56 protein-coding genes and 2 tRNA genes (1 of these 58 running past the window's edge) are annotated in these 55237 nt (G+C 71.8%); 41 read left to right on the forward strand and 17 right to left on the reverse strand.

Annotated features, from left to right (window positions below):
• On the forward strand, positions 1–365 hold the 3' portion of the coding sequence (locus E3N83_RS01205) for a sialidase family protein (protein ID WP_151081607.1). Its footprint begins 724 nt before the window's first position; only the last 365 of its 1089 coding nucleotides appear in the window; the start codon falls outside the window, past its left edge; the stop codon is at positions 363–365.
• A gap of 21 nt (positions 366–386) precedes the next feature.
• Positions 387–1301, forward strand: coding sequence for a phosphotransferase (locus tag E3N83_RS01210; protein WP_191907900.1), 915 nt, complete (start codon positions 387–389; stop codon positions 1299–1301).
• 10 nt (positions 1302–1311) lie between these two features.
• Here the strand turns inward: E3N83_RS01210 and E3N83_RS01215 are convergent, their stop codons facing one another.
• The gene (locus E3N83_RS01215) at positions 1312–1572 is read right to left on the reverse strand and encodes a hypothetical protein (protein ID WP_151081609.1); all 261 of its coding nucleotides are present in this window, start codon (positions 1570–1572) and stop codon (positions 1312–1314) included.
• A complete protein-coding gene (locus tag E3N83_RS01220; protein WP_151081610.1) occupies positions 1569–2981 on the reverse strand; it encodes an MFS transporter in 1413 nt (470 codons plus the stop codon). Before E3N83_RS01220 ends, E3N83_RS01215 begins: the two co-directional genes overlap by 4 nt.
• A gap of 177 nt (positions 2982–3158) precedes the next feature.
• On the opposite strand from E3N83_RS01220, the gene ilvD reads away from it, so the two are divergent.
• The gene (gene ilvD / locus E3N83_RS01225) at positions 3159–4838 is read left to right on the forward strand and encodes a dihydroxy-acid dehydratase (RefSeq protein WP_151081611.1); all 1680 of its coding nucleotides are present in this window, start codon (positions 3159–3161) and stop codon (positions 4836–4838) included.
• 38 nt (positions 4839–4876) lie between these two features.
• On the opposite strand, the gene E3N83_RS01230 is transcribed toward ilvD, so the two are convergent.
• The 3 genes from E3N83_RS01230 to E3N83_RS01240 all read right to left on the reverse strand — a co-directional run bounded on the left by E3N83_RS01230 (position 4877) and on the right by E3N83_RS01240 (position 7850).
• Entirely contained in the window at positions 4877–5362 is a 486-nt protein-coding gene (locus tag E3N83_RS01230; RefSeq protein WP_151081612.1) for a DUF3806 domain-containing protein, read from the reverse strand.
• A 63-nt stretch (positions 5363–5425) separates the two neighbouring features.
• A complete protein-coding gene (locus E3N83_RS01235; protein ID WP_151081613.1) occupies positions 5426–6475 on the reverse strand; it encodes a S66 family peptidase in 1050 nt (349 codons plus the stop codon).
• Positions 6476–6479: 4 nt separating this feature from the next.
• Positions 6480–7850 carry a pyridoxal phosphate-dependent decarboxylase family protein gene (locus E3N83_RS01240; RefSeq protein ID WP_151081614.1) on the reverse strand — a complete coding sequence of 457 codons (1371 nt, stop codon included), beginning with the start codon at positions 7848–7850 and terminating at the stop codon, positions 6480–6482.
• A gap of 133 nt (positions 7851–7983) precedes the next feature.
• Here E3N83_RS01240 and E3N83_RS01245 point away from each other — a divergent pair, with 133 nt between their 5' ends.
• Positions 7984–8994: a hypothetical protein gene (locus E3N83_RS01245; protein WP_151081615.1), complete on the forward strand. Its 1011-nt coding sequence runs from the start codon at positions 7984–7986 to the stop codon at positions 8992–8994.
• Here the strand turns inward: E3N83_RS01245 and E3N83_RS01250 are convergent.
• Entirely contained in the window at positions 8981–9649 is a 669-nt protein-coding gene (locus E3N83_RS01250) for a Pr6Pr family membrane protein (protein WP_151081616.1), read from the reverse strand. The genes E3N83_RS01245 and E3N83_RS01250 overlap by 14 nt on opposite strands.
• A gap of 66 nt (positions 9650–9715) precedes the next feature.
• Between E3N83_RS01250 and E3N83_RS01255 the strand changes: the two genes are divergently transcribed.
• The 9 genes from E3N83_RS01255 (at position 9716) to E3N83_RS01295 (ending at position 18177) form a co-directional block, all read left to right on the forward strand.
• Complete coding sequence (locus E3N83_RS01255; protein WP_151081617.1) at positions 9716–10927, forward strand: kynureninase; 1212 nt, start codon at positions 9716–9718, stop codon at positions 10925–10927.
• A 20-nt stretch (positions 10928–10947) separates the two neighbouring features.
• Positions 10948–11619, forward strand: coding sequence for a 4a-hydroxytetrahydrobiopterin dehydratase (locus E3N83_RS01260; RefSeq protein ID WP_151081618.1), 672 nt, complete (start codon positions 10948–10950; stop codon positions 11617–11619).
• Between the two features lie 215 nt (positions 11620–11834).
• Entirely contained in the window at positions 11835–13595 is a 1761-nt protein-coding gene (locus E3N83_RS01265; RefSeq protein ID WP_272950276.1) for an acetolactate synthase large subunit, read from the forward strand.
• Positions 13596–13604: 9 nt separating this feature from the next.
• A complete protein-coding gene (gene ilvN / locus E3N83_RS01270) occupies positions 13605–14147 on the forward strand; it encodes an acetolactate synthase small subunit (RefSeq protein WP_151081620.1) in 543 nt (180 codons plus the stop codon).
• A 141-nt stretch (positions 14148–14288) separates the two neighbouring features.
• On the forward strand, positions 14289–15317 hold the full coding sequence (ilvC, locus tag E3N83_RS01275; RefSeq protein ID WP_272950277.1) for a ketol-acid reductoisomerase: 1029 nt from the start codon (positions 14289–14291) through the stop codon (positions 15315–15317).
• 37 nt (positions 15318–15354) lie between these two features.
• Positions 15355–16140, forward strand: a complete 786-nt coding sequence (locus tag E3N83_RS01280) for a class I SAM-dependent methyltransferase (protein WP_238343004.1) — start codon at positions 15355–15357, stop codon at positions 16138–16140.
• Between the two features lie 136 nt (positions 16141–16276).
• Complete coding sequence (locus E3N83_RS01285) at positions 16277–16912, forward strand: DUF4956 domain-containing protein (protein WP_151081622.1); 636 nt, start codon at positions 16277–16279, stop codon at positions 16910–16912.
• Positions 16909–17733, forward strand: coding sequence for a polyphosphate polymerase domain-containing protein (locus E3N83_RS01290; protein ID WP_151081623.1), 825 nt, complete (start codon positions 16909–16911; stop codon positions 17731–17733). The genes E3N83_RS01285 and E3N83_RS01290 overlap by 4 nt, the downstream gene beginning before the upstream one ends.
• A 9-nt stretch (positions 17734–17742) precedes the next feature.
• On the forward strand, positions 17743–18177 hold the full coding sequence (locus E3N83_RS01295; RefSeq protein ID WP_151081624.1) for a lamin tail domain-containing protein: 435 nt from the start codon (positions 17743–17745) through the stop codon (positions 18175–18177).
• Between the two features lie 15 nt (positions 18178–18192).
• Here E3N83_RS01295 and E3N83_RS01300 read toward each other — a convergent pair whose 3' ends face one another.
• Together E3N83_RS01300 and E3N83_RS01305 are read right to left on the reverse strand one after the other, a co-directional pair.
• Positions 18193–18873 (reverse strand): Clp protease N-terminal domain-containing protein, encoded by a 681-nt coding sequence (locus E3N83_RS01300; RefSeq protein WP_151081625.1) that lies wholly within the window; start codon positions 18871–18873, stop codon positions 18193–18195.
• A 41-nt stretch (positions 18874–18914) separates the two neighbouring features.
• Positions 18915–19376 carry a hypothetical protein gene (locus E3N83_RS01305; RefSeq protein WP_151081626.1) on the reverse strand — a complete coding sequence of 154 codons (462 nt, stop codon included), beginning with the start codon at positions 19374–19376 and terminating at the stop codon, positions 18915–18917.
• A gap of 172 nt (positions 19377–19548) precedes the next feature.
• Here E3N83_RS01305 and serA point away from each other — a divergent pair, with 172 nt between their 5' ends.
• Positions 19549–21135: a phosphoglycerate dehydrogenase gene (serA, locus tag E3N83_RS01310; RefSeq protein WP_151081627.1), complete on the forward strand. Its 1587-nt coding sequence runs from the start codon at positions 19549–19551 to the stop codon at positions 21133–21135.
• 113 nt (positions 21136–21248) lie between these two features.
• A complete protein-coding gene (locus E3N83_RS01315) occupies positions 21249–22475 on the forward strand; it encodes a polysaccharide deacetylase family protein (protein ID WP_151081628.1) in 1227 nt (408 codons plus the stop codon).
• Here the strand turns inward: E3N83_RS01315 and yczR are convergent.
• Positions 22462–23922: a MocR-like transcription factor YczR gene (yczR, locus tag E3N83_RS01320; RefSeq protein WP_151081629.1), complete on the reverse strand. Its 1461-nt coding sequence runs from the start codon at positions 23920–23922 to the stop codon at positions 22462–22464. The genes E3N83_RS01315 and yczR overlap by 14 nt on opposite strands.
• 61 nt (positions 23923–23983) lie before the next feature.
• Here yczR and yczE point away from each other — a divergent pair, with 61 nt between their 5' ends.
• Positions 23984–24655 (forward strand): membrane protein YczE, encoded by a 672-nt coding sequence (gene yczE / locus E3N83_RS01325; RefSeq protein WP_238343005.1) that lies wholly within the window; start codon positions 23984–23986, stop codon positions 24653–24655.
• 72 nt (positions 24656–24727) lie between these two features.
• Positions 24728–26392 carry an APC family permease gene (locus E3N83_RS01330; protein ID WP_151081630.1) on the forward strand — a complete coding sequence of 555 codons (1665 nt, stop codon included), beginning with the start codon at positions 24728–24730 and terminating at the stop codon, positions 26390–26392.
• 30 nt (positions 26393–26422) lie between these two features.
• Here the strand turns inward: E3N83_RS01330 and E3N83_RS01335 are convergent, their stop codons facing one another.
• Positions 26423–26992 carry an O-methyltransferase gene (locus E3N83_RS01335; RefSeq protein WP_151081631.1) on the reverse strand — a complete coding sequence of 190 codons (570 nt, stop codon included), beginning with the start codon at positions 26990–26992 and terminating at the stop codon, positions 26423–26425.
• A 360-nt stretch (positions 26993–27352) separates the two neighbouring features.
• On the opposite strand from E3N83_RS01335, the gene E3N83_RS19385 reads away from it, so the two are divergent.
• From E3N83_RS19385 to E3N83_RS19695, 8 genes are all read left to right on the forward strand, one after another.
• A complete protein-coding gene (locus tag E3N83_RS19385; protein ID WP_191907901.1) occupies positions 27353–27511 on the forward strand; it encodes a hypothetical protein in 159 nt (52 codons plus the stop codon).
• 10 nt (positions 27512–27521) lie between these two features.
• Entirely contained in the window at positions 27522–28616 is a 1095-nt protein-coding gene (locus E3N83_RS01340) for a 3-isopropylmalate dehydrogenase (RefSeq protein ID WP_151081632.1), read from the forward strand.
• Positions 28617–28766: 150 nt separating this feature from the next.
• Complete coding sequence (locus E3N83_RS01345) at positions 28767–29846, forward strand: branched-chain amino acid aminotransferase (protein WP_151081633.1); 1080 nt, start codon at positions 28767–28769, stop codon at positions 29844–29846.
• Positions 29847–29899: 53 nt separating this feature from the next.
• Complete coding sequence (locus tag E3N83_RS01350; protein WP_151081634.1) at positions 29900–31216, forward strand: metallophosphoesterase family protein; 1317 nt, start codon at positions 29900–29902, stop codon at positions 31214–31216.
• A gap of 100 nt (positions 31217–31316) precedes the next feature.
• Positions 31317–32945, forward strand: a complete 1629-nt coding sequence (locus E3N83_RS01355; protein ID WP_151081635.1) for a serine/threonine-protein kinase — start codon at positions 31317–31319, stop codon at positions 32943–32945.
• A 197-nt stretch (positions 32946–33142) separates the two neighbouring features.
• Entirely contained in the window at positions 33143–34744 is a 1602-nt protein-coding gene (gene cimA, locus E3N83_RS01360; protein WP_151081636.1) for a citramalate synthase, read from the forward strand.
• 10 nt (positions 34745–34754) lie between these two features.
• Complete coding sequence (locus E3N83_RS01365; protein ID WP_202879293.1) at positions 34755–35741, forward strand: amidase; 987 nt, start codon at positions 34755–34757, stop codon at positions 35739–35741.
• 65 nt (positions 35742–35806) lie between these two features.
• Complete coding sequence (locus tag E3N83_RS19695; RefSeq protein WP_238343006.1) at positions 35807–36145, forward strand: amidase family protein; 339 nt, start codon at positions 35807–35809, stop codon at positions 36143–36145.
• Between the two features lie 58 nt (positions 36146–36203).
• On the opposite strand, the gene E3N83_RS01370 is transcribed toward E3N83_RS19695, so the two are convergent.
• From E3N83_RS01370 to E3N83_RS01380, 3 genes are read right to left on the reverse strand one after another with little or no spacing between them, the layout of a single operon-like run.
• A complete protein-coding gene (locus tag E3N83_RS01370; RefSeq protein WP_151081637.1) occupies positions 36204–36470 on the reverse strand; it encodes a DUF2087 domain-containing protein in 267 nt (88 codons plus the stop codon).
• A 9-nt stretch (positions 36471–36479) separates the two neighbouring features.
• Positions 36480–37325, reverse strand: a complete 846-nt coding sequence (locus E3N83_RS01375; protein WP_238343007.1) for a 3-methyladenine DNA glycosylase — start codon at positions 37323–37325, stop codon at positions 36480–36482.
• 4 nt (positions 37326–37329) lie between these two features.
• Complete coding sequence (locus tag E3N83_RS01380) at positions 37330–37944, reverse strand: pentapeptide repeat-containing protein (protein ID WP_238343008.1); 615 nt, start codon at positions 37942–37944, stop codon at positions 37330–37332.
• Positions 37945–38007: 63 nt separating this feature from the next.
• Between E3N83_RS01380 and E3N83_RS01385 the strand changes: the two genes are divergently transcribed.
• The 9 genes from E3N83_RS01385 to E3N83_RS01425 all read left to right on the forward strand — a co-directional run bounded on the left by E3N83_RS01385 (position 38008) and on the right by E3N83_RS01425 (position 45440).
• Positions 38008–38817 carry a fumarylacetoacetate hydrolase family protein gene (locus E3N83_RS01385; protein WP_151081638.1) on the forward strand — a complete coding sequence of 270 codons (810 nt, stop codon included), beginning with the start codon at positions 38008–38010 and terminating at the stop codon, positions 38815–38817.
• Positions 38814–40262 carry a glutamate--tRNA ligase gene (gene gltX, locus E3N83_RS01390; RefSeq protein ID WP_151081639.1) on the forward strand — a complete coding sequence of 483 codons (1449 nt, stop codon included), beginning with the start codon at positions 38814–38816 and terminating at the stop codon, positions 40260–40262. The genes E3N83_RS01385 and gltX overlap by 4 nt, the downstream gene beginning before the upstream one ends.
• Positions 40259–41260 (forward strand): CPBP family intramembrane glutamic endopeptidase, encoded by a 1002-nt coding sequence (locus E3N83_RS01395; protein WP_238343009.1) that lies wholly within the window; start codon positions 40259–40261, stop codon positions 41258–41260. The genes gltX and E3N83_RS01395 overlap by 4 nt, the downstream gene beginning before the upstream one ends.
• Before the next feature lie 56 nt (positions 41261–41316).
• A tRNA-Gln gene (locus E3N83_RS01400) sits at positions 41317–41388 on the forward strand.
• A gap of 124 nt (positions 41389–41512) precedes the next feature.
• Positions 41513–41588: transfer RNA gene (locus E3N83_RS01405), tRNA-Glu, on the forward strand.
• A 305-nt stretch (positions 41589–41893) separates the two neighbouring features.
• Positions 41894–42490 carry a biotin transporter BioY gene (locus E3N83_RS01410; RefSeq protein ID WP_151081640.1) on the forward strand — a complete coding sequence of 199 codons (597 nt, stop codon included), beginning with the start codon at positions 41894–41896 and terminating at the stop codon, positions 42488–42490.
• Between the two features lie 72 nt (positions 42491–42562).
• Positions 42563–44050, forward strand: a complete 1488-nt coding sequence (locus E3N83_RS01415; protein WP_272950278.1) for a DNA-3-methyladenine glycosylase 2 family protein — start codon at positions 42563–42565, stop codon at positions 44048–44050.
• A 1-nt stretch (position 44051) separates the two neighbouring features.
• On the forward strand, positions 44052–44531 hold the full coding sequence (locus tag E3N83_RS01420; protein WP_151081641.1) for a methylated-DNA--[protein]-cysteine S-methyltransferase: 480 nt from the start codon (positions 44052–44054) through the stop codon (positions 44529–44531).
• A 33-nt stretch (positions 44532–44564) separates the two neighbouring features.
• Positions 44565–45440 (forward strand): GNAT family N-acetyltransferase, encoded by an 876-nt coding sequence (locus E3N83_RS01425; RefSeq protein WP_238343010.1) that lies wholly within the window; start codon positions 44565–44567, stop codon positions 45438–45440.
• A gap of 62 nt (positions 45441–45502) precedes the next feature.
• On the opposite strand, the gene E3N83_RS01430 is transcribed toward E3N83_RS01425, so the two are convergent.
• Positions 45503–46225 (reverse strand): IclR family transcriptional regulator, encoded by a 723-nt coding sequence (locus E3N83_RS01430; RefSeq protein WP_151081642.1) that lies wholly within the window; start codon positions 46223–46225, stop codon positions 45503–45505.
• Between the two features lie 105 nt (positions 46226–46330).
• Between E3N83_RS01430 and leuC the strand changes: the two genes are divergently transcribed.
• From leuC to E3N83_RS01450, 4 genes are all read left to right on the forward strand, one after another.
• Positions 46331–47848: a 3-isopropylmalate dehydratase large subunit gene (gene leuC, locus E3N83_RS01435; RefSeq protein ID WP_151081643.1), complete on the forward strand. Its 1518-nt coding sequence runs from the start codon at positions 46331–46333 to the stop codon at positions 47846–47848.
• Positions 47848–48447, forward strand: coding sequence for a 3-isopropylmalate dehydratase small subunit (gene leuD / locus E3N83_RS01440; protein WP_151081644.1), 600 nt, complete (start codon positions 47848–47850; stop codon positions 48445–48447). The genes leuC and leuD overlap by 1 nt, the downstream gene beginning before the upstream one ends.
• Before the next feature lie 11 nt (positions 48448–48458).
• Positions 48459–48968, forward strand: a complete 510-nt coding sequence (locus tag E3N83_RS01445; RefSeq protein WP_151081645.1) for a GNAT family N-acetyltransferase — start codon at positions 48459–48461, stop codon at positions 48966–48968.
• A 172-nt stretch (positions 48969–49140) separates the two neighbouring features.
• Complete coding sequence (locus tag E3N83_RS01450) at positions 49141–49782, forward strand: HU family DNA-binding protein (protein WP_151081646.1); 642 nt, start codon at positions 49141–49143, stop codon at positions 49780–49782.
• A 58-nt stretch (positions 49783–49840) separates the two neighbouring features.
• Here E3N83_RS01450 and cofC read toward each other — a convergent pair whose 3' ends face one another.
• A complete protein-coding gene (gene cofC / locus E3N83_RS01455; protein WP_151081647.1) occupies positions 49841–50452 on the reverse strand; it encodes a 2-phospho-L-lactate guanylyltransferase in 612 nt (203 codons plus the stop codon).
• Between the two features lie 116 nt (positions 50453–50568).
• Here cofC and E3N83_RS01460 point away from each other — a divergent pair, with 116 nt between their 5' ends.
• Positions 50569–51324: a lysophospholipid acyltransferase family protein gene (locus tag E3N83_RS01460; protein ID WP_238343011.1), complete on the forward strand. Its 756-nt coding sequence runs from the start codon at positions 50569–50571 to the stop codon at positions 51322–51324.
• Positions 51321–52322: an NAD(P)H-dependent glycerol-3-phosphate dehydrogenase gene (locus E3N83_RS01465; protein ID WP_151081648.1), complete on the forward strand. Its 1002-nt coding sequence runs from the start codon at positions 51321–51323 to the stop codon at positions 52320–52322. Before E3N83_RS01460 ends, E3N83_RS01465 begins: the two co-directional genes overlap by 4 nt.
• Positions 52323–52437: 115 nt before the next feature.
• Here the strand turns inward: E3N83_RS01465 and E3N83_RS01470 are convergent, their stop codons facing one another.
• On the reverse strand, positions 52438–53505 hold the full coding sequence (locus E3N83_RS01470) for a trans-sulfuration enzyme family protein (protein WP_151081649.1): 1068 nt from the start codon (positions 53503–53505) through the stop codon (positions 52438–52440).
• Between the two features lie 52 nt (positions 53506–53557).
• Between E3N83_RS01470 and E3N83_RS01475 the strand changes: the two genes are divergently transcribed.
• Entirely contained in the window at positions 53558–54688 is a 1131-nt protein-coding gene (locus tag E3N83_RS01475; RefSeq protein WP_151081650.1) for a D-alanine--D-alanine ligase family protein, read from the forward strand.
• Between the two features lie 28 nt (positions 54689–54716).
• Here the strand turns inward: E3N83_RS01475 and E3N83_RS01480 are convergent, their stop codons facing one another.
• Positions 54717–55208, reverse strand: a complete 492-nt coding sequence (locus tag E3N83_RS01480; protein ID WP_151081651.1) for a DUF3515 domain-containing protein — start codon at positions 55206–55208, stop codon at positions 54717–54719.
• Positions 55209–55237: the final 29 nt, after the last annotated feature.

The raw sequence follows: 55237 nt of genomic DNA on the forward strand, positions 1-55237 counted from the left end.
TCGCGCCCGGTCTGCCGGCCGAGTTCGGCTTCCCGATCGTGGTCCACCCCCATGACCCCGAGACCGTGTTCGCCTTCCCGATCGTCGACGCCGGCGCCCGCTGGCCGGTCGAGGGTCATGCCCGGGTCTGGCGGTCGACCGACGGAGGCAGCCACTGGGAGCCGCTCGGTGACGGCTCGCTCCCCGACGACTACTACGTCGCGGTGATGCGCGACGCGATGTGCGTCGACTCCCACGAGACACCGGGCATCTACTTCGGCGGCCGCAACGGTGGGGTGTGGGCCTCGCCGGACGAGGGCCGGACCTGGCGGGAGATCCACAAGGACCTGCCCGACGTCTGCGTCGTCCGGGCGGCCGTCATCTGACCCGCCCCTACGCTGCCGGGTGTGCTCGACGATGCGCTCCTCGCGGACTGGTGCCTGCGCCACCTGGGTGCGCCGCCCGAGCAGGTGCTCTTCCGGTCCGGGTTCCTCTCCGAGGTCGTCGGGGTCGAGCTGACCACCGGCCTGCGGGCCGTGGTCAAGGCGCGCCCCTTCCAGTCCCGGATCGCCGGCTGTGTCCAGGTCCAGGCTGCGCTGGCCCGGGGCGGCTTCCCCTGTCCCGAGCCGCTGACCGTGGCCACGCGGGTCGGGGCCCTGACGGTCACCGCCGAGAGGGAGGTGCCCGGTGGCGACCCGCTGACCACCGCAGCGGGAGCGGCCCCCTTCGCGGCCCTCCTGGCTCGCCTGATCGCCTCAGCACCCGCCGCCGCGGACGTCCCGAGCCTGAAGCCCTCGCCGCCGTGGACCGCGTGGGACCACCCCGGGCGGCGGTTGTGGCTCGACCTCGATGAGCACGGGCAGGACCTCAACCTCGTCGACGGTCCCGCCTGGGTCGACGACGCCGCACGCCGGGTGAGAGTGCGCCTGACCTCCGCCGCGGTGCCGCTCTGTGTCGGCCACGGCGACTGGGCGTCGCAGAACCTCCGGTGGTCAGGGCACGAGCCCCACGCGGTGCACGACTGGGACAGCGTCATCGCCCAGCCCGAGGCGGCCGTGGTGGGTCTGGCCGCCGCCATGTGGCCCACCGAGGCGGGGTCGGACGTCACCGCGTCGGTGGCCCAGACCGCCGACTTCATCGAGAGCTACCAGCGCGCGACCGGCCGGGAGTGGACCCGCTCCGACGTCCAGGACGCTTGGGCGGCGGGTCTGTGGAACCGGCTGGTCTACGTCAAGCAGGACACGGCCGAGGGAGGTGGCGACCACGCGGAGCGCCTGGCCACCGAGATCGAGGAACGGCTCGACCGGGCAGCCCTCGGGTAGCCGCGCCCCGTCAGCCCTCGCCGTCGGTGAACCGCCCGGCCTCGGCGTCGAAGTCCCGCTCGGTGTTGTCCACCTCGCTGGCGTCGGGTCGGTTGCCGGGGTCGAGGCGCCGTTCGCGCTCCTCCTTGATCTCCGCGACCTCGTCGTCGGGCGGGCGTTCGTCGACGGGGCGGAGCTCGCGGCCGCCGGCGTCCTCGATGTCGATCGTCAGCTCTCCCGAGTCGTCGGTGCTCGCGTGGTCTGACTGCAGGGCCTGCTGCTGGTCGCTCATTCCTGACCTCCCGTGACGTTCCCGGCGTTCGCCCTGGACGTTGGTGCTCCGGCCGGGACGAGCTCGCGGTCGAATGTCGCGTCGTCGTCGATGTCGGAGTGGCTGTGGTCCTCCATCAGGCTGACCGCGATCAGCGTCACCACGGCGCAGCCCAGGATCGCCGCGGGGATCGAGTAGACCGACCCGGTGTGCGCCAGGAGGTACGTCGCGACGAGGGGCGCCGGGCCGCCGGCGATCACCGAGGCGAGCTGGTAACCCATCCCGGCCCCGGCGTACCGCAACGAGGTCGGGAACGACTCGGCGATCAGCGACGCCTGGGGCCCGTACTGCATGCCGTGCGGGATCAGCGCCAGGAAGACACCGAGGAACGCGATCACCGCGACCCCGCTGTCCATGGCCGCGAAGAGAACGAAGCCGTACACCCCGGTGATCGCCGCCCCGATCATGTAGATCCGCTTGCGCCCCAGGGAGTCGGACAGGTGCCCGTAGAGGGGTACGGCGACCACCTCGAGCGCCGCGGCGGACAGGATCGCCGCCAGCGCGAAGGTCTTGGAGTAGCCCTGGTCCTCGGTCAGGTAGACCAGCGTGAACGAGGTGATCACGTAGAACGGTGCCTGCTCCGAGAGCCGGGCGAAGGCGCTGAGCAGGATCGGCTTCCAGTGCCGCCGGACCGCGTCGACGGTGGGCAGGCGGCTGATGTCGCGACGCTCCAGGCGCCGGGCGAACATGGGGGTCTCGAGGATCCGGATCCTGATGTAGAGACCGATCGCGACCATCACCAGGCTGAACACGAACGGGACCCGCCACCCCCACGACTGGAACTGCGCATCGGTGAGTCGCCAGCTGAGCAGGTAGAGGAAGCCGGTGCCGAGGATCAGCCCGAAGGCCACACCGAGCTGGGGGAGGCTGGCCATCAGGCCGCGGCGCCTCTGGTCGCCCCACTCCATGGAGAGCAGCACCGAGCCGCTCCACTCGCCCCCGACGGCGAGGCCCTGGAGCAGGCGCAGCAGCACCAGGAGGATCGGCGCCGCCGAGCCGATCGTCCCGGTGCCGGGCAGCACCCCGACCAGCGTGGTGGCCAGGCCCATGCCGAGCAAGGTGATGATCAGGGTCGCCTTGCGGCCGATCCGGTCGCCCCAGTGGCCGAAGATCGCGGCTCCCACGGGCCGGGCGGCGAACCCGACGGCGTACGTCGCGAACGACTCGAGCCGACCGGCGTACGCCGTGGACTCGGGGAAGAACAGCGCCGGGAAGATCAGTGCTGCGGCGGTGTTGTACAGGAAGAAGTCGTACCACTCGATGGTGGTGCCGACGGTGCTGGCCAGCGCCGCCTTGCGGATCTGGCGCCGGTGCTCCGGGCTGTCCTCCGCAGCGGTGGACGCGGCTGCGGATCGAGGGTCGAGCGTCATGGGAGTGGTCCCTTCTCCTGCGGCCCGAACCGCAGGTGCACAACCTCCCGTGGACGCTCCCGAGAGGACCCCGCGGCTCCTGCCTACCCCGCCCGTGACGCGGGACACAACCCACCTGGGGGTGAGTCATGAGATCGCGGCGAGCCCTCCGCGAGTCGCGGAAGTAGGCTCCGCGGCATGGACACGCCCGACCTCAAGCCCCGCTCTCGCGACGTCACCGACGGCCTCGAGAAGGCGGCCGCCCGCGGGATGCTCCGCGCCGTCGGCATGGGCGACGACGACTTCGCCAAGCCGCAGATCGGCGTCGCGTCGAGCTGGAACGAGATCACGCCCTGCAACCTCTCCCTCGACCGGCTGGCCAAGGCGGTCAAGAACGGCGTGCACGCAGCCGGCGGATACCCCCTGGAGTTCGGGACGATCTCGGTCTCCGACGGCATCGCGATGGGCCACGAGGGCATGCACTTCTCCCTGGTCAGCCGCGAGGTCATCGCCGACTCGGTCGAGACCGTGATGATGGCCGAGCGGCTCGACGGCTCGGTGCTGCTCGCCGGGTGCGACAAGAGCCTGCCCGGCATGATGATGGCCGCGGCCCGGCTCGACCTGGCCAGCGTCTTCCTCTACGCCGGCTCGATCATGCCCGGCCAGGTCGACGGGCGGGACGTCACCATCATCGACGCCTTCGAGGCGGTCGGTGCCTGCCTGGCCGGCAAGATCACCCGCGCCGAGGTCGACCGGATCGAGCGGGCGATCTGCCCGGGGGAGGGCGCCTGCGGCGGCATGTACACCGCCAACACCATGGCCGCCGTCGCCGAGGCGATCGGGATGAGCCTGCCGGGCTCGGCCGCCCCGCCGGCGGTCGACCGGCGCCGGGACGGCTTCGCCCACCGCTCGGGCGAGGCCGTGGTCAACCTGCTGCGGCTCGGCATCACCGCGCGCCAGGTCATGACCATGGAGGCGTTCGAGAACGCGATCACCGTGGTGATGGCCCTCGGCGGCTCCACGAACGCCGTCCTCCACCTGCTGGCGATGGCCCGCGAGGCCGACGTCGACCTCACCATCGACGACTTCAACCGGATCGGCGACAAGGTGCCGCACCTCGGCGACCTCAAGCCGTTCGGCCGCTACGTGATGAACGACGTCGACAAGGTCGGCGGCATCCCGGTCGTGATGAAGGCCCTGCTCGACGCCGGCCTGATGCACGGGGACGCGCTCACCGTCACCGGGAAGACGATGGCCGAGAACCTCGAGGCCCTGGCGCCGCCCGGGCTCGACGACGACGTGCTCCGCTCGCTCGACCGGCCGATCCACAAGACCGGTGGGCTGACCATCCTCAAGGGCTCGTTGGCTCCCGAGGGCGCGGTCGTGAAGTCCGCCGGCTTCGACGACTCCACCTTCACCGGCACGGCCCGCGTCTTCGACGGCGAGCGGGCAGCGATGGACGCGCTCGAGGCTGGCGCCATCGTCGCGGGTGACGTGGTCGTGATCCGCTACGAGGGTCCGAAGGGCGGGCCCGGGATGCGGGAGATGCTCGCGATCACCGGCGCCATCAAGGGCGCCGGGCTCGGCAAGGACGTGCTGCTGATCACCGACGGCCGCTTCTCCGGTGGTACGACGGGGCTCTGTGTCGGCCACATCGCGCCGGAGGCCGTCGACGCGGGCCCGATCGCCTTCGTCCGCGACGGCGACCCGATCACCCTCGATGTGGCCAACCGCTCGCTCGACGTCGACGTCGACGACGCCGAGTGGGACGCGCGCAAGGACGGCTGGGAGCCGCTGCCCCCGAAGTACACCCGCGGTGTGCTCGGCAAGTACGCCAAGGTCGTGCAGTCCGCGGCCCACGGCGCGGTCTGCGGCTGAGGCCGGGCCGCGCCCGCGCCGAGCGACCAGGTGTACTGCTAGGGCAGCTCCCCGACCGTGGCGATCAGGTCCCGGGCCAGCGGCGCGATCACGTTCCGCTCGTGCGCGGCCCAGCGCTTCGCGACCAGGTCGGTCGGGTAGATCAGCACGTTGCCGCGCGCGCGGTGCAGGGCGATCTCGGTGCCGTGGGTGTCGGTGGCGACCATCCAGTCCAGGCGCGCCTGGTCCGCGACGTACTGGCCGAACGCCAGGCCGATCTGGTTGGTGATCGGGTTGGGATCGGGGCGGTGCGCCTCGTCGAGGCGCAGCCAGGCGTTGAGCATCTCGTCGTAGTGCCGGCCGAGGTCGTCGATGTCGCCGAAGAGGACGTCCTGCTCGCCCAGCTCGGCGATGCTCGAGCGCACCCAGTCGACCTCCGCGCTGGTGAGCGGCTCGAGCACCGGGTCGGCCTGCGCGACCGGAGCCTGGGCCGTCGGCGACTCGTCCTGTGGTTCCTCACCCGATGACTTCTTGAACCACGGCATGGGCCCACGCTAGCGATCCACTGGGGGGTCGGTCCTGATTTCGCCCAGGGACGCGGTTGCTGCTCAGTCGTAGTCGGCCCATACGCGGCGCTGGGCGCCGTCGACGGTCATCGACCCGCCGTACGGCAGGACCCACTGCGGCCGGGTGTGGCCGAAGGGCACGCCGACGACGACCACAGCGTCCGGGTTGTAGCGGGCAACCGTCGAGATCGCGACGTCGCGTTGCTCGGCGCGACGCGCGGCCCGCTGCCCCGCGTCGGGGCGCTGCTCGCGGGTGGACGTGGGTGGCCGGGACACCACGACTGCGTCGACCGCTGCGACCAGCCCGCGCTCGCCGAGCGAGCGGAGGATGTAGCCGAACTCCGAGGCCGGGATGAGCTCCTCGGAGGCCTCCAGCAGCAGGACTCCGCCGCGGAGCACACCGGCGTCGTCCGCGAAGCGGCCCGCGGTCAGGATCCACTGCACGACCTCGATGCACCCGCCCCAGGTCGGGCCGGTCACCGAACGGGGCGGCCCGGCCCAGGCCCAGGGCTCGGTCGGCTCCCGGTCGCCGTACGACGTGAGCGCGGCCGGGTCCTGCCAGTCCCTCCCGAAGTCCTCCGCCTCGCCGGGCTCGGTGATCTCCAGCCGGCCGCCGTCCAGCAGCGCTGCCCGCAGGGACGCGGCGTGCACGGGGTCGACAGCGGGACCGGGCCCGAGGTGGACCTGGGTCGAGCCGCCGTGGAAGGACGCGACGCCCTGCTGCCAGAGCCAGCTCAGCAGGTTGGTGTTGTCGCTGTAGCCCAGGAACGGCTTGGGGTCGCGGCGCGCCAGGTCGGCATGGAGGTGGGGTATCACCGTGATCTGGTCCTCGCCACCGATGGTGGCCAACACCGCCCGGATGTCGGGGTCCGCGAACGCCGCGTTGAGGTCGGCGGCGCGGTCCTCCGCCGACCCTCCCAGGCGCCGGGTCGTCGGGTACTCCACCGGCACCAGTCCGGTGACCTCGGTCAGCCGGCGCAGGGCCTGCTCGTGGACCTCCGGGCCGGCGGCCGGCGCCGCGAACGACGGCGAGAGCACGGCCACCCGGTCACCGGGCGCGGCCTTGGCCGGGCGGAGCAGGTCGCGACTCATCGGGTCATTCAACAGGGTCGAGTGCGGCGACGGCGCGGCGCAGGGCGTCGAGGGACCGCCGTACGTCGTCGTCGGTGGTGCTCCAGTTGCTCACCGAGATACGCACGATGGCCCGGTCGTGCCAGCGCGAGCCGGACATCCAGGTGGTGCCGTCCGCCAGCAGCGCGGACGCCACGGCCCTGGCGCGCTCGTCCTCGTCGTCGAAGGTCAGGCAGACCTGCGTGAACACCACGTCGTTGAGCACCGCGACGCCCGGGATCTCCCGGGCACCGGCCGCGAAGGCGGTCGCGTGGTCCGCGAGGCGCTCGACCAGGGAGATCACGCCGTCGCGACCGAGGCTCCTCAGCGCCGCCCAGGTGGCGAAGCCGCGGCCGCGCTTGGACAGCTCGGGCACGCGTTCCTGAGGATCGCCCGAGGCCTCGATGAGGTACTCGCCGTGCATCGCCATGGACGACGCCAGCGCGTCGGCGTCGCGCACGATCGCGAGCCCGCAGTCGTAGGGGACGTTCAGGGTCTTGTGGGCGTCGGTGGCCCACGAGTCCGCGTCGGCCACGCCGCGCAGGTGGTCCGCCCACCGCGGCGAGGCCGCCGCCCACAGCCCGAAGGCGCCGTCGACGTGCACCCAGGCGTCGTGCTCGCGCGCGATCTCGACACACTCGGCGAAGGCGTCGAAGGCGCCGGAGTGGATGTTGCCCGCCTGGAGCACGACGATCGCCGGGCCGTCGCCGGCCTTCAGCTCCTCGCGCAGGGCAGCCGGCGAGATCCGTCCCTCGGTGTCGACAGCCACGGCCGTCGGGTCGCCCAGCCCGAGGAAACGCAGGGGGAGGTCGACCGAGGGGTGTCGCTCGTCACCGACGACGACGCGCACCGGGGGAGCGCCGGCCAGGCCGCGCCGTACGTCGTGACCGGCCCGCCTGAGCACGGTGTCGCGGGCCGCAGCCAGGCAGGTGAAGTTGGCCATCGTCGCGCCGGTCACGAAACCCACCGCGGACTCCGGCGGCAGTCCCAGCAGGTCCAGGATCCAGCGTCCCGCCACCTCCTCGACGGCTGCCGCGGCCGGGGTCAGGGACCGCAGCCCGACGTTCTGGTCCCACGCGGAGGTGAGCCAGTCGGCACCGAGCGCTGCCGGCAGGGTGCCGCCGATGACCATCCCGAAGAAGCGGCCCGAGGGGATCGCGACCAGGCCCGGCTCGCACGCCTCTGCCAGGAGGTCGACCACGTCGGCCGCCGGCGTCGGCCCGTCCGGCAGGTCGCCGAGCCGACGGACCATCTCGTCCGCGTCGACACCGGGCGGGACCGGCCGCTCGTCGAGCGAGGCGAGCCAGGTCGTGGCATGGTGCAGAGCACGGTCGAGTGCGGAGTCGCGGGCGTCCATGGCCTCACTGTGCTCGTGGCGGCCCCGCGTCGACAACCGGTCCCCGCGACGGTCCGGGTGAACGTGGACAGCTGCGCCGGCCGATCGGCGCGTTCGACAACCGATCGGTCCGCCGAACCGTCACAGTGAGGTGATGAGCTCCGCCGGCCGCCTGCTCCTGCGCGCACCGCTGGTCGGGGTCGCGGCCGCGCTGGTCGCGCTGCTGCTGGTCGCCGGTCTGGTGGGGCGCGGTGACGACCGGTCCGCGGGAACGCCCGTCGCGGCCGGTCCCGGGCCCGCGGCGCCACCGCCGTCGACGTCGGGCTCGGGTGACCACGCGGCGTACGTCGTGATGGCGGGGGCGCCGATCGCGGTCCGCCCCGCGCTGCCCGGAGGTGGCTACCGGGTCTTCGGGCACCACCGGTTCCTGGTCGCCTACTACGGCACCGCCCAGACCGCCAGCATGGGCGTGCTGGGCACCACGGACCCCGACACCATGCAGCGTCGACTGATGCGCGCCGGGCGGCCGTTCCTCGAGCCCGGAGAGCAGCTCCAGCCGGTCTACGAGCTGATCGTCACCGTCGCCGACGCCTCGCCCGGCCCGAACGGTGACTACAGCCACGACATCCCGACGCCCTACGTGCACGAGTACCTCCGGACCGCCCACCGTCACCATGCCCTGCTACTGCTCGACCTCCAGACCGGCCGGGCCGACTTCCCGACCGTGGCGAAGCGGTGGGCGTGGGCGCTGAAGGACCCGTCGGTCGGGCTGGCGCTCGACCCCGAGTGGCGGATGGGGCCGCACCAGGTGCCGGCCCACGTGATCGGCTCGGTGGATGCCGACGAGGTGAACCGGACCTCGGCCTGGCTCTCCCGCCTGGTCCGCCGCCACGACCTGCCGCAGAAGCTGTTCGTGCTCCACGAGTTCCGGTTGACGATGCTGCCCGACATCCAGCGGATCGTGCACCGGCCGGGGCTGGCCATGCTGCAGCACGCCGACGGCTTCGGTACCCGCGGGCAGAAGCTCGCGACGTACCACGCGATCACTCGGCCGGCGCAGTTCCGCCAGGGCTTCAAGCTCTTCTACCACTGGGACATCCACCGCTTCACCCCGCAGCAGGTGCGCGGGATCCGGCCGCGGGTGAGCTTCGTCAGCTACCAGTGACGACGGTGGTCGGCGCCGATGCCGGGGCCGGTCGCATCCGGCGGTCGTACTCGCGCAGCACCGCGAAGACGGCGAAGAACAGCACGAGGATGCCGACGCAGACGACGACCACCCGCCCCCAGCCGTGGGTGGAGTGGTCCAGGAACGGGTAGGGGTACCAGCCCGTGGCAGCGGCCTGGAGCAGGATCACGGCGAGCCAGGCGACCGGCCAGACGGCGGCCCGCAGGCAGACCCCCCAGTCGACGCGCGGCCGTGGTCCGAGGACCAGCCAGCCGGCGACGGCCAGGAGCGGGACCGCCAGGTGGAGCAGCCGGTCGGCGAGGTAGTCGGCGCCGTGCAGGTCGAGCAGCTTGCGTAGCAGGAACCAGTGCACGAGCCCGGTGACCGTGATCCCGCTGACCGCCGCCGCGCGGACGACCCGCCACGCACGACCGTCGCGGGCTGGGTCCTGTACCAGCTGGGTGGCGGTGACCAGCACCAGGACGTTGCTCTGGATGGTGAAGTAGGCGACGAAGCGCAGCAGCCGGTCGACCAGCCCGGGCGGGTGGGCGTCGACCAGGACCACGGACCCCTTGGTCACCTGTACCAGCTGGAGCACGAGAGCGACGAGGGCCACCACCGCGGTGAGGGCGTGGAAGGCCCGGGCTCGGTTCACGCGGCAACGGTAGTGCCCAGCCGGGCGTCCGCGCAGGGCCCTGGCGCCGTGGGACAGACTGCTCCCATGACCCACCCGCTCGACGTCACCGACCCGTTGGCGCCCTACCGCGACCGGTTCCTGGGGGCCGAGACCCCGCTGGTCTATCTCGACGGCAACTCGCTCGGTCGCCCGCTCCGGACGACCCTCGGCCGGCTGCACGACTTCGTGCGTGACGAGTGGGGCGGTCGGCTGATCCGTGGCTGGGACGAGCGCTGGTTCGACCAGCCGCTGGTGCTCGGCGACACTCTCGGCCGGGTCTGCCTCGGAGCTGCTCCGGGACAGGTGGCGCTGGGTGACTCGACCACCGTGCTGCTCTACAAGCTGATGCGCGCAGCGCTCCGGGCCCGGCCGGGCCGCACCGAGATCGTGGTCGACCGCGACAACTTCCCGACCGACCGCTATCTCGCGATGGGCATCGCCGAGGAGTGCGGGATGACCCTGCGCTGGGTCGAGGTGGACACCACGGCCGGGGTCTCTCCGGAGCAGGTGGCCGAGGTCGTGGGGGAGCGGACCGCCCTGGTGATGCTCAACCACGTCTCCTACCGGTCGTCGTGGCTGGCCGACGTCCCCGCGGTCACCCGGATCGCCCAGGACGCCGGTGCGCTCGTGCTGGTCGACATGTGCCACTCGGTGGGGGTGGTGCCGTCGGACCTGGACGCCTGGGAGGTCGACCTCGCCGTCGGCTGCACCTACAAGTACCTCAACGGCGGCCCCGGGTCGCCGGCCTTCGCCTACGTCGCCGCCCGCCATCTCGACACCTTCACCCAGCCGATCCAGGGCTGGATGGGCAACACCGACCCGTTCCTGATGGGCCCTGACTACGTGCCCACGAAGGGGATCCGCCGCTTCATCTCCGGGACGCCGGCGATCCTCGGGATGCTGGCGATCGAGGACATGGTGGCGTTGATCGACGAGGCCGGGCTCGACCGGGTCCGGGCGAAGTCGGTGGCGATGACGACGCACGCGATCGAGGTGGCCGACGGCCTGCTGACGTCGTACGGCGTGAGCGTCGCCACCACTCGTGACCCGGCGCGGCGGGGCAGCCACGTGACACTGCACCATCCCCGGATGCAGGAGGTCACCGCCGCGCTGTGGCAGCGCGACGTGATCCCCGACTACCGCGACCCCGGTGGCCTGCGGATCGGCCTGTCGCCGCTCTCCACGTCGTACGACGAGCTGGAGCGCGGCCTGGAGGCGGTGCGCGAGGTCCTCGCGGGGCTGGACAGCAGCACCTGACGGTGAGGCAAGGTGGGGGCATGACTCCCACCGACGAGCAGAAGCAGGTCCTCACCTTCGCCGAGGTCGAGGCCGCGGGGCTGGCCGACTGGCGGCAGCTGTTCGAGGCGCTGCGCACCCGGTTCGCGACCGGAGGCTTCAACCAGGGGCTCGAGCTGGTGACCCGGATCGCGGCGCTGGCCGACGAGGCCGACCACCACCCCGACGTCGACCTGCGCTACCCGCACGTCAACGTGACGATCTTCAGCCACGACGTCTTCGGGGTGACCTCCCGCGACGTCGACCTCGCGCGGGCCATCAGCGCGGCCGCCGCGGAGCTCGGCATCGAGGCCGACCCGACGGCCACCGGCGTCGTCGAGCTCGCCCTCGACACCTGGGACTACCAGGAGATCAAGCCGTTCTGGGCGGCCGTGCTCGGCATGGGCGACCACCCGAAGCACGGCGAGGAGCTGCGCGACCTCGCCGGCTCGCAGCCCACCCTGTGGTTCCAGCACACCACCGAGCACGACGAGCCCCGCCAGCGCTTCCACCTCGACGTCCGGGTGCCCGCCGACGTCGCCGACGAGCGGATCGCGGCCGCTCTCGCCGCGGGCGGCGTGCTGGTCAGCGACGAGCGCGCACCGCGCTTCACCGTGCTCGCCGACGCCCAGGGCAACAAGGCCTGCGTGACCACGGGGCTGGAGCGCGACTGAGTCTGCGTCCTGCGGGATGAGACGGGCGTACCAGATGCTGGGACGCCTGACATCCTCGCTTGACGGCGTCGGAGGGGTCCGGGACCGTGGTTCCATGCGCACGCACCTCCTTGTACGCACCCGACGCGCGGGTTGAGCCCAGGCTCGACCTACGCGTCACCCCTCGCCGAGTCGGCCGAGGGGTTTTTTGTTGGCCGCAGACGCAGAGACAGGACATGGTGATGAAGGAGCAGGTGGGCGCGTCGATGACCGGCGCCCAGAGCTTGATCAGGTCGCTCGAGGCGGCCGGGACCCAGCACATCTTCGGCATCCCCGGCGGCGCGATCCTCCCGGCGTACGACCCCCTGATGGACTCCTCCATCCGGCACATCCTGGTCCGGCACGAGCAGGGCGCCGGCCATGCCGCGCAGGGGTACGCCGCGGCGACCGGGCGGGTCGGCGTCTGCATGGCCACCTCCGGTCCCGGCGCCACCAACCTGGTCACCCCGCTGGCCGACGCGCACATGGACTCCGTGCCTCTGGTGGCGGTGACCGGCCAGGTCGGTGCGGCCTCGATCGGGACCGACGCGTTCCAGGAGGCCGACATCCGCGGCATCACGATGCCGATCACCAAGCACAACTTCCTGGTCACCGACCCGGCCGACATCCCGCGCACCATCGCCGAGGCCTTCCACATCGCCGCCACCGGGCGGCCCGGCCCGGTGCTCGTGGACGTCGCCAAGTCGGCGCTGCAGGCGATGACGACGTACACCTGGCCGACCGAGCTCCACCTGCCCGGCTACCGGCCCGTGACCCGGCCGCACGCCAAGCAGATCAAGGAGGCCGTGCGCCTGATCCTCGAGGCCAAGCGGCCGGTGCTCTACGTCGGCGGCGGCACCATCCGTGCCCGCGCGTCCCGCCAGCTGCTCGAGCTGGCCACGCTCACCGGCATCCCGGTGGTGACCACGCTGATGGCGCGCGGCGCCTTCCCCGACAGCCACGCCCAGCACCTCGGGATGCCCGGCATGCACGGCACCGTGGCCGCGGTGGCCGGGCTCCAGCGCAGCGACCTGATCATCTCCCTCGGCGCCCGGTTCGACGACCGGGTGACCGGCAACCTCGACTCCTTCGCGCCCGGCGCCCTGGTGATCCACGCCGACATCGACCCGGCCGAGATCGGCAAGAACCGTGTCGCCGACGTGCCGATCGTGGGCGACTGCAAGGAGGTCATCTCCGACCTGACCGCCCTGCTGCGCGCCGAGGCCGCGGCCGGCCGGACCGGCGACTACGAGGCCTGGGTGGACTACGTGGCGGGCATTAAGAAGACCTACCCCGTGGCGTACGGCGCGCCCGCGGACGGCAGCCTCGCTCCGCAGTACGTCATCGAGCGTCTGAGCGCGATCGCGGGCCCGGACACGATCTACTGCGCCGGCGTCGGCCAGCACCAGATGTGGGCCGCGCACTACGTCGACTTCGAGAAGCCCGACACCTGGATCAACTCCGGCGGCCTGGGCACCATGGGCTACTCCGTGCCGGCCGCCATGGGCGCCAAGGTCGGGCGCCCCGACGCCACCGTCTGGTCGATCGACGGCGACGGCTGCTTCCAGATGACCAACCAGGAGCTGGCCACCTGCGCGATCAACGACATCCCGATCAAGGTCGCGATCATCAACAACGAGTCGCTCGGGATGGTGCGGCAGTGGCAGACGCTGTTCTACAACGAGCGCTACTCCAACACCGACCTGGACAGCAAGCGGATCCCGGACTTCGTCAAGCTCGCCGAGGCCTACGGCTGCGTCGGTCTCGCCTGCGACTCGCCCGGTGACGTCGACACCACGATCGAGAAGGCGATGTCGATCGACGACCGGCCGGTCGTGGTCGACTTCCGCGTGCACCGTGACGCCATGGTCTGGCCGATGGTCGCCGCGGGGACGAGCAACGACGACATCCAGTACGCCCGCGACCTCGCGCCGCAGTTCGACGAGAACGACATCTAGGGGGCCACGATGACGACTCACACCCTGTCGGTGCTCGTGGAGAACAAGCCCGGCGTCCTGGCCCGGATCGCCGGGCTCTTCAGCCGCCGTGGCTTCAACATCGAGTCGCTCGCGGTGGGCCCGACCGAGCACCCCGAGGTCTCCCGGATGACGATCGTGGTCAACGTCGAGGAGTCTCCGCTCGAGCAGGTCACCAAGCAGCTGAACAAGCTGGTCGAGGTGATCAAGATCGTCGAGCTCGACGGCTCGGGCTCGGTCAACCGCGAGCTGATGCTGGTCAAGGTGAAGGCCGACGCCGCCACCCGGGGCCAGGTGCTCGACGCCGTACAGCTGTTCCGGGCCAAGGTGGTCGACGTCGCCCCCGACGCGGTCACCATCGAGGTGACCGGCAACGCCGACAAGCTGGGCGACTTCCGCCGGGTGCTCGAACCCTTCGGCATCCGCGAGCTGGTCCAGTCCGGCATGGTCGCCATCGGCCGCGGTCCCCGGTCGATCAGCGAGCGGCAGCTCCGCCCGGTGGCGGTGCCGAACGCGGCAGGTTTCACCGGTTGACCGGGGAACGCTGACGTTCTCGCGCGAAATCTCGGCCGATAACGTCAGGGATCCCGCCAGAACCTCCCCTGATCCACCATCGAAGTACCCCAGGCACCACCAGCAGCACCCGACGTCACCACCACCCGAAGGAGAGCCCCCGTGGCCCAGATGTTCTACGACGACGACGCCGACCTGTCCCTGATCCAAGGCAAGAACGTCGCGGTGCTCGGCTACGGCAGCCAGGGGCACGCCCACGCCCTGTCGCTGCGCGACTCCGGGGTCGACGTCCGCGTCGGCCTGCCGGAGGGCTCGAAGTCCCGCGCCAAGGCCGAGGCCGAGGGGCTGCGCGTGCTCACGCCGTCGGAGGCGGTCGAGGAGTCCGACGTCATCGTCGTGCTCGCCCCCGACCACAAGCAGCGGGCGCTCTACGCCGAGTCGATCGAGCCCAACATCACCCCCGGCGACACGCTCGTCTTCGGGCACGGCTTCAACATCCGCTTCGGCTACATCACGCCGCCCGACGGCGTCGACGTGATCATGATCGCGCCCAAGGGTCCCGGCCACCTCGTCCGTCGCGAGTACGTCGACGGTCGCGGCGTCCCCGTGCTGGTCGCCGTCGAGAAGGACGCCTCCGGCAAGGCCTGGGACCTCGCCCTGTCCTACGCCAAGGGCATCGGCGGCCTGCGCGCCGGCGGCATCAAGACCACGTTCACCGAGGAGACCGAGACCGACCTGTTCGGTGAGCAGGCGGTGCTCTGCGGCGGCGCCTCACAGCTCGTCCAGTACGGCTTCGAGGTGCTCACCGAGGCCGGCTACCAGCCCGAGGTGGCCTACTTCGAGTGCCTCCACGAGCTGAAGCTGATCGTCGACCTGATGTACGAGGGCGGCATCGCCAAGCAGCGCTGGTCGGTCTCCGACACCGCGGAGTACGGCGACTACGTGTCGGGTCCGCTCGTGATCGACGCCCACGTGAAGGAGAACATGAAGGAGGTGCTGGCCAACATCCAGAACGGCTCCTTCGCCCAACGCTTCATCGACGACCAGGACGCCGGCGGCCCGGAGTTCCAGGCCCTGCGCGCCAAGGGCGAGCAGCACCCGATCGAGGGCACCGGTCGCGAGCTGCGCAAGCTGATGTCGTGGGTCAAGAGCCACGACACCGACTACGTCGAGGGCACCGCAACGCGGTGACCGCACGGTGACCTACACGCACGGGCACGCGGAGAGCGTGTTGCGCTCCCACCGCGCTCGGACAGCGGCCAACAGCGCGGCGTACCTCCTGCCGCACCTGCGACCCACCGACCGGCTGCTCGACGTGGGCTCGGGTCCGGGCACGATCACCGCCGACCTGGCCCGCCTGGTCGGTGAGGTGGTCGCGCTCGAGATCAACGTCGAGGCGGCCGGCCTGACCCGCGAGGAGCTCGCCCGGCAGGGGGTGACGAGCGCCCAGGTCATCGTCGGCGACGTGCACGTGCTCACCCTCCCCGACGACGGGTTCGACGTCGTCCACGCGCACCAGGTCCTCCAGCACGTCGCGGACCCGGTCGCGGCCCTGCGCGAGATGGCGCGGGTGACCCGGCCCGGGGGAGTGGTCGCGGTGCGCGACAGCGACTACGCGGCGTTCGCGTGGTACCCCCGGCTGCCCGGGCTCGACCGCTGGCTGGAGCTCTACGAGGCGGCCGCACGCGCCAACGGCGGGGAGCCCGACGCCGGCCGGCACCTGCTGGCCTGGGCGCGCGCCGCCGGGCTGGGCGACGTCACCGCCACCTCGAGCACCTGGTGCTTCGCCACCCCCGAGTCGCGCGCCTGGTGGGGCGGAATGTGGGCCGAGCGGGTGACCGGCTCGGCCCTCGGTGAGCAGCTCCTGCGCGACGGGTACGCCGACCGGGCCGAGCTGGCCGGGATCGCGGATGCCTGGCGAACCTGGGCGAGCCATCCGGACGGCTGGATCTCGATCCCGCACGGCGAGCTGGTGGCCGTCGTGGGCGCGTCGTCGTACCTGCCGGGAACCTGAACAAAACGTCAATTGGGCAAATATTTGCCCAACTCCCCGTAACGTTCTGCTCGCACGGCGACAAGTAGGCGTGAGTGGCACCGGGGGGAGCCGCGACCTCTTCTAGAGAACAGGTGGCCCCACCATGGTGGTCCTGATGACCCCTCTGACCCGACACGTCGGTCAGGCTCTGCTCCTCGATCTCGCCTGCATCTTCGTGATCGCCTTCGCCGTGTACTACCGGCGCTACCGCCGGTCCGACCTCGTGATCGCGTACGTCGCCCTCAACGTCAGCCTGTTCTGCGTGGCGGTCCTGATCGTCAACCAGATGAAGATCGGCGTGGCGTTCGGCTTCGGGCTGTTCGCGATCCTGTCGATCATCCGGCTCCGCTCCGAGCCGATCTCACCCGAGGAGGGCGCCTACTACTTCGTGGCGCTGGTCCTGGGCCTGATCAACGGCATGGTCTTCCACGACGCCCCGCTGGCGCGGGTGCTCGACGTCGGCATCGTGGCCGTGATGCTCGTGCTCGACAACGGCTTCATCGGGGTGAAGGCGCGGCGGCAGGTCGTCACCCTCGACACGGTCTATCCCGACGAGGGGCGGCTGCGCCTGGACCTCGAGCGGCGCCTCGGTGGCAAGGTCAAGCGTCTCTACGTCCGGGAGACCGACTACGTGCGCGACACGACGGTCGTCGACGTCCGGTACGTCCCGATCACCCGCGACAAGGGGACCCGTCCCTGGCAGCGCCGCGCCACCGCCGCCGAGCGCGACCTCCACGAGGTCATCGCATGAGCGCTGCGCTGGAGCCGGAAGCCGACCCGGTTCCGCCGCCGTCGCAGACCGCCACCGACCTGGAGGGCCGGATCGGCACGCTGCGCCCGATCGACCTCCCCACGCTGGAGTCCGGTGCGGCACTGCTGACCCGCGTGGACCAGAAGTACATCATCCGGCTCAGCACCTTCGAGCGCCTCGTCGACTCTCTCGGGGACGACTGGCGGGCTCTGGAGATCGACGACCGCCGCCTGTTCGGCTACACCTCGACCTACTTCGACACCGCCGACCTGCACACCTACCGGGCCCACCTCCAGCGTCGGCGCCGGCGGTTCAAGGTCCGGGTGCGGCAGTACACCGACTCCGACGGCTGCATGCTCGAGGTCAAGCGCAAGGGGCTGCGTGGGGCGACGGTCAAGTCGCGCACGCCGCACCCGTCGTGGAGCCAGGCCGACCTCGGTACTCACGGACACGACTTCGTGGCGGACTCGATCCGGGGCCACGCCGACCTGCCCGATGCCCCGCTCGCCCCGGTCGTCACGACCAGCAACCGCCGCGCGACCCTGGTCTCGCTCGAGAGCCGCGCCCGGCTGACCGTCGACACCGACCTGTCCTGCGGCTGGGGGTCGACCACCGCGACGCTCCGCCCCGACCACGTGCTCCTCGAGAGCAAGTCCGAGGGCGGAGGCGGGTCTCCGGTGGACCGGCTGCTCCGGAGCCTCGGCGAGCGACCGGTCAACGTCAGCAAGTACTGCGTCGGGATCGCCTCCCTGGGTCTCGACCTGCCTTCCAACCCGTGGCGGCGCATCATGCGCAGCTACTTCGACCTGCCCGACAACTGAGGAGTTCCGATGTCCAAGCGCCTGGTCCTGCTCGCCGCCCTTCTCGGCTGTCTCGCACCCCTGCTGCCGGCGAGCCCCGCCCTGGCGGCCGGCCCGATGAAGATCGTCAAGATCCACTACGCACAGACCGGCACCAACCTGAACACGGAGTACATCGTGTTCAAGAACAAGTCGACGCACACCGTGCAGATGAAGGGCTGGGAGATCATCTCCGCACCCAGCACCGACCACCAGTTCTACATCTTCCCGAGCACCAAGGTCGCTCCCGGCCACTCGCTGACGCTCTACACCGGCACCGGGTCCAACACCGCGTCCACCCGCCACTGGGGGGCCGGCACCCCGGTCTGGAACAACGACGGTGACCTCGCGATCCTGAAGAACGCAGCCCGCACGATCGTCGACACCTGCCGGTACGCCGGCGGCGGCACCACCGCGTTCTGCTGACGGCCGGGGCGTCGTTCAGGCCGTCCGGTCCTCGAGCCGCGACAGCCGGGACCGGATCTCCTCCAGGGCCGCCCGGATCGGTGCCGACAGGCCGCTGAAGGTGAGCGTCTCGCGAGCGTAGGAGTACGCCGACAGTGCGGTCGCGACGCCGCGCAGCGCCGACTCGTGGGTGATCCCCAGGTCCTTCAACGTGGCCCGGGCCAGCTCCCGGGTCGGACCTGCGGTCAGCCCGAGCAGGAGGTGCTCGGTCCCGACGTAGGTGTGGCCGAGCCCGCGTGCCTGCTCCACGGCCCGCTCGGCGAGGGCCTCCAGTGGTCCGGCTGCCCCAGGATCCTGATCGGCCCGGGCCCGGAGCTCGGCGTAGAGGTCCAGGGGCTCGAGGTCGGCAGACTCGAGCACCACGACGGCGAGCCCGCCGGACTCGACCAGGGCGGCGACCAGGTCGACGGTGGTGGGCTCGTGCCCGGCTGCCTCCGCGAGCTTCTCGGCGTCGGCGAGCACGCCGTACGCCCGCTTGGTGAAGCTCCGGGAGAGGTCGAGACCTGTGCCGCCCGAGCCCGGAGGCCGGTCGACGTCGGAGGAGACCGCCACGGCGTCGGCCAGGGCCTGCTGGCAGATCGCCGAGACCGGGATGCCGGCGACCTTGACCTGCTCGGCGAGCTCGTCCGGGAGGTAGACGTTGATCTTCGGGCTCATGATCCAGCATATAACCCCAAGATAACCCCCATGGTCAAGGGTCAGTCGACGTTCACGTCCGCGCCGCCTGCCACGCGCCAGTGGCCGTCCCGGTGCACGAGCGGCCAGGTGAAGCGCATCGAGGCCGGCGGTCCGGGGGTGAGCAGCGTGCCCACGACCGTGACCCTGCCCGAGGAGCGGCCGACGTCGACCTGGGTGACCGTCAGGTCGCGCACCGCCAGTGAGAGGCCGTTCGCCCGGGCCTGGGCGGCGACGGCCTCGCAGCGGGCGACGGCCGCGTCCACCTGGTCGGGGGCCGTGAAGCCCCGCATCTCCGAGCAGGCGTCCGAGTTGCCCCCTCCGGCCCGGACCGTCACATCGGTGGCACGCGTGGCCACGTCGGCCGCCTCCTGGGTGTCGACCGGCGCCTGCCAGGCATGCCAGGCCAGGTAGCCGGTGACCGCCAGCACCAGCCCGGCGAGCAGCAGGAACGGCGTCGAGGAGGAGCTCGAGCGTTGCGTCATCGACACACGGTAGACACTGGAAGGGGTCGTGGCGCTGACCTCGGTGCGTCGCCCTCCGGACGGGCTCCAGGCGCTCCCCGGCCTCGGGTAGAGTCGACCGGGCACAGCGTCGTGCCTCTGCCGGGACTCCGATCCCCTTCCGTCATCTTCTGACCACGAGGACACCGCCGCTGTGAGCAAGCCCGTCGTACTCATCGCCGAAGAGCTCAGCCCCGCCACCGTCGAGGCGCTCGGCCCGGACTTCGAGATCCGCCACTGCAACGGCGCCGACCGCGCCGAGCTGCTCGCCGCGATCCCCGACGTCGATGCGATCCTGGTGCGCTCGGCCACCAAGGTCGACGCCGAGGCGCTGGGAGCCGCGCTCCGCCTGAAGGTCGTCGCCCGCGCCGGGGTCGGCCTCGACAACGTCGACGTGAAGGCCGCCACGCAGTCGGGCGTGATGGTCGTGAACGCACCGACCTCCAACATCGTCAGCGCCGCCGAGCTCGCGGTCGCCCTCCTGCTCGCCGCCGCGCGTCACCTGAGTCCCGCCCACGCCGCCCTGCGCAGCGGCGAGTGGAAGCGCTCGAAGTACACCGGCATCGAGCTGTACGAGAAGACCGTCGGCATCGTCGGCCTCGGCCGGATCGGCGTCCTGGTCGCCCAGCGCCTGGCCGCGTTCGGCATGTCCGTGATCGCCTACGACCCTTATGTCCAAGCCGGTCGCGCCGCCCAGATGGGCGTGCGCCTGGTCGATCTCGACACCCTGCTCGCCGAGTCCGACTTCATCAGCGTGCACCTGCCCAAGACCCCCGAGACCGTGGGCCTGATCGGCGCCGACGAGCTGGCCAAGGCCAAGTCGTCACTGGTCCTGGTGAACGCCGCCCGCGGTGGCATCGTCGACGAGAACGCGCTGTACGCCGCGCTCAAGGAAGGCCGGATCGCCGCCGCGGGGGTCGACGTCTACGCCAAGGAGCCGTGCACCGACAGCCCGTTGTTCGAGCTCGAGAACGTCGTCGCGACGCCGCACCTGGGTGCCTCGACCGACGAGGCGCAGGAGAAGGCGGGGATCGCGGTCGCCAAGTCGGTCCGGCTGGCTCTCAGTGGCGAGCTGGTCCCCGACGCCGTCAACGTCCAGGGCGGCGTGATCGCCGAGGACGTGCGCCCCGCCATCCCGATGACCGAGAAGCTCGGCCGGATCTTCACCGCGCTGGCCGGCGAGGTCGCCCAGCAGATCGATGTCGACGTCCGCGGCGAGATCACCGAGTACGACGTCAAGGTGCTCGAGCTCGCGGCCCTCAAGGGAGTCTTCACCGACGTCGTCGAGGAGCAGGTCTCCTACGTCAACGCGCCGCTGCTCGCGGCCGAGCGGGGCACCGCCGTACGCCTGGTCGCGGAGAGCGAGAGCCCCGACCACCGCAACCTGATCACGATCCGGGGCACCCTCGCCGACGGCTCGCAGGTCTCGGTGAGCGGCACCCTGGTCGGCATCGCCCAGCGCGAGCGCCTGGTCGCGGTCAACGACTTCATCGTCGATCTCGAGCCGACCGAGCACCTGGCGTTCTTCACCTACGCCGACAAGCCGGGCATGGTCGGCACCGTCGGCCGGATCCTCGGCGACGCCGAGGTCAACATCGCCGGCATGCAGGTCTCCCGGGACACCCTCGGCGGCCATGCGCTGGTCGCGCTGTCCGTCGACTCCGCGATCCCGTCCGAGGCGCTGGCCGAGATCGAGGCAGCCATCGACGCGACCTCGCTGCGGGCCGTCGACCTGGTCTGAGTGCGCGACGTCACGCCGGCGTGACCGGCACGGCGGCAACCTTTCGACGTCACTCCTCGTCTCAGTAGTGACGCCTCCCGTGGGCGTCCTCGATGCGGGGCGAGGTGAGAGCCGTGCGCGCGCGCCTGACGGTGCTGGTGGCCGTCGTGCTGCTGGTCTCCGGTGTGGCGGTCGGCGTCCGGCTGCTGCACGGCTCGGCGGGTGCCAGGCCGTACGACGCTCTCCCGACCGTCGTCGGGGGGTCCTCCGGCAGCTCCTCACCGCCGTCGAGTCCCACGGTGACTCCGACCCCGTCCGCGTCACCGGCGCCGGTGACGTTGCCCGACGGCTTCGTTGCGCGGCCGCTCAGGCCCGGTCAGCGCCCGCCGCAGTTCGTCGTGGTCAGCTTCGACGGAGCGGCGTGGCACGAGATGTGGCAGCACTGGTTCGACGTCGCCGATCGGGTCCCCTTCCGCTTCACCGGATTCCTCTCCGGCGTCTACCTGCTCAGCTACGACACCCGCGACCACTACCACCCGCCGGGCTATCCGGCCGGCACCTCGGCGATCGGCTGGATGTCGCCGGCGGACGTGCCGATCGAGATCCGCGACCTCAACCGGGCCCTGGCGGAGGGCGACGAGATCGGCACCCACTTCAACGGGCACTTCTGCGTCGGAGCGGGCCTGCCCACCGGCGGCAGCACCTGGAACACGGCGGACTGGGACACCGAGCTCGACCAGTTCTTCTCGCTCGTGGCGAACGTGGACCGGAACAACGGCCTGACCGTGCCCCGCCTCCACCTGCCGGCCGCGGACGTCCACGGGGAGCGGACGCCGTGCCTCGAGGGCAGCCGGCGCGCGCTGTTCCCGAGCCTGCGCTCGCACGGCCTCGAGTACGACGCCTCGTTCAGCCGCAACGGTCTGGCCTGGCCGACTCGCCTCGGGGGCATCTGGCAGCTCGGGATGCCGGTCTTCCCCGTGCACGGGGCCCTGCCGGACGGACGCACCGGGATGCCGATCACGGCGATGGACTACAACTACTACTTCAGCCAGCGCGGAGCAACGAGTGCCGGCCTGACCCCGGCCCAGTCGGCCCGCGACGGACTCCAGGTGCTCGCGACGTACCGCGACATGTACCACGCGGCGTACACGGGCAACCGCGCACCGCTGATCCTGGGCAACCACTTCAACGACTGGAACCGCGGCACCTACGTCGACGCGCTGACCACGTTCGTCGAGCAGACGTGCGGGCGGCCGCACACCCAGTGCGTGCCCTTCAGCGACCTTGTCGCCTGGCTCGACGTGCAGCGGCCGTCGGTCCTGCGGCACCTGCAAGGGCTGCCGGCGGTCACGCGACCATGACGCGGGTACGGCGGGTCTCCGGCCGGGCCGCGGGCGGCGAGCCCTGCTCACGGACGACGGCCCAGGCCTCCGCGAGCCGGTCCACCGCCAGCCGGAGCTCGTCCGGCGGCCGGCTGTAGGGGACCCGGACGAACGAGTCCAGGCCGCCGTCCACGGCGAAGACCGGGCCCGGCGAGACGACCACGCCCCGGCCCTCACCCTCGGTGACCAGGTCGACGGCGCCGCCGCGACGCTCCCCGGCCGGGAGCTCGCACCAGATCGTGAGTCCGCCTCTCGGCAGCCGGAACCGCCACGCGGGAAGCTGCGTGCGCAGGGCGTCGGCCAGGGCGTCGCGCTGCTCGCGCAGCCCGGCGCGGCGGACGTCCCACAGCTCGTCACGTCGGTGGAGCAGGCGCGCAGCCACCAGCTGCTCGAGCACCGGGCTGCCCAGGTCCAGCGCGACCCGCGCCGCCATCAGTCGGTCCAGCACCCCGTCGGGGCAGCGCACCCAGCCCACCCGCAGTCCACCCCAGAAGCTCTTGCTCGTGCTGCCCAGCGTCACCGTGTCGGGCGCGAACGCGGCGAAGGGCCGCGGCATCGCCCGTCCGTCGAGGGCGAGGGCCTGGTGGGACTCGTCGACCACGGCGACCGTCCCGGTCCGCCGCAGGAGCGCCGCGAGCTCCTCGCGCCGCGCGTTCGGCATCAGGTTGGCGGTCGGGTTCTGGAAGTCGGGGATCAGGTAGGCCAGCGCGGGGCGGGTCGTGGTCAGCACCCGGCCGATCGTGTCGAGGTCCCAACCGTCGACGTCCATGGGTGCCGCGACCAGCCGGGCACCGGCGCGCCGCAGCGCCGCGAACGCATTGGGGTAGCCGGGAGACTCGACCAGCACCCGGTCGCGGGCTCCGACCAGGGCCTGGGCCACGATCGTGAGTGCCGACAGGGCGCCGGGGACCACCATGATCTGCGCCGGGTCGGTCGGCAGCCCCCGGGCGTCGTACGACGCGGCGACGGCCTCCTGGAGCGCCGGCACGCCGGTGGGGAAGTAGCCGTGGCCGCCCAGGTAGCGCGGCAGGTCCTGGAGCGCGTCGGCGTACACCGCTCCGACGCCGGGCAGCGCGGCGGGCGCAGCGGCGTTCAGGTCGATCACGTCGTCGTCGGTGCTCGACGGGGTGAGAGTGCGGTCGAGGCCACGCTGCCGTCCGCCGGGCAGCCGGGTGTAGGTGCCCGACCCTTGCCGGGCCCGGGCGAAGCCGCTCTCGGCGAGACCGGCGTAGGCGCGCGTCACCGTCGTCCGGGACAGGCCGAGGGCGACGCTGAGGTCGCGCTCGCTGGGCAGCCGCAGGTCGACGCCCAGCCGCCCGTCGCAGATCAGGCCCCGGAGCGCGTCGGTCAGGCCGGCGTACGCCGGTGCCCGGTCGAAGTCACCGAGCAGCGCAGCCAGACGGGTGGGGGCAATGGACCCTTGCATGCAGTCCACTGTTTCACGAATGGCTATTTGAGGGAAGGCCAATCGCAGCGAGCATGGAGCGGTGACCACTACCGCCGCGCCGATGCGGGCCCTGACCGACCTCGGGCCGATCGCGCAGCTGCGCGCCGGTCGGCTCGCCCGTCGGCTGGTCCAGCTGTACGCCGGGCTGTTGCTCTACGGCTTCTCGATCGCCCTGATGGTGCGTGCCCACCTCGGCCTGGCGCCCTGGGACGTGCTGCACTCGGGACTGACCCGTTGGTTCCCGATCGACATCGGGCAGGCCCTGGTCATCGTCAGCTTCGTGGTGATGCTGGGCTGGATCCCGTTGCGGGAGCTGCCGGGCCTCGGCACGATCTCCAACGCGATCGTGATCGGGGTGTCCACCGACGTGTTCCTCTCGGTCTTCCCGCACGTGTCGGCGGTCGCGCTGCGGCTGGTGCTGCTGCTGGCCGGCATCACCCTGCAGGCCCTGGCGACCGCCGCTTACATCGGCGCCCAGCTGGGCCGCGGCCCACGCGACGGCCTGATGACCGGGTTGGCACGCCGGACCGGGCGGTCGCTGCGCCTGGTCCGCACGGCGATGGAGCTGACCGTGGTGGCCCTGGGTCTGCTGCTCGGCGGGGTCGCTGGCCTCGGGACGATCGCCTACGCCCTGGCCATCGGTCCGTTGAGCCAGGCCCTGCTCCCGCCGCTGGTCGTGCGGTTCCCGGATCGTGGGGAATTGCCCGGCTGAGAGTGGGTACGTCGCCCCGCGAGGCGTTGGCGGATGCCGGCTCGGGAGGCCTCGTCGAGAAGGGTGCGCCCCATGTCCACGGACACTGCTCCGGCCCCTCAGGGCAAGAAACGCGATCACTCGCTCAAGCGCGAGATCGGCCTGATCGGCCTGACCTGGGCCTCGATGGGCTCGATCATCGGCTCCGGCTGGCTCTTCGCCCCGCAGACGGCGCTGCAGGTCGCCGGCCCGGCCGTCCTGATCTCCTGGGTGCTCGGCGGCGTCGCGATCATCATCCTCGCCCTGGTGCACGCCGAGCTGGGCGGGATGTACCCCGTCTCCGGCGGCACCGCGCGCTTCCCGCACTACGCGTTCGGTGGGGTGGCGGGGGCGTCGTTCGGCTGGTTCGCGTGGCTGAACGCCGCCACGGTGGCTCCGATCGAGGTCTCGGCCGTGCTCACCTACGCCGGCCACTACGGCTTCGCGAAGGGCTGGATCGACCCGCTGACCAACGTGCTCAGCACCACGGGCATCGTGATCGCGGTGATCCTGATGGCCCTGATGGTGGCCATCAACTTCTTCGGGGTCCGGATCCTGGCCGCGACCAACAGCGCGATGACGTGGTGGAAGATCGCGATCCCGCTGCTGACGATCCTGGTCCTGTCGATCAACAACTTCGACACCAGCAACCTGCACATGGCCAACGGCTTCAACCCCGACGGCCTCAAGGGGATCTTCACCGCGATCGCGACCGGCGGCATCATCTTCAGCTACCTGGGCTTCGAGCAGGCCGACCAGCTCGCCGGTGAGTCGGCCAACCCGAAGCGGGACGTCCCTCGGGCGGTGATCGGCTCGGTCGTGCTGGGCACGATCATCTACGTCCTGCTCCAGGTCGTGTTCCTCTTCGCCCTCCCGCACTCGGCGATCGGCGCCCAGTGGGACTCGCAGGGCAAGGGCCTCTACACCGCCTTCAGCGGTCCCTTCGCCGAGATCGCGACCCTGCTGAGCATCGGCTGGCTGGCCACGGTCATCTACATCGACGCGTTCGTCAGCCCGGCCGGCACCGGGCTGATCTACACCACCGGCAGCTCGCGCCTGGCCTACGGGCTCTCCCGCAACGGCTACGTCCCGTCCGTGTTCGAGTGGACCAACGCCCGGGGAGTGCCGTGGGTCGGCCTGCTCGCGGCGTTCGTCACCGGGTGCATCTGCTTCCTGCCGTTCCCGAGCTGGCAGTCGCTGGTGGAGCTGATCACCAGCGCGTCCGTGCTGATGTACGGCGGCGCGCCGCTGTCCCTGGGCGCGTTCCGGCGCAGGCTGCCGGACGCCGACCGGCCCTACCGGCTGCCGGCCGCGGGGTTCCTGTCGCCGCTGGCGTTCATCATCGCCAACCTGATCATCCTGTTCACCGGGTGGGAGACGGTCTGGAAGCTGGGCGTCTCGATCCTGATCGGCTACACGATCCTGGTGGCGAACCGGCTCTTCCACCTCAACGAGCACAAGCCGACCCTGGAGTGGCGCGCCGCCTCGTGGCTGCTTCCCTACCTGGCCGGGATGGGTGTCATCGTCTACGTCAGCTCGTTCGGCCACGCCCCGACGGACCCGGTGCTGGCGTTCGGCTGGGACATCCTCGTCGTCGCGGTCTGGAGCCTGGTCATCTACTACTGGGCGATGCAGGTGGCGTTGTCCACGCAGATGATCGAGGAGATGATCGGCGAGGTCGAGCTGCCCGAGGAGGAGATGCAGGCCCCCGCGCACTGAGCGCGCTGAAGGGCCCGACGGGCGGGTCCGTCAGCGTCGCGTGGCGATCAGGGCGGACGCGTCCGGAGCGACCAGGACCTCGGCGGCGGTGAAGCGGCCGTCGCTGAGCCACTCCTCGCGCAACGTGTCGACCCGGCCGTCGAAGATCGGAGGCCAGGACTGGCAGGGTGTGAAGTCGTCCAGCACCACGATGCCGCCGGTCTCCATCAGCTCGACCACCTTGTCGGGGTGGGAGGCCGACGGCTTCCCGGAGTCCAGGAACAGCAGGGAGAAGGGGCCGCGGTCCAGCATGGTCGACCAGTCGGCGGCCAGCACCTCGACCTGGTCGTCGTCGGAGAAGATCTCGGCGGCGGCCTCGGCCAGCCGGGGGTCGAGCTCGGCGGTGAGGATCCGGGTGCCGTCGTCGCGCATCCCCGACCGCAGCCACGCCGTACCGACGCCGCAGCCGGTGCCGAACTCCGCCATCGTCCCCCCGCGGGTCGCGGCCAGGGTGGCCAGCAGGCGGCCCGTCTCGTTGCGGCAGAACGAGACGTAACCGGCACGGCGGGAGACGTCGAACGCGCGGGTGACGACGTCGGGGAGCTCCGGGGGTGCGCTCATGGCGGGCAGTCTGCCATTGCTGGACAGCCGTCTCGCATGCTGAGCCGCTGGTGGAATCCGGATGCGCCGCCCGGCCGCACGCCGTACCGTGGTCACATCATGCGGAGCGTGTTCGTACTCATCGTTCGCCGCGGCGGGGCCTGACGAAGGCCACCTCGTCGCGGAGTTCGGCGTTTCCGGCCTTCGTCCCCGACGAGCCGCTCCGTGGCGGATCCGCTCCAGATCTCCTCTCGCAGCGTGATCCGCTCCCCGGTCCTCTGGACTCCTGCGCCGTGTGATCCACGGCGGGGTACGCCGGCTCCGCCTCGTGGCGGCTCGTCGCCACCGTCCTCGCAGCGATCGATCTTCAGGAGCACCACGATGTACGACATGTATCCCGACTGGGGTCCGGCCAAGCACCGCGCGCCGTCCGACGCGCCGTACCCGTCCGAGAGCCCGCGGAGTCTCGGGTCGACGGAGGCCCTCCAGGCCTCGCTCGACCTGCGGGACAACGGCGGCCAGCGTCCCGACGACAACTAGCCTGCCGTTCATGACCGACGACTCCCCGGCCGACTCCACCGCCAGCCGCACGGTCGACCCTGCCGCGCCGGTGCGGTTGGCCGTGATCGGTGGCGACGGCATCGGGCCCGAGGTGACCGCCGAGGCCGTCAAGGTGCTCGAGGCGGCCTCGCCGGTCAAGATCGAGCAGACCCGCTACGACCTGGGCGCCGAGCGTTACCTCGCCACCGGCGAGGTGCTGCCCGACTCCGTGCTCGACGAGATCCGCGGACACGACGCGATCCTGCTGGGTGCGGTGGGCGGCAAGCCGGGCGATCCCCGCCTCCCCGCGGGCATCCTCGAACGCGGGCTGCTGCTGCGACTGCGCTTCGAGCTCGACCACTACGTCAACCTCCGCCCGTCGCGCACCTATCCCGGCGTCCCGACCCCGCTCGCCGATCCCGGCGACGTGGACTTCGTCGTGGTCCGCGAGGGCACCGAAGGTCCCTACACCGGCAACGGCGGACGGCTTCGCGGGGGTACGCCGGCCGAGGTCGCGACCGAGGTCAGCGTCAACACGGCGTACGGCGTGGAGCGGGTGGTGCGCGACGCGTTCGTCCGCGCCGCGGGCCGGCCGCGGCGCCACCTGACCTGGGTGCACAAGACCAACGTGCTGGTGCACGCCGGCGGCCTGTGGTCGCGGGTGGTCGACGAGGTCGCGCGCGAGTTCCCCGAGGTCAGCGTGGACTACCTCCATGTGGACGCCGCCACGATCTTCCTGACCACCGACCCGGCCCGCTTCGACGTGATCGTCACCGACAACCTGTTCGGTGACATCCTCACCGACCTGGCCGGCGCCGTGACCGGTGGGATCGGCCTCGCCGCCTCGGCGAACATCAACCCCGGGCGCACCGCGCCGTCGATGTTCGAGCCGGTGCACGGCTCGGCGCCCGACATCGCCGGGCAGGGCGTCGCCGACCCGACCGCCGCGATCCTGTCCGCGGCCCTCCTGCTCGACCACCTCGGTCACCACGACGCCGCCCGCGCGGTCGACGAGGCCGTCCTCGCCGACCTCTCCGCACGAGTACCCGGCGCCACCCGGCGTACCTCCGAGGTCGGCGACGCCGTCTCCGCCCGGCTGCCCTGACCGGCGGTGGGGCGCGAGGTTTCACCGGTTCACCGGTGAAACAGTCGCTTCTCAGCCGAAATTTCGGCCGAGAAGCAGCGCCTTCACCGGTGAACCGGTGAAAGCCGCCGACCCCTCAGCACTTTCGAAAGGTGGACTAACGTGCCTCCCATGGAGATCAGCACGACCCTCGCGACCCAGCACGTCTCCGACCCCCGGCTGGCGGAGATCCTCGACGACCCGGGGTTCGGGGTGCACTTCACCGACCACATGTTCACCGTCGAGTGGACCCCCGAGGATGGCTGGCACGCGGCCCGGATCACGCCGTACGGCCCGCTGACGCTGGACCCCGCGACGGCCGTCCTGCACTACGCGCAGGAGATCTTCGAGGGCATGAAGGCCTACCGCCACGACGACGGCTCGATCTGGGCGTTCCGGCCGGAGGCCAACGCCGAGCGGATGGTGCACTCCAGCCGGCGGCTCGCGCTGCCCGTGCTCGAGCCGGCGGACTTCATCGCGGCCGTCGAGGCCCTGGTCACCGTCGACCAGCGCTGGGTGCCCGAGGAGGGTGCCGCCGAGAAGAGCCTCTACGTGCGCCCGTTCATGATCGCCACCGACAAGTTCCTCGGCGTGCGGCCGGCCAAGCACGTGACCTTCATGGTGATCGCCAGCCCGGCCGGCCCCTACTTCAGCAAGGGTCCGCTCCCGATCACCCTCTGGCTGACCACCGAGTACACCCGCGCCGGCCGCGGCGGCATGGGCGCCGCCAAGACCGGCGGCAACTACGCGTCGTCGCTGGTCGCCCAGCAGGAGGCGATCGAGCAGGGCTGCGACCAGGTGGTCTTCCTCGACGGCCAGGAGCTGCGGTACGTCGAGGAGCTCGGCGGCATGAACATGTACTTCGTGTACGCCGACGGGCGCATCGTCACCCCCCAGCTCGGCACCATCCTCGAGGGCATCACCCGCTCCAGCATCATCGAGATCGCGGGCAAGATGGGGCACCAGGTCGAGGAGCGCAGGATCTCCGTCGACGAGTGGCGCGACGGTGTCACCAGCGGCGAGATCTCCGAGGTGTTCGCGTGCGGCACCGCGGCGGTGGTGACACCGGTCGGCTCGCTGCGCTGGGCCGGTGGCCGGACGCCCGAGGTCGCCGAGGCAGGCAAGGTGACCCTGGCCATCCGTCAGGCGCTGGTCGACATCCAGTACGGCCGGGCCGACGACACCTTCGGCTGGATGCGGCGCATCGTCTGAGATACTGCGGCGGGCCGGCCGGCGCCGTCGGCCACCATCACGGGGAGTGGCACATGGTCTCGCGTCGGCGGGTTCTGCAGGGCATCGGGGCCGCGGGAGTCGCGGTCGCCACCGAGGCGGTGCCGCGCGCGGCCGTCGCGGTCGGTGGCAGCACCGGCGAGCCGCTGTTCACGTTCGCCTCGCTGCCCGACTTCTTCAACGGCGACGTCGCCGACCTCTCGAAGCTGCCCACCTGGGACGGCGGGATGAACTCCGTCAACGAATCCTGGCGCAGTGCCATCGACCAGTGCCTGGGTGCCGTCGCCGCCCATCAGCCCCAGGCGGTCTTCGTGGCCGGGGACGTGGTCGAGGGCCACTGGAACATCGACTCCGACGACCGGGAGCTCTTCGGGCCGGTCAGCCAGGGCACCGACCCCGAGAGCCTGGCGCAGTGCCGCGCCGCGGTGCAGACGGCCGGCAACGTGCACTACTCCTACTACCAGGACCTGTTCTCGTCACGCGGCCTGCGCATGCTGCCCACCGTGGGAGACCACGAGCTCCTCGACGACCGCCCCGGCCCCCTCAACGAGCGCTGGTCACCCACCGGCTACAACCACAACGGCACCCCGGACAACCGCTACCACCTGGTCGGGCAGTGCAAGGAGGTCTGGGCCGAGCACTTCACCCGACCCGGGGGCGTCACCAGGTTCGCGCGCCGGCCCGTCGGCACCCCGGCCGAGTGGACGGCGTACTCCACGTCCTTCGCCGGGGCCGTCACCCTGATCACCGTCGACATGTTCCACCTCCAGCCGGACGGTGTGCGGCTCGGTGTCTTCGGCGGCCAGCTGGCCTGGCTGAGGGACGAGATCCGGCTTGCCAAGCGCCGCGGTCACGTCGTCATCGTGCAGGGACACATCCCGACGATGGTGCCCACCCGCTTCCTCCACTCCGGGCGCCTCCAGGTGCCCGAGCAGCGGTCCTCGTCGTTCTACCGGACCCTCGACCGCGAGGGCGTCGACCTCTACCTCTGCGGGGAGGTCCACGACGTCACGGTGCTCCAGCACGGCGCCGGGTCGCCGGTGCAGATCAGCCACGGCTGCATCTTCCGCTACGGGTTCAACTACCTGGTGGGTCGTGTCTACCCGGGCGGTCGAGTGGTGGTCGACCTCTACGAGATCCCGCTGCTGCGGGCCAGTCTGGCCACCGGGATCTGGAGCTGCGACGCCACCCGCAGGCAGCGCACCTACCTGGAGTACGGCGAGCCGGCGCACCACGGCCGGCTGGTCCAGCGCAACCGGGTGGTGTCGAAGCGGACCCAGAAGCTCGGCGTCTACGACCCGGCGAACGACCCCTGGTCCCTGGCCGGGCACCCGCAGACCGTGCTCTTCTGAGGCGCGCCTCCTGAGCCGGACCCGACCACGTCCTCGGGTACGCGCTGGTCGACGGCGTCGCCTGAGCCTCGCCGGCCGGTCGCCCCGGTACCGTGGGCGCGTGTCCGTCCAGCCGTCCCGCGCCCGCACGGTGGGCGACTACGAGCTGCTCTCGCTGCTCGGTGAGGGCGGCATGGGCGTGGTGCACCTGGCGCGCCGACCGGGTGGGCCTCGGGTCGCCCTCAAGATCCTGCGCCCGCACATCGTCGGCGACCACGAGGCCCGGGCCCGGCTGGCGCGTGAGGTCGGCTCCCTGGAGCGGATCCGGAGCCGGTGGATCGCCGAGATCGTCGACGCCGACCCGTGGGCCCCAACGCCCTACGTCGCCACCCGCTACGTCCCCGGGCTCAGCCTGCACGACCACGTACCGGAGGAGGGGCCGATCCGGGGCGACGACCTGCGCTGGTTCGCCCGCTGCCTGGCCGAGGGGGTCGCGAGCGTCCACGCCGCCGGCGTGCTGCACCGCGACGTCAAGCCCAGCAACGTGCTGATGGAGGGGCGCACCCCGATCCTGATCGACTTCGGCCTGGCCCGGGTCGCGGACGACCCGAAGCTCACCCACACCGGCTGGCTGCTCGGCACACCGGGCTACCTCGCCCCCGAGATCCTGTACGGCGACGACGCCACCACCGCGTCCGACGTCCACTCGTGGGCCGCCACCGTCGCGTTCGCCGGCACCGGCCACCCGCCGTTCGGGCGCGGTCCCGCGATGGCGATCATGGACCGCGTACGACGCGGCCAGCACGACCTGGCCGGCCTCCCCGACGACGTACGGTCCCTCGTGGCTGCCGCCCTCGACCCCGATCCCGCGCGCCGGCCGACCCTCGACGACCTACGCGCCCGGCTGGCCGCGCCGGCCCCGACGCACGGCGGCGGCGACCCGACCACGCCGATCCCGGTCTCCGCACCGGTGGCGGAGGACCCCTTCACCCTCCCGCTCGCGATCGCCGCCCACGACCGCGCCGACGCGCCGACCTGGCACTCGGGAGCGCCGTCGGCACCGGCGGCACCCCAGCCCTTCGCCACCCCGACCCGGCACCTCACCGTGCCCGGCTTCCCGGTGTCGCCGGGGCTCGAGGACCCCGACGACCTGCCGCTCGACCTGGCCAGTGCGCCCGTCCGCGAGAGCCCGCTGCTGCTGCTGCGTCGCGGGGTCCTCCTCGTCGTGTCCGCGCTGGGTGCGGCCGCCGCGGTGGCGGCGTGGCCCTACCTCGCGACGGCCGTGCTGCTGCTGATGGCCTGGCTGCTGCGCACCTGCACGATGGTCGTCACTGCCGCGGGCGACCGGCGACGTCTTCGCGGCGCCCGTTGGTACGACGTGCTGCTCGGGCCGCTCTCCGCGCCCTGGTACCTCGTGCTCGCCGTCCCCGGTGCCACGCTCCTGGCCCTGTGGGCCGTCGGGATCAGCGTCGCCGGTGTCCTGGTCTGCTACGCCGTCGGTGTCGACGTCACCACCACCCTGGCCGTGGCCGGGCTGTGCCTGGCGCTCAGCCTCTGGGTCGGGCCCGGCTCGGCGCACCTGCGGTGGCCGGTGCGCGTCGTCGCCCAGTCGGCGAGCCGTCGTACCCTCCGCTGGGCGGTCACCACGGTGCTGCTGCTGGGCCTGGCCGGGATGGTCGGGCACCAGGCGGGGGTCCACGTCGGCTGGTCACCGTTCGGCCCGCCCCCCGGCGTCAAGGCCGGATCCTGAGATCCAGCGCCCCGTCCCGCGCGGGCCGTGGCACCATGGACGTCGTGAGCACCAGCATCATCACCTAGCGCGTCGGGCACTCCCCGGCGCGCAGACCTCTCGTCCCCACGGGAGGTCTTTTTGTTTCCTCGGCGGCTCACGGCCACTCCACGGCAAGCAACGGCAGGCACGAGCAAGCACGACCAGGACGGATCACGATGGACCTGCAGGGCGCGTTCCACGTCTACGACACCACCCTGCGCGACGGTGCGCAGCAGGAGGGACTCAACCTCTCGGTCGCCGACAAGCTGACCATCGCCCGTCAGCTCGACGAGCTGGGGGTCGGCTTCATCGAGGGCGGCTGGCCGGGCGCCAACCCCAAGGACACCGAGTTCTTCGCCCGCGCCCGCGACGAGCTCGACCTGCGTCACGCGCGGCTCACCGCGTTCGGCGCGACCCGGCGGGCCGGCCTCCGCGCGGCCGACGACCCGCTGATCGCCGCGCTGCGTGACAGCGGAGCCGCCGTGGTCACCCTGGTCGCCAAGTCGCATCCCCGCCACGTCGAGCTCGCCCTGCGCACGACCCTGGCGGAGAACCTCGAGATGGTCCGCGACACGGTCAGCCACCTGCGCGCCGAGGGTCAGCAGGTCTTCCTGGACGCCGAGCACTTCTTCGACGGCTACCGCGCCGACCGCGACTACGCCCTCGAGGTGCTGCGGACGGCGTACGACGCGGGCGCCGACGTCGTGGCGCTGTGCGACACCAACGGCGGGATGCTGCCGTCGTGGATCGCGGAGGTGGTGCACGACGTCGTCTCGACGACCGAGGGTCGGGTCGGCATCCACTGCCACAACGACACCGGCTGCGCGGTCGCGAACACGCTGGCCGCCGTCGACGCAGGCGCGACCCATGTCCAGGGCACCATCAACGGGTACGGCGAGCGCACCGGCAACGCGGACCTGGTCGCCGTGGTCGCCAACCTCGAGCTCAAGCTGGACCGCCGGGTGCTCCCGGCCGGCCTCCTGGCCGACGCGACCCGGATCGCGCACGCGGTGGCCGAGGTGACCAACGTGCCGCCCGCGTCGCGTCAGCCCTATGTCGGTGCCTCGGCGTTCGCGCACAAGGCGGGCCTGCACGCCAGCGCGATCAAGGTCGACCCCGATCTCTACCAGCACATGGACCCGGTCGGCGTCGGCAACGACATGCGGCTGCTGGTCAGCGACATGGCCGGCCGCGCCTCGATCGAGCTGAAGGGTCGCGAGCTCGGCTACGACCTGTCCGGCGACCGGGCCCTGGTCGACCGGGTCACCGCCCGGGTCAAGGAGATGGAGTCGCGGGGCTACACCTTCGAGGCGGCCGACGCGTCCTTCGAGCTCCTGCTGGCCGAGGAGGTCGACGGCGCCCGGCCGTCGTACCTCACCGTGGAGTCGTGGCGGGTGATCACCGAGACCCTGACCCATGCGACGCCGGGAGAGGAGGCGGTCTCCGAGGCGACGGTCAAGCTGGTGGCCTCCGGGGTCCGCTACGTCGAGACCGGCGAGGGCAACGGGCCGGTGAACGCGCTGGACCAGGCGCTGCGCCAGGCGCTGGTCCGCGCCTACCCGTCGGTCGCGAAGTTCGAGCTGATCGACTACAAGGTGAGGATCCTCGACCAGGGACACGGCACCGACGCGATCACCCGCGTCCTGATCGAGACCTCCGACGGCGAGTCCTCCTGGGTCACCGTCGGGGTCGGCCACAACGTGATCGAGGCGTCGTGGGAGGCGCTGCTCGACGGGATCTCGTTCGGGCTCCGACGTCAGGAGCGGGCTGCCCGGTAGCGTCGCCCCGGTGAGCGAGCTGCACGACCTGACCGCTGTCGAGCAGGGCGCCGCCGTACGACGTGGGGAGGTGTCGCCTCGCGAGCTCGCTGCCCACCACCTGGCCCGGTCCGACGACGTCGGCGCGTTCGTGACCCGGACTCCCGAGCTCGCCCTGGCCCGGGCCGAGGCCCTGCTGCCGCTGCCCGACGGGTCCGGCCCGTTGTACGGCGTACCCACCGCGATCAAGGACCTCAACCTGACCGCCGGCGTCCGCACGACCTTCGGCTCTGCGGCCTTCGCCGACTACGTGCCCGAGGTCTCGGACGCCGTGACGCTGGCGATCGAGGCGGCCGGGATGGTGAGCCTCGGCAAGACCAACACCCCGGAGTTCGGCTCGCCCTGCTACACCGAGCCCGACGTCGCGCCGCCGGCGGTGACGCCGTGGGACCGCCACCGGATGGCCGGCGGCTCGTCGGGCGGCGCGGCCGCCGCGGTCGCGGCCGGGCTGGTGCCGGTGGCGCAGGGCTCGGACGGCGGCGGCTCGATCCGGATCCCCGCCTCGTGCTGCGGGCTGGTCGGCCTCAAGCCGACGCGTGGGCGGGTCAGCGGCTTCCCGATGTACGGCGAGGTGACCGGGCTGGCGACCGCCGGCACGTTGGCCCGGACGGTGCGCGACGCGGCCGCGATGCTCGGCGTGCTGGCCGGGCGGGGGGTCGGCGACCCGGCCTGGGCACCGCCGCCGGCCGAGCCGTTCCTGGCCTCCTGCGAGCGCCCGCCCGAGCGGCTCCGGATCGCGCGCTTCCTCGAGCCGGTGATCGCCGATGTCGAGGTGGACCCCGAGTGCGTCGCGGCCTACGAGGCCGCGTCCTCACTGCTGGTCGCGCTCGGCCACGACGTGGAGGACATCGCGGTGCCGATGCCGCGCGAGGCGGTACCGACCTTCGAGACCTGCTGGGCGGTGCTGACCGCCCTGTCGGTGGTGCCCCCGAGCAGGAGCCGCTGCTGCGTCCGCTGACCCGGTGGCTGGCGGCCCGGGGACGCGAGATCAGCGGCCCGGAGTTCGGGCTGGCGCTGGGCGCGATGCGACGCTTCGCGGCCGGCTGCCTGGCCACCCTCGCGCCGTACGACGCCGTGCTGACGCCGACCCTCGCCGTTCCCCCGCTGCACGTGGGTGCGCTCCGCGACGACGACGACCCGGCCGCGGACTTCGAGGCCCAGAAGGCCTTCACGCCCTGGACGTCGGCGTGGAACGTGACCGGCATGCCCGCCGTCTCGTTGCCGCTGCACTGGACTGCGGACGGTCTCCCGGTCGGGGTGATGCTGGCCGCCCGTCCCGCCGAGGAGGGGCTGCTGCTCGCCCTCGCGGCCCAGGTCGAGGCGGCCTCACCCTGGGCCGACCGCACGCCGCCCGGCTGGTGATCCCGACGTCGTCCGGTCTGGCTGCCCCGACGACGCGTTCGTATGACGTCCCGCGAGGTCAGAGGTCGACGGTCCCGCCGGAGCGCCAGTAGACGTTGTGCTCGCGGGTCATGAAGTCGTTCTCCACCAGGTAGCGCCGCAGCGCAGCGTAGTCGGGGTGGAACCGGGCCAGCACCTCGTTGACCTCGGCCTCCGGATAGGTCCGGCCCGGCTCGAACTCCTGCGCCAGGTGGTCGAGGACGACCAGGAGCTTGGCGTGCTTGGCCGGGATCGTCGTGAGCCGTCCGTCCTCGCCGAGGAAGTTCCGGAGCACTCCCTCGTCCATGGTTCAAGCCTAGGACGGGCCCTCCGCGCGTTGGCCGGACGTTCCTCCAACCGCACCCATGGCCGAACGTTCGACCCACTGGGGCGCAGCTCCCGGTCGGAGGGCTGCGACCAGCTGCTCGCAGGCCGCGATCAGCTGATCGCGCAAGGGCGCGGACCGCTCGGCGAACCCGCGCTGCGCCGCGGCGTACTCCTGCTTGCCCTCGGGCGTCTCGATCCGGATCGGTTCCAGGCCCCAGGCGGTGAGGTCGTACGGCGCGGCGCGCATGTCGACCGTGCGGACGTCCCAGGCGAGCAGGAAGCAGTCGGCGACGAGGTCGGAGCCGACCAGCGGCCACAGCCGGAACGCGTGCCGGTAGAGGTCCATGGTGGCGTGCAGGCAGCCCGGCTGCTCGTGGGCCGCCCGGTCGTCGGGGCCGGGCTGGAGCCGGTTGAGGGGGCGCGCGGACGGGGTGAAGAAGCGGAACGCGTCGAAGTGCGAGCAGGCGATCCGGTGGGACTCGACGACGGCGTCGGTGCCGTCGGCCCCGAGCCGAAGCGGCACCGGGTGTCGCGTTCGGTCGACGCGGTGCACCATCGCCCACTCGTGCAGGCCGAAGCAGCCGAACGTCGCCGGCCGGGACGCGGTGGCCCGCAGCAGGTCGAGGGTCGAGGTGACCAGGTCGCGCCGCCGCTCGAGGAGCTCGGGCGTCCCCGAGTCCGGCCAGCCGGGCTGCCAGTCGAGCAGCCGGGTCGGCGGGAAGCGGTAGTAGGTGAAGAGGAAGTCGTGCACGGGATGCTCGACGCCCGCGCTGCGCCGGGCCAGGTGCGGCTCGACGTACGGCGCCAGCCGGGCGCGGTGGGCGGTCGCGCTCACGTGCTCAGTCCGCGAGGTCGACCACGGCTCCCGCGAGCTCGGCGAGCAGCACGGCGGTCTCCAGGTCGATCCGGGTGTTCTTCAACGTGGCCGTCGAGAGGTCGACACCGCTGAGCTTGGCCCGGCGCAGGTCGGCGTCGGTGAAGTCGGTCTCCCGCACGATCGCGCCCTCGAGCCGGGCCCCGGCCAGCACCGTCTCGGTCAGGTCGCTCATCGACAGGTCGGCGTCGCGCAGGTCGACCCCGGTCAGGTCAAGGCCGCCGAGGTGGTGGCGGCGCAGGCTGACCGCCTGCCACGCACCGCCGATCACGGTCAGCGGCCGCATCGTGCACTCGGCGAAGCCGGAGCCTGTCAGCTTGCAGCCGTCCAGCGTCGCGGTGAAGAAGTTCGCGCGGCGGAACTCGCAGCCCACGAAGGCCGTCGTCCGGTGCGTGGAGCCGTTGAACCGCGTGCCGTGGAAGGTGCAGCCCTCGAACGTCGTCCCGACGGTCATCGACTCGCTGAGATCCACGTCGATGAACACGCAGTCGACGAACCGCACGGCCCCGAGGACCTGGCCGTACCAGTCGTCGTTGCGGAACGTCGTACCCTCGGCCCCGGTCTCCAGCACGCTGCTCACCCGCCCCAGCCTAGAGCGGCGGGAATGCGGAGGGGGCTCGGACGGCTCGGTAGGCTCCGATCCGTGCGTATCGCGAGGTTCACCACCGGTGAGGACCCCCTGTTCGGCGTCGTGTCCGGAGAGCTGGACGAGTTCGGCCAGCCCGCTGACGACGCGGTCCTGGTCGAGCTGAGCGGCGACCCGCTGTACGTCGGCATCAAGCCGACCCAGACCGAGCACCGCTTGGCCGACGTCCGCCTGCTGGCGCCGGTGATCCCTCGCAGCAAGATCGTCGCGATCGGCAAGAACTACGCCGGTCATGCGGCCGAGATGGGCGGCGAGGCACCGTCGGAGCCGTTGATGTTCCTCGAGCCCAACACGGCGGTCGTGGGTCCGGGGGACCCGATCTACTACCCGACGCAGTCGGAGTTCGTCAGCTACGAAGGTGAGCTCGCGGTGGTCATCGGCCGGATCTGCCGCGACGTCCCGCCCGAGCAGGCCACGGACGTGATCTGGGGCTACACGATCGCCAACGACGTGACCGCACGTGACCTGCAGAAGAAGGACGGGCAGTGGTCCCGGGCCAAGGGCTTCGACTCCTTCTGCCCGCTGGGACCCTGGATCGAGACCGACCTCGACCCGCAGCACTTCGCCGACGGGGTCGCCATCCAGACCCATCTGAACGGCGACCTGGTGCAGGACGGCTCGACGAAGGACCTGATCTTCGACATCCCGACCCTGATCGCCCACATCACCGCCGCGATGACGCTGCTGCCGGGCGACGTGATCCTGACCGGGACCCCCGAAGGCGTCGGACCGATGCAGGTCGGCGACGAGGTCGAGGTCTCGATCGCGGGCCTCGGCTCGCTGACCAACCCGGTGGCCGCGCGATGAGCGACGTGCGCGTGCGGTTCTGCCCGTCCCCGACCGGCTCGCCCCACGTGGGCCTGGTCCGCACCGCCCTGTTCAACTGGGCGTTCGCCCGCCATCACGGCGGCACGATCGTGTTCCGGATGGAGGACACCGACCGCGAGCGCAGCACCCAGGAGTCCTACGACGCGATCCTCGACCTGTGGCGCTGGCTCGGCCTCGACTGGGACGAGGGGATCGAGGTCGGAGGCCCCGACGGGCCCTACCGGCAGAGCGAGCGCGGAGACATCTACCGTGACGTCCTCTCCCGGCTCCACGACTCGAAGTACACCTACGACTGCTTCTGCACGACCGAGGAGGTCGACGCTCGGCGCAAGGCGTCCGGCTCCAAGCTCCAGGGGTACGACGGGTTCTGCCGCGACCTCACGGCCGACCAGCGGGCGGCGTTCGAGGCCCAGGGTCGCTCGCCGGTGGTGCGGTTCCGGATGCCCGACGGGTCGCTCACGTGGGACGACGCGGTGCGCGGCGAGATCACCTTCGAGACCACCCACGTGCCCGACTACGCCTTGTCCCGAGCCAACGGCGACCCGCTCTACACGCTGGTCAACCCGGTCGACGACGCGATGATGGGCATCACCCACGTCCTGCGCGGCGAGGACCTGCTCTCCAGCACGCCGCGTCAGCTGGCCCTCTTCGATGCCCTGGTCGAGCTGGGCGTCGCGACCGCGGTCCCGGCGTACGGCCACCTTCCCTACGTGATGGGGCAGGGCAACAAGAAGCTCTCCAAGCGTGACCCCGAGGCGCACGCGCTGGCCTACCGCGACCAGGGCTTCCTGCCCGAGGGGCTGCTGAACTACCTCGCCCTGCTCGGCTGGGCGATCTCCGGCGACCGCGACATCTTCTCGATGGAGGAGATGGTGGCCGCCTTCGACATCGGCGACGTCAACCCCAACCCGGCCCGCTTCGACCTGAAGAAGGCCGAGGCGATCAACGGCGCGCACATGCGCCTGCTCTCGACGGCGGAGATCACCGGGCGGGTGGTGCCCTACCTGGCCGACGCGGGCCTGGTCTCCGACCCGATGACCGACGACCAGCGCGCCCTGCTCGACGCCGCGATGCCGCTCGTCGCGGAGCGGATCAACAAGCTCACCGAGGCCGTCGACATGCTCGGCTTCCTCTTCGTCGACGAGGCCGACTTCGAGCGCACCGACGTGATCGACGAGCCCGGCCAGGACGTCGTGCTCGCGTCGTACGACGCCCTGTCGGCGCTGCCGGACTGGACCACCGCGGCGATCGAGGAGGCCCTCCGGGCCGCCCTGGTCGAAGGGCTGGGCCTCAAGCCCCGGCTGGCGTTCGGACCGGTGCGGGTCGCGGTGACCGGGAGCCGGGTCAGCCCGCCGCTCTTCGAGTCGCTCGAGCTGCTCGGCCGCGAGCGCTCGCTGGCGCGGCTCCGGGCGGCGCAGGCGTGAGCCGCCCGGCGGCCTCGCGCGGTCCGGCCGACACGGTGCCGGAGGGGCTGCCCTACAACCGGATCCACGAGGCCGGGCTGCCCGGTGAGTGGCGTCCGCTGGTCGGTGTCGTGATGGCGGCGCTCGGGCTGCTCGTGGTCGGTGCGCTGGTCGCGCTGGTCCCGTTCCTGGTCTGGTACGCCGCCACCGGCGCCCAGGTGCACGACTCGATCACCCGACTGGTCGACGTCAAGCACCCCACACCAGCCGGCCTGGCCTACATCAACCTGACGCTGTCGACGATGATCCCGATCTCCTGGCTGCTCAACCGCAGCCTGCACGGTCTGCTGCCCCGCTGGCTGGCCTCGGTCGGTCCGCGGATCCGCTGGCGTTTCCTGCTCGCCTGCCTGGGTGCGGCGGTGATCGCGCTGGTCGCGACCGTCGTGGTCAGCTCCCTCCTGCCGGGCCAGTCCGACGACGTGGGTGGCCACGCCAACGCCTTCACGAGCACCACCCGTGACTACCTGCTGGTCGTCCTGTTCCTCACGCCGTTCCAGGCCGCTGGGGAGGAGTACCTCTTCCGCGGCTACCTGACCCAGGCCTTCGGGGGGATCACCGGTTTCCTCAACCGCCCGTCCCGCCGGGTCTCGGCGCTCTTCGCGATCGTGCCGCCGGCGCTGCTGTTCGGTCTGGCACACGGTCTCGGCCAGAGCCCGCCGGTCTTCTTCGACCGCTTCGCCTTCGGGCTGGTCGCCGGCACGCTGGTCGTGCTGACCGGGGGCCTCGAGGCCGGCATCGCGATGCACGTGCTCAACAACTGGCTGGCGTTCGGCCTGGCCCTGGCGTACGGCGACATGGCCAGCACCCTCAACCCCACCGGGGGCAGCTGGTGGAGCATCCCGGTGACCCTGACCCAGTCCCTGGTCTACCTCGGCCTGGCCGTGCTGGTGGCCCGCCGCATGGGGGTCGCGACCGTGACCACGCGGCCGATTTTGGAGCCCTCGGCGGCCCGCGTGTAAGGTTTCCCGTCGGCCCTCGCCGGATGCCCGCAAGGGTCCGAAAGGCCGTCAACCATTGGGATATGGTGTAATTGGCAGCACGACTGGTTCTGGTCCAGTTAGTCTAGGTTCGAGTCCTAGTATCCCAGCGAATGTCACAGCCGACATCGGTGGTCGAGCGGAGTCGAGACCACCTGATCCCGGTCCTCAGGACCGGGATTTTGTGCATCCCGAGCACTTCGCTACAGTCTCTTCTCGCGTGTTCACGTGCTTGCCCCCGTTGTGTAGCGGCCTAGCACGCCGCCCTCTCACGGCGGTAGCGCCGGTTCGAATCCGGTCGGGGGTACCACTGGGCGGCGTGCCGACGAGCACGCCGCCCTCTGTCATGTCGGGCACGGCGGTGGCGCCGGTTCGAATCCGGTCGGGGGTACCACTGGGCGGCGTGCCGACGAGCACGCCGCCCTCTGTCATGTCGGGCACGGCGGTAGTGCCGGTTCGAATCCGTGGGCACCGAAGACGTCGGCCCGGTCGTGGGACCGGGCCGCTCTCGTCCGGGTCGAACGTCCCGACCTGTCCGGCGTTCGGCCCCCGGGCTACCTCGGCCGGTGCCGGTGTCCCTAGGATCGGGGCGTCGTCCACCCGGAAAGGTGCACCGTGTCCTCCACCGCGCTCGTCCCGTCCCTCGTCCGACCGAACAGCCGCGCCGTCGCCCTCGTGGCCGACGCCGTCCTCGTGGCCGTCGGGGTGACGCTGATCGCGTTGTCCGCGCAGGTCTCGATCCCGCTCCCGAACACCCCGGTGCCGGTGACCGGCCAGACCTTCGGGGTGCTGCTCGTGGGTGCGTCGTACGGCGCGATCCGGGCCTTCGCCACGATGACGGCCTACCTCGTGGTCGGTGGCCTCGGTTACGGCGTCTTCGCCGCGCACGCGTCCGGCTGGGACGTGCTGAGGTTCAGCTCGGCCACCGGTGGCTACCTCGTCGGCATGCTCGTGGCCGCGGCCCTGGTGGGTGCCCTGGCCGATCGCGGTCTGAGCCGCAGGGTCCCGTGGGTGCTGGTGACCATGGTGCTCGGCAACGTCGTGATCTACGCCTTCGGCTTCTTCTGGCTCCAGCACGCGCTCGGCCTCACCGCCTCGCAGACCTGGCACGCCGGTGTTCGGCCGTTCCTCCCCGGTGACGCGATCAAGATCGCCCTGGCCGCCGGTCTGCTGCCCGCCGCGTGGAAGCTGGTCGGTCTCGTTCGTCGTTGACACCGGCCGGCACCCGGCCGCGGTGTCCGATTCCCGCGAGTAACTGTCGGCGGGACCGGCCATGATGGACCCATGGTCACGCCGATGCATCTGGACCCCGAGTCCTGCTACCGGGCGGTGAAGAGCCGTGACCGGCGCTTCGACGGGGTCTTCTACACCGCGGTGCGCACCACCGGCATCTACTGCCGGCCGAGCTGCCCGGCCCGCACCCCGTCGTTCTCCAACGTCACGTTCCACCCGACCGCGGCGGCCGCCCAGGCGGCCGGGTACCGCGCCTGCAAGCGCTGTCTGCCCGACGCGACACCGGGCAGCCCGGACTGGGACGTCGCCGCCGACGCCGCCGGCCGGGCGATGCGGCTGATCGGTGACGGGGTCGTCGACCGTGACGGCGTCGAGGGGCTGGCGGCGCGGATCGGCTACACCTCGCGCCACCTGACCAGGATCCTCACCCAAGAGCTCGGTGCCGGTCCGCTCGCCCTGGCCCGGGCCAAGCGGGCCCAGACCGCGCGGGTGCTGCTGGAGACCACCGAGCTCGGCGTGGCCGACGTCGCCTTCGCGGCCGGCTTCAGCAGCGTGCGTCAGTTCAACGAGACGATCCGCGAGGTCTACGCGTCGACCCCGACCCAGCTGCGTGGACGCCGCGGTCGTGGCTCGACCGGAGGCACGCTCCAGCTCCGCCTGGCCGTGCGTACGCCGTTCGCCGGGCGGGCCCTGCTCGTCTTCCTCGCCTCGCACGGCGTGCCGGGAGTCGAGTCGGCCGACGCGACCAGCTACACCCGGTCACTGCTGCTGCCGCACGGGCCAGCGCTGGTCACGCTGGAGCTGGCCGACGAGCCCGAGGCCGGGGTGACCGCGTTCGTCCCGGCCACCTTCCGGCTCAGCGACGTGCGTGACCTGGCCGCGGCCGTGGAGCGGGTACGCCGGCTCCTGGACGCCGACTGCGACCCGGTCGCGGTGGCGCAGGCCTTCACCGGAGACCCGCTGCTCGGCCCGCTGGTCACCGCACTCCCGGGTCTGCGGGTGCCGGGCGCCGTCGACGGCGACGAGCTCGCGGTGCGGGCCGTGCTCGGGCAGCAGGTCAGTCTCGCGGCCGGACGCACGGCGGCCGCGAAGCTCGTCCGCGCTCACGGTGACCCGCTTCCGGCTCTGCTCGGCGCCGGCGACGACGGGCCGACCCACACCTTCCCGACAGCGGGGGTGCTGGCCGGCCTGGATCCTGAGACGCTGCCGATGCCGCGGTCCCGGGGGCGGGCCCTGGTGGCCCTGTGCCGGGCCCTGGCGGACGGTGAGATCCGGCTCGACCGTGGTGCCGACCGCGACGTCGTCCGTGAGGCGCTGCTGGCGATCCACGGCATCGGCCCCTGGACCGCCGACTACATCGCCCTGCGTGCCCTCGGGCACCCCGACGTCTTCCTGCCCACCGACATCGGCGTCCGCGACGCCCTGCGCGGCCTCGGCCGCGACCCGGCCGAGGCGACCCGCCTCGCGGCCGGCTGGAGCCCCTGGCGCTCCTACGCCCAGCTGCACCTGTGGCACACACTCGCCCTGGAGGAGTACTGACATGTGGACCCTGATGGAGTCGCCGATCGGCGACCTGCGGATCGTCGAGCGCGACGGCGCGATCACCGCGATCGAGTTCTCGCCGTTCCGCGACCACGACGGCCGGCCGCGCGGAGACCGCGACGACACCTGCCCGGTGCTCGCCGAGACGGTGCGCCAGCTGCGCGCCTACTTCGCACGCGACCTCAAGGAGTTCGACCTGCCGCTGGCGCCGGTCGGCACCGACTTCCAGAAGGCGGTGTGGGCCCGGCTGCTCGAGATCTCCTACGGCGACACCGCGTCGTACGGCCAGATCGCCCACCGGCTCGGCAAGACCAACGCCGCCTCACGCGCGGTGGGGGTGGCCAACGGCAGCAACCCGATCCCGATCGTGATTCCCTGCCACCGGGTGATCGGGGCCGACGGCACCCTCACCGGCTACGCCGGCGGGATCGAGCGCAAGCAGACGCTGCTCGAGCTCGAGCAGGACGCGCTCTTCTGAAACCTCGTTGACGCCCTCCCTAGATTTCCAGATGTGGAGATCTCAGCCTGCGTCACCGACGACGACTACGACGCGTGGCGCCGGGTCCGGATCGCGGTGCTGCCGGGGGAGCGGGCGCAGACCGTTGCCGAGATGCGGGCCCAGGACTCCCCGGAGCGGCTCCTGCTGCTCGCCCGCGTCGACGGCACGGTGGTCGCCTCCGGACTGGCGGACCGCTCCGACAGCGGTGGCGGGTTCGCAGCCCCCCGGGTGGTGCCCGAGCACCGCCGGCGGGGGATCGGGTCGGCGCTCCTGGAGCGTCTGGCCGGGCACGTCGCCGAGTTCGGCGTCACCGAGCTGCGTGGCATGGTCGAGGACCCGGGATCGCTGGCCTTCGCCGAGCGGTTCGGCTTCGCCGAGGTCGATCGCCAGGTGGAACAGGTGCGTGCGCTGGGCGCGGAGCCGGAGCCGGGTGGGCTGCCCGACGGCGTCACGGTGATCACCCTGGACCAGCAGCCCGACCTCTGGGCGGCGTCCTACGAAGGGTTCGGGCAGGAGGTGCTCGCCGACTTCGCGGTCTTCGAGCCGCTGGTGATCAGCGCCGAGGAGTGGGCCTCCTCGTGGGCCGGCGAGCCGATGTTCCTCGCGCTCCACGAGGGCGAGGTGATCGGCTGTGCCGGGGTGCACCTGGACACCGACCGGCCCGAGCGGGGCGAGAACGCGCTGACCGGCGTACGACGTGACTGGCGTGGGCGCGGCATCGCCTCCCACCTCAAGCGGCTCACCCTGCACTGGGCTGCCGAGCAGGGGCTGAGCGAGCTCTACACCTGGACCCAGGCCGGCAACGCCTCGATGCTGCGCCTCAACGAGCACCTCGGCTACGTCATCGGCCAGACCAGCATCACCGTCTCCCGCCCGCTCCCGCTCTGAAGCCGTCCCGGGCACCAGAGCTCCCGGTCGCCGGTGGACGATGCCCGGCGCGAGCGGCGGGACTATTCCGCAGCCGCTCGGCGCAAGGACTCCGAGAGCCGCTCGGCCGCGGCCACGACCGCAGGCGCGTGCATCCGGCCGGGCTGGCGCGAGAGTCGCTCGAGCGGGCCGCTGACCGAGACGGCGGCGACGATCTTGCCGCTGGGGGAGCGGACCGGAGCGGACACCGAGGCCACCCCCTGCTCGCGCTCGCCGATCGACTGCGACCAGCCGCGGCGCCGGATGCCGGACAGCGCGGCGGCGGAGAAGGCGGCGTTCTGGAGGCCGCGGTGGATGCGCTCGGGGTCCTCCCAGGCCAGGAGGATCTGGGCGGCCGAGCCGGCCCGCATGGTCAGCTGCGAGCCGACCGGGATGGTGTCGCGCAGTCCGGACGGGCGCTCGGCGGCGGCGACGCAGACGCGGTAGTCGCCCTGGCGTCGCCACAGCTGCGACGACTCACCGGTGATGTCGCGCAGCCGGGCCAGCACCGGACCGGCCGTGGCCAGGAGGCGGTCCTCGCCGGCGGCGACGGAGAGCTCGGCGAGGCGCGGGCCGAGCACGAAACGGCCCTGGAGGTCGCGGGCGACCAGGCGGTGGTGCTCGAGGGCGACCGCGAGCCGGTGCGCGGTGGGCCGGGCGAGACCGGTGGCGGTGACCAGGCCGGCCAGGGTCGCCGGGCCGGACTCGAGCGCGGTCAGCACCAGGGCGGCCTTGTCGAGGACCCCGACCCCACTCGTGTTGTCCATATGGCAATACTGCCGTCTCAGATCATGGGACGCAAGTTGTAGCGTGCCCCTGACGGGTCCGAGCACCGGACCGGTCCACCGACGAGGCGGGAGAGAGGGAGCACGATGGCGAAGACCCTGGCCGAGAAGGTCTGGGACGAGCACCTGGTCAGGTCGTCCGGCCCGGCCGGTGACGAGCCGGACCTGTTGTTCATCGACCTGCACCTGATCCACGAGGTGACCTCCCCCCAGGCCTTCGACGGGCTCCGCATCGCGGGCCGCCAGGTCCGGCGTCCGGACCTGACCCTGGCGACCGAGGACCACAACGTCCCGACGATCGACTGGGACCAGCCGATCAAGGACCCCGTCTCCCGCACCCAGGTCGAGACGCTGCGCCGCAACGCCGGGGAGTTCGGCATCCGCCTGCACGCCCTCGGCGACGTCGAGCAGGGCATCGTCCACGTCGTCGGCCCGCAGCTCGGGCTGACCCAGCCGGGCATGACGATCGTCTGCGGTGACTCCCACACCTCCACCCACGGCGCGTTCGGAGCCCTCGCCTTCGGCATCGGCACCTCCGAGGTCGAGCACGTGCTGGCCACCCAGACCCTGCCGCAGCAGCGACCGAAGACCATGGCCGTCAACGTCACCGGCACCCTCCCCGACGACGTCACCGCCAAGGACCTCGTGCTCACCCTGATCACCCAGACCGGCACCGGCGGCGGGCCGGGGTACGTCGTGGAGTACCGCGGCCCGGCCATCGAGGCGCTCTCGATGGAGGGCCGGATGACCGTGTGCAACATGAGCATCGAGTGGGGCGCCAAGGCCGGTCTGATCGCGCCGGACGAGACGACGTACCGCTACCTGAGCGGACGTCCCGGCGCACCCCAGGGTGACGACTGGGACGCCGCGGTCGCGCACTGGCGCACGCTGCTCACCGACGACGACGCACAGTTCGACCAGGAGATCACCCTCGATGCGAGCGCGGTCACGCCGTTCGTCACCTGGGGCACCAACCCCGGTCAGGGCGTCCCCCTGAGTGGTGCTGTGCCCGACCCGCTCGACTTCGAGGAGGCCAGCGACCGGGTCGGTGCGCAGAAGGCCCTGGAGTACATGGGCCTCGCCGCCGGTACGCCGATGCGCGAGATCGCGGTGGACACGGTCTTCGTTGGCTCGTGCACCAACGGCCGGATCGAGGACCTCCGCGTCGCTGCCGCGATCCTCGAGGGCCGCCACGTCGCCCCGGGGACGCGCCTGCTGGTCGTGCCCGGCTCGGTGCGGGTGCGGCTGCAGGCCGAGGACGAAGGGCTCGACGTCATCGTCAAGGAGGCCGGCGGCGAGTGGCGGGGTGCCGGCTGCTCGATGTGCCTCGGCATGAACCCCGACCAGCTCGCGCCGCAGGAGCGCAGCGCCTCGACGTCCAACCGCAACTTCGAGGGGCGCCAGGGCAAGGGCGGCCGTACCCACCTGGTGTCGGTGCCCGTCGCCGCGGCGACCGCGATCCGCGGGACCCTCAGCTCACCGGCCGACCTGCCGCCGCTGGTCGATGGAGGCCCGTCGGTGGTCGAGCGAAGTCCGTCGGTGGTCGAGCGAAGCCCGTCGGAGGTCGAGCGAAGTCGAGACCACGACCCGACAGGAGCCGAGTGATGGAGGCGTTCACCACCCACACCGGCATCGGCGTGCCGCTGCGGCGCAGCAACGTCGACACCGACCAGATCATCCCAGCCGTCTATCTCAAGCGCGTGACCCGGACCGGCTTCGAAGACGGCCTCTTCGCGGCCTGGCGCAACGACCCCGGGTTCGTGCTCAACCAGCCGGCCTACTCGGCCGGCTCGGTGCTCGTGGCCGGACCCGACTTCGGCACCGGCTCCTCGCGTGAGCACGCCGTCTGGGCGTTGCAGAACTACGGCTTCCGGGTGGTGATCTCGCCACGTTTCGGGGACATCTTCCGCGGCAACTCCGGCAACGCCGGCCTGCTCGCCGCGCAGGTCGACGAGAAGGTCGTGCTGCGGCTGTGGGACCTGCTCGAGGCCGAGCCCGGTACGACGATCACCGTCGACCTGACCACCCGCACGCTCCGTGCGGGGGACGGGCCCGACGCGGTCGAGGACTCCTTCGACATCGACGACTACACCCGCTGGCGCCTGCTCGAGGGTCTCGACGACATCGCGCTGACCCTCACCCAAGAGGCCGACATCACGGCGTACGAGCAGAAGCGCCCGTCCTGGAAGCCCGCCACGCTCTAGGGTCTCGCCGCATGGGCGGCGTGAGACTGGTGACGGAGGTCGGTGAAGTGACCGTCCGCACCCACGAGCCCGCGGATGCCGAGGAACTTCGTCGGCTGCTGGCCGAGAACGCCGAGCACCTGATGTCGTCGGGCGACTACCGCGACGAGATCGCCACGACGGCCTCGCAGTGGCGCGAGCAGTTCGCTACCGCCGGCGACGGCAGTGCCGCGACCTGCTCGTTCGGGATCTGGCTGGACGAGCGCGAGCTGGTCGGCCGGATCGTCCTGACGCCGGTCGCACCTCCGTCGTACGCCGTGGGCTACTGGGTTACGAATCCCCAGCAGGGCAAGGGATTCGCGTCCGCGAGCCTGGCTGCCATCGTGCGTCATGCCGCGACCCTGGGGGCCACGGATCTGTTTGCCGGGGTCAACCATGGCAACGCCGCGAGCCGCCGGGTGCTGGAGAAGTGCGGGTTCGTCGAGGTCGCGGACGTCGACACCTACACGCGTTTTCATCGCCGGATCGACCCCTTGGGGTGACCTCGACGGCGTCAGCAAGTGCCGAGAATGGCGCGGTTGAGCCGGATTCTCCGCAAAAAGTTCGCAAGAAACAGTCGCGTGAGTGACGTCGAGACGCGTCGGGGGTACTAGCGTTCGGCGAAGCATGTCGGACATCCGTCCGACCAAGATCGTTTTCGTTGGAAGGGAAGCCGTGAACAAGTCTCAGCTCATCGACGCGCTCGCTGCGCGTTACGAGGGGAACCGTAAGCAGGCACAGCACGCGCTCGAGTCCGTCCTGGACACGATCACCCGTGAGGTGGCCAAGGGCGAGAAGGTCGCGATCACGGGCTTCGGCTCGTTCGAGAAGCGGGTCCGCGAGGCACGCTGGGTGCGCAACCCGCAGACCGGCGCCAGGATCAAGGCCAAGAAGACCGCCGTGCCCAAGTTCTCGGCGGGCGCGGACCTGAAGAACGTCGTCTCCGGAGCGAAGAAGCTTCCCAAGCTGACGCTGACCGCTCCGGCCGCCGCAGCCAAGAAGGCCACCGCGACGGCGAAGAAGGCGGCTCCCGCGAAGAAGGCGGCGCCGGCGAAGAAGGCCACGGCCACCAAGGCCGCTCCGGCCAAGAAGGCCGCACCGGCCAAGACCGCCGCCAAGAAGGCGACGCCGGCGAAGAAGGCCACCCCGGCCAAGAAGGCCACCGCCAAGAAGGCGACCCCGGCCAAGGCGGCTCCGGCCAAGAAGACCGTCGCCAAGAAGGCGCCGGCGGCGAAGAAGACGACCGCCACGAAGGCACCGGCGAAGAAGGCCCCCGCCCAGAAGGCTCCGGCCAAGAAGACCGCCAAGAAGTCCTGACGTCAGCACTCGAAGGGGGCCACCGTCCGGTGGCCCCCTTCGCTGTGTCCGGACCCGCTCAGCTGAGCAGCGCCAGGCGGGTGTGCGCACCCACGCCGAGCGCCTCTGCCGCAGCGAGCGCGGCGGCGTCGTCCACGTCGAGCCGCAACGAGGCCAGGTCGCCGGGTACTTCGGCCGCACCGCTGTCGAGATGGGCCTGCCGCGAGCCACGCCCGAAGTGTGGCGCGAAGGCGTCGTACGGCGCCGTGTAGAGCGTGGTGCCGACCCGCTCGCGGTCAGCCACGAAGCGCGCCCCCGAGGCCCAGGCGAGGGCGGTCTCCAGGTCGGCCGGCAGCAGCGCCGGCAGGTCGGCGCACACGGCGACCGGGGTGGCTTCGGGCCAGCGGCGTCTCGACTCCGCGGCCGCCAGGCGGAGGCTCTCGTTGAGGTCGGACGTCACGCCGTCGGGGATCGTCTCGCACCCGGCATTGCGCAGGTCCCCGGCGAAACCGGCGTCGTCGGTGACCGCGAGCACCGCACTCACGCCGCCGGTGGCCAGGCAGGCGCGGGCGGTGTCGAGCGCGAACGCCGCGGCGAGGGTACGCCGTCGGTCGGGGTCGACCTCCAGGCGCGACTTGCCGCGCGCCGGTGGCTTGACCGGGAGCAGGACGACGTACCCAGAAGTTGGCATCGCGACGATCCTGTCAGGGAGCCGTGGCAGGGCCTCGACCGAGTAGCCTGCTCTGGACCCGGCGACGAGGGAGGTGCCGGCCCGACGACGTGGAGGACGCAGTGGCGGTGCGACCCGTGCGACGCCTGCAGCAGCGGCGCGGCTGGGCCTGGAACCTCGCGGTGCCGATCGTCAAGCCGACCCTGCTCGCGACCACGAAGCGCACCTGGATCGACGGTGACAAGATCCCCGCCACCGGTGGCTGCATCCTGGTCTTCAACCACGTCTCGCACATCGACCCGCTCACCGCCGCGCACATCGTCTACGACCACGGTCGGATGCCGCGCTACCTCGCCAAGTCGGGCCTGTTCAAGAACCCCGCGCTCGGCTACTTCCTGCGGTCGGCCGGCCAGATCCCGGTCGAGCGGCTGAGCAAGAACGCGATCGGCGCGTTCGACGCAGCGGTGCAGGCGGTGCGGGCCGGTGAGTGTGTGGTGGTCTATCCGGAGGGCACGCTGACGCGCGACCCTGATCTGTGGCCGATGGCCGGCAAGTCCGGCGCGGCGCGGATCGCCCTCGAGACCGGGGCGCCGGTGATCCCGATCGGGCAGTGGGGCGCGCACGACCTGCTCTACCCCTACGCCAAGAAGCCGCACCTGTTCCCGCGCACGCAGATCACCATGAAGGTCGGGGACCCGGTGCCCCTCGACGACCTGGCCGCGATCCAGCCGCGCACCCTCGAGGTGATCGGCAAGGCGACCGGCCGGATCATGGACGCGCTGACGGCGCTGGTCTCCGACCTCCGCGGCGAGCCCGCGCCGGCCGAGCGGTTCGACCCGCGCCGGGCCGGGGTCCGTCCCACCGGCAACCCCGCGAAGAAGGAGCACCGATGACCCGGGTCTGCGTGCTCGGGGCGGGTTCCTGGGGTACGGCGTTCTCGCTCGTGCTCGCCGACGCCGGCAACGACGTGACGTTGTGGGCGCGCCGGGAAGAGGTGTGCGAGACCATCAACCGCCGGCGCGAGAACACCGACTACCTGCCCGGCGTCGAGCTGCCCGAGGGCGTCAGCGCCACCCATGACACCGAGCGAGCGCTGAGCGGCGCCGAGGTCGTGGTCTTCGCGGTGCCGTCCCAGACCTTCCGGGCCAACCTCGAGCAGTGGGCGCCGTACATCCCCGCCACGGCGGTGATGGTCTCGCTGATGAAGGGGGTCGAGCTCGGGACGCTGCGGCGCATGAGCGAGGTGATCGCCGAGGTCACCGATGCGGGACCCAGCCGGATCGCCGTGGTCAGCGGTCCCAACCTCTCGCACGAGATCGCGCAGCGCGAGCCGGCCGCATCCGTGGTCGCCTGCGCGGACGAGGACGTCGCCCGGCGGGTGCAGGATCTCGTGCACGGCCCGGCGTTCCGCCCCTACACCAGCCTCGACGTCGTGGGCTGCGAGCTGGGAGGTGCCTACAAGAACGTCGTGGCCCTCTCGGTCGGGATGGCGGTCGGGCTCGGCTTCGGCGACAACACCACGGCATCGGTGATCACCCGCGGCCTGGCCGAGACCGCGCGGCTGGCGATGGCGATGGGAGCCGATCCGCTGACCCTGATGGGGCTGGCCGGGCTCGGCGACCTGGTCGCCACCTGCTCCTCGCCGCTGTCCCGCAACCGCACGTTCGGGGAGAAGCTCGGCCTCGGCATGACGACCGCCGAGATCGTCGCCTCCACCCGGCAGGTCGCCGAGGGCGCGAAGTCCTGCTCCTCGCTGCTCGCCCTGGCGGAGAAGCTCGACGTCGACGCCCCCATCGCCGAGCACGTCGAGGCCGTCGTCGCCGGCCGGATGACCGCCCCCCAGATGATGGAGTCCTTCGTGGCGCGGGAGACCAAGTCCGAGCGGGAGTGAGCCGGGGTTGGTTTCACCGGTTCACCGGGGAAACCTGACGTTCTCGGCCGAAACATCGCGGCAGAACGTCAGTGGTCGCGCGAGATCCTCCCCGGTCGACCGGCCGCAGAGGGGATCAGGCCAGCCCGTCCAGTACGACGGACAGGTCGGTCCAGAGGTCCTCGACGTCCTCGATCCCGACGCTGAGCCGGACCAGCCCGTCGGGGATCGTCGCCGGCTCGGACTTCCACCGCCGCCGACGCTCGAGACTCGACTCCACGCCGCCCAGCGAGGTGGCGTGCACCCACAGCCGGGTGCCATGGGTCAGCAGGTCGGCGCCGTCGGCGCCGCCGTTCAACACGATGGACACGATCCCGCCGAAGCCCGGGTAGCGGACCTCCGCGATCGCCCGGTGCGCACGCAGCCGGCCGACCAGTGCCTGGGCGTTGCTCTCCGCCCGCTCGACCCGCAGGTGCAGGGTGCGCAGGCCGCGCAGGGCGACCCAGGCCTCCAGCGTCCCGGGGATCGCGCCGATCAGGTCGCGCCGTCCCTTGAGCACGTCGTACAGCTGGTCGTCGGCGACCACGACGGCACCGAGCACGGCGTCGGCGTGCCCCGAGAGGTACTTCGTCGCCGAGTGCACGACGAGGTCGGCGCCCATCGTCAGCGGCCGCTGGCGCAGGGGAGTGGCGAAGGTGTTGTCCACCACGACGTAGGTGCCGGCCTCGTGGGCGGCGGCGGCGATCGTCTCGATGTCGGCGACCTCGAGCGCCGGGTTGGTCGGCGACTCGAGCCAGACCAGGGCCGCGTCGTCGCAGGCCTTGACGACCGCGTCGGTGTCGGTGATGTCGACCAGGTTAACGACGACCCGACCGCGGGACTCGAGATCGGCCAGCTGCATCACGGTGCCGTTGTAGGCGTGGCGGGGCGCGACCACGGTGGCCCCTTGGCCCACCAGGTCGAGCACGGTGGCGACCACGGCGAGGCCCGACGCGAACGACAGGCACCGGCCGCCCTCGAGCGCTCCCAGGGCCTCCTCGAAGGCGGTCCACGTCGGGTTGCCGTAGCGGCCGTACTCGACGTCGCCGCCCGCGACGTACGTCGCCGCCATCGTGATCGGGACGTTCAGCGGCGCGTCCGGCACGTGCTCGGGACGGCCGGCCGTGACGGCCGTGGTGGCGGGAGACCAGGTGGGTTCGGTCATGCTCCCGAGGGTACGGCGAGCAGCGGCCGCACCCCCGGTAGGGTCGCCTGCGATGACCGATCCACCGAGCCACCACCGCAAGCCCCGCGTCGCGATCGTGTTCGGCGGACGCTCCAGCGAGCACGCGATCAGCTGCGTCACCGCCGGCAGCGTCCTCGACGCGATCGACCGGACGACGTACGACGTGATCCCGATCGGGATCGCCACCGACGGTCGCTGGGTGCTCGAGTCGGGCGACCCCGAGCGGCTCCGGATCACGGGGCCCGACCAGCTGCCCAGCGTCGACGGTGAGCGGGCCCCGATCGCCCTCCTGCGCGAGACCGACAGCACCGACCTCGTCGTCCACGAGCCCTCACAGCCGCCACAGACGCTGGGCGAGGTCGACGTCGTCTTCCCGCTCCTGCACGGCCCGTGGGGCGAGGACGGCACGATCCAGGGGATGTTCGAGATGGCCGGCGTCCGCTACGTCGGCGCCGGGGTGCTGGCCAGCGCGGTCGGCATGGACAAGGCCTACGCCAAGATCGTGCTGAAAGCCGCCGGCCTGCCGGTGATGCCGTCAGTGACGGTGTCCGCGCGCGAGTGGTACCGCGACCCCGACGGCGTACGCCATCGCGTCGCGGACCTCGGCTTCCCGCTGTTCGTCAAGCCCGCGCGAGCCGGCTCGAGCATGGGGATCAGCAAGGTGCACGGCCCCTCCGAGCTCGATGCCGCGATCGAGGAGGCGCACCGGCACGACCCGAAGGCGCTGGTCGAGCAGGCCGCCGTCGGCGCCCGCGAGGTCGAGTGCGGCGTCCTGGAGGCCCTCGACGGTACGCCGGAGACCAGCGTGCCCGCGGAGATCCGGATCGGGGGCGAGCACGAGTTCTACGACTTCGCGGCCAAGTACCTCCCCGAGGAGCACACCGAGCTCGACGTCCCGGCCGACCTCCCCGACGAGGTCGCCACCGAGCTGCGCGAGATGGCGGCCCGTGCGTTCGAGGCGATCGGCGGCGAGGGGCTGGCCCGGGTCGACTTCTTCGTGATGCCCGACCACTCGGTCGTGGTCAACGAGATCAACACGATGCCCGGCTTCACCCCGACCTCGATGTATCCCCGGATGTGGGCCGCCACCGGGGTCGACTACCCCGCCCTGGTCGACCGGCTGATCCGGCTGGCCCTCCGCCGGGGCACCGGCCTGCGCTAGGACGGACCAGAGACCGGGCGGCCGGCGGTCAGCGGCAGGGCTGCACGAGCCGGGTGTACTGCTTGACCACCGGGGCCAGCTCCACCATCGCCGCGGCCACCCCGCTCGGACGGTACGACGCGGGGATCGTCACCTGGAGGACGGGCCGGTAGCCGGCCGTCGTCATCACCACGTCGGCGGACTGGTCGTTGACCTGGCTGTCGGGGACGAACCAGCCGACGCCGTCGGCCTCCTGGCAGGCCGATCTCCTGGTGAAGTCCGACGGGACCGGGACGCCGCACTGGACGACGATCGCCGGGTCGCCCCAGGCCGCCCCCAGGGCCTCGGCCGGCTGGGTCTTGCGCTTCCCCTGGTCGGCGACGTGGTCGGGCAGGGCGTTGGTGACCCGCTGGCAGCGAGCCTGGTCGGCGGGCGTGAGCCGCAGCGTCGGGACCGTCACCGGCTCCTTGCCGCACCCGGCCAGGACGACGGCCAAGAGCGCCGCCGGCACGACGGCGAGGCCCACCGGACGGGCCGACATGCGTGCGCCCCGGACCCGAGCGGGTCCGG

It is taken from the genome of Nocardioides cynanchi, assembly GCF_008761635.1.
GTDB classification, from domain to species: Bacteria; Actinomycetota; Actinomycetes; order Propionibacteriales; family Nocardioidaceae; genus Nocardioides; species Nocardioides cynanchi.

Coding starts and splice junctions, on each gene's coding strand:
- leuD (WP_151081644.1), top strand. CDS start 47,848: ATGGAGGCGTTCACCACCCACACCGGCATCGGCGTGCCGCTGCGGCGC.
- E3N83_RS19695 (WP_238343006.1), top strand. CDS start 35,807: ATGCGACGCTTCGCGGCCGGCTGCCTGGCCACCCTCGCGCCGTACGAC.
- cimA (WP_151081636.1), top strand. CDS start 33,143: ATGGACCTGCAGGGCGCGTTCCACGTCTACGACACCACCCTGCGCGAC.
- E3N83_RS01230 (WP_151081612.1), bottom strand. CDS start 5,362: ATGCCGTGGTTCAAGAAGTCATCGGGTGAGGAACCACAGGACGAGTCG.
- E3N83_RS01415 (WP_272950278.1), top strand. CDS start 42,563: ATGGTCACGCCGATGCATCTGGACCCCGAGTCCTGCTACCGGGCGGTG.
- E3N83_RS01350 (WP_151081634.1), top strand. CDS start 29,900: ATGGTCTCGCGTCGGCGGGTTCTGCAGGGCATCGGGGCCGCGGGAGTC.
- E3N83_RS01295 (WP_151081624.1), top strand. CDS start 17,743: ATGTCCAAGCGCCTGGTCCTGCTCGCCGCCCTTCTCGGCTGTCTCGCA.
- E3N83_RS19385 (WP_191907901.1), top strand. CDS start 27,353: ATGTACGACATGTATCCCGACTGGGGTCCGGCCAAGCACCGCGCGCCG.
- E3N83_RS01265 (WP_272950276.1), top strand. CDS start 11,835: ATGGTGATGAAGGAGCAGGTGGGCGCGTCGATGACCGGCGCCCAGAGC.
- E3N83_RS01465 (WP_151081648.1), top strand. CDS start 51,321: ATGACCCGGGTCTGCGTGCTCGGGGCGGGTTCCTGGGGTACGGCGTTC.
- E3N83_RS01240 (WP_151081614.1), bottom strand. CDS start 7,850: ATGGACGCCCGCGACTCCGCACTCGACCGTGCTCTGCACCATGCCACG.
- E3N83_RS01255 (WP_151081617.1), top strand. CDS start 9,716: ATGACCCACCCGCTCGACGTCACCGACCCGTTGGCGCCCTACCGCGAC.
- E3N83_RS01330 (WP_151081630.1), top strand. CDS start 24,728: ATGTCCACGGACACTGCTCCGGCCCCTCAGGGCAAGAAACGCGATCAC.
- E3N83_RS01345 (WP_151081633.1), top strand. CDS start 28,767: ATGGAGATCAGCACGACCCTCGCGACCCAGCACGTCTCCGACCCCCGG.
- E3N83_RS01285 (WP_151081622.1), top strand. CDS start 16,277: ATGACCCCTCTGACCCGACACGTCGGTCAGGCTCTGCTCCTCGATCTC.
- E3N83_RS01445 (WP_151081645.1), top strand. CDS start 48,459: ATGGGCGGCGTGAGACTGGTGACGGAGGTCGGTGAAGTGACCGTCCGC.
- E3N83_RS01335 (WP_151081631.1), bottom strand. CDS start 26,992: ATGAGCGCACCCCCGGAGCTCCCCGACGTCGTCACCCGCGCGTTCGAC.
- E3N83_RS01220 (WP_151081610.1), bottom strand. CDS start 2,981: ATGACGCTCGACCCTCGATCCGCAGCCGCGTCCACCGCTGCGGAGGAC.
- ilvD (WP_151081611.1), top strand. CDS start 3,159: ATGGACACGCCCGACCTCAAGCCCCGCTCTCGCGACGTCACCGACGGC.
- E3N83_RS01215 (WP_151081609.1), bottom strand. CDS start 1,572: ATGAGCGACCAGCAGCAGGCCCTGCAGTCAGACCACGCGAGCACCGAC.
- E3N83_RS01480 (WP_151081651.1), bottom strand. CDS start 55,208: ATGTCGGCCCGTCCGGTGGGCCTCGCCGTCGTGCCGGCGGCGCTCTTG.
- E3N83_RS01235 (WP_151081613.1), bottom strand. CDS start 6,475: ATGAGTCGCGACCTGCTCCGCCCGGCCAAGGCCGCGCCCGGTGACCGG.
- E3N83_RS01430 (WP_151081642.1), bottom strand. CDS start 46,225: ATGGACAACACGAGTGGGGTCGGGGTCCTCGACAAGGCCGCCCTGGTG.
- E3N83_RS01340 (WP_151081632.1), top strand. CDS start 27,522: ATGACCGACGACTCCCCGGCCGACTCCACCGCCAGCCGCACGGTCGAC.
- E3N83_RS01475 (WP_151081650.1), top strand. CDS start 53,558: ATGACCGATCCACCGAGCCACCACCGCAAGCCCCGCGTCGCGATCGTG.
- ilvN (WP_151081620.1), top strand. CDS start 13,605: ATGACGACTCACACCCTGTCGGTGCTCGTGGAGAACAAGCCCGGCGTC.
- E3N83_RS01370 (WP_151081637.1), bottom strand. CDS start 36,470: ATGGACGAGGGAGTGCTCCGGAACTTCCTCGGCGAGGACGGACGGCTC.
- leuC (WP_151081643.1), top strand. CDS start 46,331: ATGGCGAAGACCCTGGCCGAGAAGGTCTGGGACGAGCACCTGGTCAGG.
- E3N83_RS01470 (WP_151081649.1), bottom strand. CDS start 53,505: ATGACCGAACCCACCTGGTCTCCCGCCACCACGGCCGTCACGGCCGGC.
- cofC (WP_151081647.1), bottom strand. CDS start 50,452: ATGCCAACTTCTGGGTACGTCGTCCTGCTCCCGGTCAAGCCACCGGCG.
- gltX (WP_151081639.1), top strand. CDS start 38,814: ATGAGCGACGTGCGCGTGCGGTTCTGCCCGTCCCCGACCGGCTCGCCC.
- E3N83_RS01260 (WP_151081618.1), top strand. CDS start 10,948: ATGACTCCCACCGACGAGCAGAAGCAGGTCCTCACCTTCGCCGAGGTC.
- E3N83_RS01245 (WP_151081615.1), top strand. CDS start 7,984: ATGAGCTCCGCCGGCCGCCTGCTCCTGCGCGCACCGCTGGTCGGGGTC.
- E3N83_RS01300 (WP_151081625.1), bottom strand. CDS start 18,873: ATGAGCCCGAAGATCAACGTCTACCTCCCGGACGAGCTCGCCGAGCAG.
- E3N83_RS01290 (WP_151081623.1), top strand. CDS start 16,909: ATGAGCGCTGCGCTGGAGCCGGAAGCCGACCCGGTTCCGCCGCCGTCG.
- E3N83_RS01305 (WP_151081626.1), bottom strand. CDS start 19,376: ATGACGCAACGCTCGAGCTCCTCCTCGACGCCGTTCCTGCTGCTCGCC.
- E3N83_RS01420 (WP_151081641.1), top strand. CDS start 44,052: ATGTGGACCCTGATGGAGTCGCCGATCGGCGACCTGCGGATCGTCGAG.
- yczR (WP_151081629.1), bottom strand. CDS start 23,922: ATGCAAGGGTCCATTGCCCCCACCCGTCTGGCTGCGCTGCTCGGTGAC.